Origin of the sequence: Lactococcus ileimucosae, from assembly GCF_943193185.1 — a bacterium.
GTDB classification, from domain to species: domain Bacteria; phylum Bacillota; class Bacilli; order Lactobacillales; family Streptococcaceae; genus Lactococcus; species Lactococcus ileimucosae.
The window spans coordinates 1-43,927 of record NZ_CALPDE010000019.1 but is presented as its reverse complement, the minus strand read 5'-3'; the positions used below and the strand labels follow the sequence as shown (position 1 = coordinate 43,927).

Below are 43,927 nucleotides of genomic sequence, written 5' to 3'. Positions count from 1 at the left end.
ACTCCAAATCAGAAGGAGGAAAACTATTTTAAGAAAACATAGCTCATTTTCTGTCTAATTATTTGACATTAGTCCAAAATTCTTTTGCAATAGCTGTTACCGTTTTAGGTTCCTTAGATGTTATCAAACAGCTCAGCAGTTCAAAACTTCCTTTATCTAAAAGCATATTCAATCCCCCTTGGTCTTGCGAATCCTTTTTTACTCTCATCTCATTATACATTTTCTTTTTCCTGATATCTCTCTATATGAAAAAATCTCAGTAAAATTTAAAAGACAAAAAAGAGGCATGTTATCGATAAACACACCTGCTCCTTTGCTCAAATCATACATGCTTTATAAAATTTATGAGCTTATGTTTGTAATAAAGATAGCCCTGAGGCATTTTCTACTTATTTTTAACGCTCCTTATATTTTAGGAAAAATGCTTTCTTATGCCATTAGATACCGCTAGTAAAAAACATCATAAGAAACCTGTGATGTGCACGTACTCTTTACACCAGAATTGTCTAGAAATTCAGCTTTCGTCATATTCTCTCCTTTCTCTCCTAATTATTTTTAACACTCCTTATATTTTGGGAAAAATGATTTCTTATGCTACTAGATATCACTTGTAAAAAACATAATAAGGAACCTGTAATGTACATGGACATTTTACATCAAAAATATCTAGAAGTTCAGCTTTTGTCATATTTTCTCCTTTCTATCCGTTGGTTTTTTAGCGGTATAAAACATAGTAAGTTCCATCCACTGTGCAAGGACAGTTTGCTACATGGATATTTAAAAGCTCAGCTTTTTTCATGTTTACTCCTTTCTAATAACTTATGTTATGTACTACAGAAACTTTATTTCTACTTCTTCAAGTATCACTTTTTACCCTATATTTTTCAAGTATAAAAAGGTTCTTTAATGTGAAATATAAACAGACAAATTGACCTTAATATTATAGATTCAAGATCATTTAGCACTTGTATGGAAATTTTTTATGCCCTTTAGCTTTATTATCTAAAGTCACTTATAAAAGGGATTCTGAAAGCTAAAATTCTTTAGGAAAAGTAAACCACCTTTGTTGAAAGCTCCTTGTTTTTGAGCATTATGTAGTTCTAACCAATATTAGCGGTGTACCATACATAACAAATTGATTATCTTTGACATATACCGCTTCTACTTTTCCTTTTTGTTCCATATAAACCTCGTTCAAAATGCGTAACTCTTCAATGTACAATAATATATTTCCTTGTGTAAATGTTGTACCTTCAGAAAGTTTTGCGCTAAAATGAACGACACCAACAAGCTTACTTAAATATATTCGACAATTCACAAGGTGCGTTTCTTTATATAATACTGATACTCTATTGGATGTAAATATAAGAGGCGTTAACTCGTGAAGTATGTTTTCCTGAATGAAGTCTGAATGCTTATCCTTCAATATATAATTCCCTCATTCTTCTTAATTAAAACTCATACATATCTATACGTACAGGTTCATTTTTAAGATTATTTATTTTAAAAGCTGATAGATTTGGATGTTTAGTTCCATATATACCAATCACTATTTCTGAAAGTCTTTGATAATACATCTCTTGTTTTGAACTGCAGTAAGAAATTTTAAACTTTGCTTCCTTTTCTAACCATTTTTTATAAAAGAATTTCTTTTTACAATCTTTATCTCCCTTTCCAAGATAAGTGTCATACACGAAGTCAGAGCGGTTTCTTAAAACTTCAGCATCAATTCCCACGGGAGTTTTAGAAATTGCCAGTACATGAAACAAATCTGAATTGGAAAAACTTACGTAAAAGGGCAGATTTTCTATTTCATGGGCACTTTTCGCAAATGCTTGTAATAATAACTGGTCAGAAAGATTGTAAAGCCTCAAAACCCGAAAAATAACTTGGCTTCCCACGATGAGTTTCCGCTTTGTTTCCTCTCGAATAGCTTGATTGTAACGTTCTAATCTTTGACCAAAAAGAGTATTTTCAAGTGCTTCACCTGTGTCTTTGTATATGAAAATTTCAATATTACTCAAGAAAGCTCTCCAATATTTCGCTGACTTTAGTTAAAGAATGTTGTGATTCTTCAAAGATTCCTCTACTAATTTCTGACATCTTCTCGGAATATGCTTCTATCTCTGACTGAAACATTGACATCTTTTCACTGATTTTTTCTTCTTTACTCAGTAGCATTGCTGCTCCATAATTACTAAATTTTTTAATATTCCAAAGTTGCTCATTAAAAAATGGGATACCTATAAAGGGTATGCCTTGTTGAGCCATGGCATAAACCGTTCCTTGTCCTCCATGAATAATCGCAAATGAAATTTTAGCTTTTAAGGAGTCAAAATCTATAAAATCTACAAGTTCAATGTCCTTTCTGCCGATATAAAATTCTTCGCCACATGTGGTTAAGATATAGGAAGGACCTTCGGGAAGATGTGACACAAAATCAATAACCCATTCTTTATTAAAAGAAGTCCCAAAACTCAATAATATCCTATTTTTCCCTTTCAACTGACGAAAACCTGATTTCTTTGAAGAAAAAAGTATTGGCCCTACAATTTTATAATTAGTTTCTGAATCAAAAGTATAAAATTTACTGTAATCCGCAATCAAATTTAAGTTTCCTATGAAGAGCTCTAATCCTGATTTCATCGGAGTCCCTCCTTCTGATAGTAAATATTTATTCCAAGATTCAATACTTTTGGAGTATGAAAGAACTAAACGTTTGATGCTCTTTTTAGCTTTTTCATTTTTTTTATCAAAGGATATATAATCTGGAATGATACCATCAATATTATGGATAATCTCATCAATTTGTACTGAACCAGAGATAATCCATACAAGGGGAATTTGCTCAATTTTACAACTCACCACAATACTTAAACGATAGCCGGTAAATACTGCGTCAAATTGTTGACTAACTAAGAGTTCTCGCTCATAATTACACATGTTTCTAATTTCTTCATCTGTCAAAAAGTTAAAATCCATATCAAAAGAGAAAAATTCTTGATAGCGTTCTCGACAATATACTTGAGTGTCAAAAGGGCATTGATGAAAAATGTAGGCATCATGCTGGAATAAAAACGGATAAAAAACGTCTCCCAATATGTGAATTTCATGTCCTGCCTGGTGTAGAGTAGAAGCAATTTGTGACAAGCGCTGACTTTCTCCGAGATTCATCATAAACGGTGTGAATAAAAATTTTTTCATTTAGTATATCCTATATCTTTTCCAATAAAACTGTTGAGATACCACCAAATCGTGAATAAGAAATTATCAAATAGCGCCCTAGCTTTAAATCTTCCTTATTCAAAATATAATCCAGCTCTTCTCCAGCCCCATCCGAAGAAAAATCTAACTCATGCAGTGAGTAAACGGGTATATCCAAAGCTGCTAGCCAATCTATAAAAACATCGTATTCTTTTTCTTCTGTCTTTTTATTCGCATTCCATACGACCCCTTTAAGCTCCTCAAAAGGAACACCTTTTATTGACAGTTCTGTTTCAATGAGAGAAATTAAATCATGCTTTATTTCTTCATGAGTTCTGACATTATTATCATATTTTATCTGTTCAGCACTCATGATCCGTGCTTCTCTCTTTTCAGAAGAGTTTCCAACAATTAACGTACTGCAGTAATCTGAGGGCTTGAATTTTTCTGGATCATATCCCAGTTTTTCCCAGGCAAAAAGAGAGAAATCTGTCCACTGAGAGGCTGAAACAATCAATACATGAGAGAGTTTCTCGTTTTTCATCATCTCCTCGGCATAGATAATACCATCAGCAAAACCAACATTGGAGGAAATGACTGATACTGGACCTTTAATTTTAAATAATATTGATATCATACCTGCTGCCGCATTCATAACAGTAAAGGGGAATTTTGAAGCAGACACTTGATTATATCCCTCTGATTTAATCTGTTTCTCAATATCCTCCACAACTTCTAAAGGGCCAGACGATGTCGTAAAAAGAATGCCCACTTTATTTAAATCTATTTTTCTAAAGTCTAAACCGCTACGTTCAATAGCTTTAGCAACTGTACCCGCAATCATTTTAGAAAAATTATCCATTCTACGGTACTGTGCTGGATTAATTTTAGAAGACGGTGAAAAATCAGTATAACGTAGTCCCGTTATTTTGCTGAAATTTTTAGATATACTTTCATATCTATCGTTTTTATCTTCCAAGCTTTCCAATGTTGAAGCATGTGATATGATGTCCATACGAATTTCTTCATTCGCTAGAAAAGTCTCTTCTGGTGTATCATTTGAAGCAAGAAGTACCCCACTGTTATTTCCACCAAATGCGAAAGAAAAGTTAAGTGCATATGAAATGTCTTTCGGAATATTTTGATTCCTCACAAAACAATCTTCAGGATAAGACACTAAGGTTTTTGTCGCAGGAACAGTCTTCTCCTCTATCGCCAGAAAACAGTTAATGGTTTCGATAATACCAGCAGCGCCTAATGTATGTCCTGTTTGTCCTTTAGTACTGCTCACTCTTACCGTAAGCGGAAAGTTTTTTTCAATCATGGCTTTTTCCATACCATCATTTGCGCGTGTACCTGTGCCATGACCATTAATATAATCAACTTTATTTAGAGGCACTCCTGACTGTTCTGACAAATTCAGAGCAATTTGACCGGCTCCTTCACCAGTGGCTTTGGGAGCTGTAATGTGATAAGCATCTGACGTAATTGAACCTCCCAGTACTTTTCCATATTTTCCAACTTTATTTTTCTCAAGGACAATAAATCCTGCGCCCTCTCCCAAACTAATACCGCTTCCAGTAGAGTAGGGTTGACACGAAAAGTCTTTATTAATGGCCCCTAGGGAGGTAAATCCTGCAAGGGAAATATCACTTAGTTCATCACAGCCGCCACAAATTGCAACATCACATTTCCCATCTTGGAGAAGCTGCGTTCCCAAAATCACTGCATTATTACTCGCAGAGCATGCAGTTGAAATGACGTAATAACTTGCTTTTATTCTATGAAAAGCGATGAGTTCATCCGCAATATAATGCAAAGAACGTTTTTTAAAAAGATTACGCGGCATTTCTAAACGATTATCTTCAAAAGAATAGAGAAGTTCTTGACCTAAGACTTTTCCTCCCAAGGATGTCCCTAAACATATCGCTATCTTTTTTTCTTCTTCTTCAAGTTGAAGATTCGCAGAAGCTATTGCTTCTTCAAAAGCTAAAAAGGCAAATTTAAAATTACGGGTTTCCTGTTGATATTTTTCAGGAACTTCCAGTTCACTTTCAACAACTCCCACATAAGAGTCCAGTTCATGTTTACCGTTAGAAAAACGTTTTTGTTTGATGCCTTCTGTTTGAGAGAACAAATTTTTCTTATGTTCCTCAAGATTTTTTCCTAGAGATGAAACGATACCAGCTCCAGTAATATTAACTTGATTTCTCATTATTTTGACCAACTTTCTGGAATAACATACGGATTAGATAGCGTTTCTAACACAGCTCCTCCTTCTGTCAGAAAATGAAGTCCTGAGTGAGCATAATATCTTTCAACCTGTAACATGCCTAAATATGCTCGGTCAGGGTTTTCATCAAGTACTTTTATCAGCCAGTATACTTTTCCGATTTCTTGATTATCAAAATAAACCCTTTCATCTTTTTGGACTTCTGCGGAAGCTGAAAAGACAATACTTTGTTTTGTAGAACTTTCAAATTCCTCTAACAAGGCACTTCGGCCTTTAAATTCTTCTTTTGTGAAGTCTAAATTCCATGCATATCCTAACTCAAACAAATTATGTTGTCCTCTGTATACATCATGTACGGGATGGTTGACTTCAAATTTGACATAATCATCAAGTGCTTTATCATATTGCGGTGTATCGGATAAATATTCCTCAATAAAATTAGGGACCAGATGATTAGACAAGAGAAATTGATAGCCAAATTCTCCTGAATATCCAAAGCGCGCCATAACAATATCAGAACTCTTATATGTTGTGTTGGTAATGAATTTGAAATTTAAAGTTGAAATGTCATAATCATAAAATTGCTGTGCAATTTCCCCTGATTCCCTTCCCTCAATTTGAATGAGGCTTAACTCATCTGAAACTTCCTTGATATTAAATTCACCTTTGGCATCGGAGAATAGCGAAAGTAAATCTTCATTAGAAAAAATAATATATTTATCTTCTAATTTATAAAAAACAATTTCAGAATAAACTGTTCCTTTATCAGTCAATATAAATGAAAAGCCACAAGTATCAATATCTGCAAATTCAATGTTTTTAGGGATTAATGGATTGAGTATATCTTCTACATCATCTCCTCGAAGCTCAAAAATTTTTCCATCAAATTTTCTATAGGCCTTGTTTTTACGTAGCTCTTTATAAATTTTGTTCATTATTTTTTTCCTCTCTTTTTAACTGTTTAAAATGTATAAACTGCTGGACATTTGAAGCATTAGGAATAACACATCGCATCATTATCTTATTGTTTTCTTTGAAGGAATAAATTCTTCCTTGTTCTGCAGTTATTGAAAAACAATGATTTTTACCCCTATCAACTATTAAAATGTTATCTCGCGCTTCCCAAATATGGCCTCTGTTTTTATAAGCATAAAAAGCATCATGGATCCATGCTTCTACATGACTTGAACAAGTCCAGGAAAACTCCAAGACCTTATAAGGAAACGTTATATTCTTATTGTCACCAATATAAACCTTTCCCTCATCCTTATCCATACGATAAAAAAGTGGGCTTCTTTTTTGGTCAAGATGATAATTAACTGCGCTGGCCTCCATTGCTGTGTAAGCTGTAACATTTTTTATAGATTTCCAATTTATATTTACTTCTCTAAATTCTCTAAAATCCATATTAAAATTTTGAGTTTCCTTTTTTTCAAATTTTATCGAATAATCTACCCTTATATTTTTATAATTGTCTAATTTTATAAAAGAAAGGGGGCGATATTGCATTTGATTTGCAGCTGGATTTTGCGTAGAATAAGTAAGTTTTAGTTTTTCAGAAATAATGAGATAGCATAAATCGCTTATTTTAAATTGCTTCATTGATACAAAATCATCTAATTCATTCGGAAGTTGTCCTGGAACATAAGGGAAAAGTGTCCCTTCTTCTTGGATCAAATAGTCTTGCTCTAAGATTTTCATCCCATATTTCAAAACTTTCCCCCTATTCTCATCTGGAAGCTCTTTAATGTAATAATGAGCTTCAAGTCTATTCGGATGAAGTTCAATAACTTTATGAATGTCTAAATGCTCTCCAATGCAGCGAATGATTATCTTATTTTCATATTCTTCAACTAAAAATCTCACATCTTCAGGCAGAGCAAACAATAAATAGGTATCTTCGATAAAGGGCCTGTCATTTTTAACAAAGAGCAAACTGCCGTTAGAGCGATTAACGATTAGACGGTATGAAAACATTGACTGATTCAAGTGAATATTCATCTTTTCGTTGGCGGGCTGTCTATAATGAAGTTGTACCTTAATTTCTCCTATCTCTGTGTACACTACTCCTTGAATTAAAAAATTTAATGTAACCTTTTTTATTGCAATCTGATTTTTCTTCCGTGAAAGTTTTACATATTTAAAATTACCTGCTCTAGCCTTAACAAAATATACTTGTTCCGAATAAAATTCACATTTCAAATAGTATCTATTATTTTCTTTAAAGATATACAATCGAAATAAATCAAGTTGGATATCAAAAGGATAGTGTGCCTTAGAAAAGCAACGGTATATCATCTTCTTTCCTGAAATTTCCGTTAAAAGTGTTGAAATATCAGCCGCATCTGTTTGCTCTATAATTTTGAAAGTATTAATGTCGTATTTACTTTCCAAATCCCCCGTAAATTTAAATGCTTTTAAAACTTTAGGCAGTGAACTTCTGAGGAGATAACAATGATTCATGTCCTCGTAACTTCCTTCAAATTTCGAAAAGCCATTTCTTTTGGAAAGAGTCAGTGAAGCTTTATTGTAACGACTAATTTCTGTAAAATGTGTATGGAAATCACAATTGACGATATCAAATAACACTTCTTTGTGAAGTAATGAAATTGCTGCACCAGTTCGATGCTCCACATCTATTAGAAGAAAGCCACTGTAACTTTCATTCAGAGGAAGCGCCCCAAAAGTAATAAATTTGAAAAATGCAGTAGTGCCAATAATTTTCCCATTCTTCTCCAGGACATAAAAGTGACTTGTCTCTTTAATCGCCATAGTGAGGCAAAAATCTTCCGATGTCAGTGCTGCTCCATCTTGGAATTGGTAAACTTTATTTTTATTGAACAAGTCTACAATTTGAGGAATGTCCTCTTCTACTAAAGTCCTCACACGATAGGTAGAATCATTTTCCATATCTCATACCTTTTTTAAGAAGCATATAGATAGTCAATAGTCCAATCATACACATTGAAACATATAAAAGCATCTCGTTATTGGAAAGTGTATGATTATTTATTGTTCTTAAGGCAAGCCCATAGGAAATTTTATACTCATTTTCCACGGACTGTGGTGCTTCTGCAAAAACCTTGTGTAGACTATGCGACATCAATACATTTTTTAACATGGCATTCATTTGAGTCATTGGAAACCATGTCATAACTTGAGCTAAAACACTGCCAACAGAACCAATAGCGATATAAACTCCAGATAAAAAACCAATTAATGTACCGATAATTGTACTCAATGTGCTGAAGGCAGACCCACTCTTAATAAGAGACAAGAAAGGAAGTACAATCGCTGCAGAAAGCAAGCAGCTCATCACAATTAACCCTAATATTTTCAGAAAATCTGGAAAGCTAAATATCTGAAGATAATTGAAGCCATTGAACAGTAATACCCCAAAGAAAAAACAAAGAATCGTAACAAGAGTACCTAGTATGACAGCAGCAATGATATAAGATAATTCAAGTTTCCATGATGGGCAACTGCTGATTTCAAAATCTTCATTCAATTTTTTTTCCCTATCAGAAACCATAACACTAAAAGCCCCTAAAGTACTTGTTAAAGAAACAATCGTCGTTAAACCAGCAACCAGCCATAGATTTACCATATGAATCACAGGAGAAGACACTGTTGCTGTTCCCATACTTTCTTTTATAGCATCCAGTTGAATTTGTCCCAAAAACACTTGATACAGTACCAACAAGATTACTACAGAAAGAAAAGACATGAAAAAGGCCATTTTATCTCGTATATATACAAGAATATTACGTTTGACTAAAGAAAGCATCTTAAACTCCTCCTTGTATTTCGTTTAATAGGTTTAAATAGGCAACTTCTAACGTTGCATTTTTAACTTCGAAAGTTTCAATGAGCAACTGGTTAGAAGAGAGAATGCTCAATATTTGAGCCATTGTTACATTCTGATAAATGTATTCTTTTTCATTCTTTCTTATGGGAGACAGGTTAAACATATCAGATAAAAGGGCGTTTGAATTTTTCAATGTAATTTCCAAGTTTGTCGAAGAATTTTTTTCTATAAAGCCTTCAATGGAACCTGAGTAGTGGAGTTTTCCCTGAATTAAGACATTTAAACGATCACAGAAAGCCATCTCTTCTAGATAATGTGTAATCAAAATTATTGTCATCCTTGCCTTTTTATTCAGTTCATAAATAGCTTTCCACAAGTCATTTCTGGACTTAGGGTCTAGCCCAGTTGTTGGTTCATCAAGAAGAAGAATAGAGGGATTGTGTAGCAGAGCTCTTGCAATGTCTACTTTTCTTTTTTGGCCTCCTGAAAGCATTCCATAACGCCGTGTTCTTAATTCTTTAATAGATAAATATTCTTCAATTTTTTTTAAACTCTGAAAGACTTGACTCTTATTTAAACCATATAAGGCGCCTCGTGTAATCAGATTTTCTTCGACTGTCAAACGTTCATCTAAACGACTGGATTGAAAAACAATTCCAACATGGTGATAAAAGCTGTCTGCTTTAACTTTTTCTCCGCCAATTTGCCATTCAATACGTCCTGAAGTTTTATGCGTTGATTGAATTAAGATGTTGAATAATGTTGTCTTTCCTGCCCCGTTTGGCCCTAATAAACCATAAAACTTTCCTTCCTCAAATTCCGTTGATATGCCTTTGAGGACTTCAAAATCTCCATATTTTTTTTGAATATCTGTTAAAGTAATTTTCATTTTTGCGAGACCAAAATCCTTCCTGAAGCTACTTCTTTACCTGAGTCATTTGTTATTCTCACCTCAATTTCTGAAAGCTTACCCAGTTTAATTAAGCTCCTACATCTAATATTTAAAGCATTCCCAGGGAATACTAAAGCTTTCAACTTGAAATTTTTGATGCTTGCCAAATATCCTACCTTATCCGATAAATTTTCTTCCAAACATAATTTTGCAAAATCTATGTCACTAATATTTCCTTGCTCAGATAAGCTATCCAAAATATACATTAATGCTGCAGCTTGGGCGCCGCATTCAATCAGTAAAACTCCCGGCATAATAGGTTGTTTGGGGAAATGTCCTTGGAAAAACGGCTCATTGATGGTTACATTCTTTTTACATGAAATTTCTCCTCCACTATAATTTTCAACTGAATCAATCAATAGAAAAGGATAAGCGTGTGGAAGAAATGCCATAATTTGCATAATATTCAGCTTTTTCATTATCACTCCTCTATAAGTTGGTTTTCTATAATATAATCTGTTAATTTGTTAATGGAAGAAAAGATGGACATGTCATCATCTGATAAGGCAATTCCAAACTCGGTAGAAATTCCAATAGACAGTTCTAAAGCGTCAATCGAATCTAATTCTAATCCTCTACCAAATAATGGTTGGTCATTTTGAATCAGTTTTTTATCTAGATCTAACATCAAAGAATCAACCAAAATTGTCTTTATTTTTTCTTCAATTACTATACGCTTTTCAATATTTTCTTTTTCAGTTTTCCAATCAATCATTAATCATTCCTCCATCTATTACAAAGTTCTTGCCTGTAATATAGTTTGCTTTATCACTGCTTAAAAATGCGACTAACCATGCAACCTCCTGAGGGTCTCCAAACCGTTGAGGTGGTATTAAGTTCTCAATAATCGCCGCTTTATTTTTTAAGTTACTTGTCATATCTGTATTAATGAATCCAGGACTTACACAATTCACGTTAATATTGTCAGCTGCAAATTCTTTAGCCAAGGATTTAGTTAAGGAAACAATTGCTCCCTTTGTTGCCGAGTAGTTAGCTTGTCCAATCTGCCCTGCGACTCCACTTGTCGAAGAAATATTGACAATTTTGCCACCATTTTTTTTAATCTTCATATACCTTAAAACAGATTTAGAAGTATTTACCGCTCCTAGTATGTTCACATTTAAAACAGTTTCCCATTTTTCAGTAGACATCATTAAGAAATACCCATCTCGGGTAATTCCTGCATTATTAATTAGGCAATCAATTCGGCCATATGTCTCATAGATTGTTTTAATAATTTTGGAAACATCTTTTTCTTTCGAGACATCACATGTTTGAACCTCTATATCAGGGTATTCATCTGTCAAGGATTGTGCAGCTGCTCTATTTCCTTGATATAAAGCAACAACTTTATACCCCTCTTTATGGAGCTCAATACTTACCGATCGCCCAATGCCTCTCGTGCCGCCTGTTACAATTGCTACTTTCATATTTCTCCTTCTCTTAATTTTTTTCTTTAATTGAGTAGTTTTACTTGTTTCAGAATAAATCTATTGGGAGATAAGTCCTCTATTAATAAATTTTTCTTTACAAGTTCTTTTAAAATTCTGTACCACTTAAATTCTTGGGTCAGCTGGTTTATAATTTCTTCTTCAAGCTGAGAAGACATATAGATATATTTAAAAGCATTGTTTTGCTGAATATCAAGATTTTTAACAAGTTGAATATATTCTTCTTTTATTGCTCGAAGAAACTTTGTATGATAAGGAACTTTTAGTCCCAACTTTTTAAGTTTTATCAGTAAATCAGCTGATTCTACTCTATCTACAAATTTGTCCCTGTTTTCTTCCGAAAAAGCAAGGACCCCTGTAGTGGAGCTGGTAGTGATAGCTAATTCCACAAAACTTATGCCCGCAATAACGTCCCTTAGTTTTTCCATAGAAGCTGTAGCAACAAGCCACATTTCTTCTTTACATTCCAGGGAGTTCACTAATTCGGCCCGTTTTTCAATGAACGACACAATATTTTCAAAACTGGCTGAATCACTTGCCATCAGTACATTGAATATTCCTGCACTATGCGAAGAAAAACAAGTAATATCCGATAGTTCATACTCCGAAGTTCGCCACAAATTATATATAAATGTTCCCAGCATTGAGGCATAATTATCGGATAGCACTACTTCATTTTTTAAAATGCTTTGGAAATATGTATGGGAATGCTTGTTAGTCAGCTCTAAGTTTTCAAGAATGTCTCGTCCTGCAGCTGATTGGGATAAGCGAATCAAATCTTGTAGTCTAACGTTTCCTTGACCACCATACACTAATATTTTTGACAAATTTCTCATCCTCCTTAAAAAATATTCTAGCTTTTTGAACAATAATACCGCTTACATTTATTTGTACGACAAAAAAATTCTTTTATCACTATAGCTGTAAAAAAAATTATTGCTTCATACAAAAAACAGTTCTACTTGATAAGTTTTCCATCGCTTTCACCGAATAATTCGCAACATTATTTTAAGTTATTATCCGTGTGATTCTCTCAGACTCCGTCTTGTTAATATATTTGTATAATAATTATACAGTCTTGACCATTTACATTTGAACTGTATTTGTAAAGCTTGATAAGTTGTCTCTTTTTTTAAGAAAGCTTATTTAAAAAAATGCAAAATAAAAAGAGCAGCTACAACATGTAACTTGCCCTTCACCTTTGCTTTCCACTTGTTCTTGATCTTCTTTTCAAAACCCGACTTTTAAATTAAATCTTATTTTTCTTTCGGAGCGACTCATTGAGGATAATCCCGTTTTCATCCTTCCAATATTCCCAACCATTTCTGCTGCCGCCAAGAAGTAGTGCTGCTGCTTTAGAAACAGAGGAAGTTGTATAATCTTGAACGAATTGTAAGCCCCCAATTGCTTCTTCAATAACGCCATTATTTAACAATTCTTGTCTGGTTTCACCTAGGTAATCTGAAGAAATATTTTTTATTTTAGAGTATATTTCTGAACCTGAGTATATCGTAACCGTCCCATTTTCATGCAAATATCCACTTGCCTTTATGCCTTGAGCTTCTAGAAAAATGTTTCGAGAAGCATCGTACTTGTAATTACCATTTGACCGTAAGTAGGGGTACATAGAAATTAGTCTATGGATTAATTCTACACTTCTATCTGTAATTGATTTTGATGTCCATTCGGTCATTTCATATAAACTTTTATTCATACGGATATGAAGAGTGTCTTCAAAAATTTTCTTCTTGGTCTCAAAATCTTTATTTCCCGCAGCAGAATTGTCAGGCTTGCTAACAAGAGTTAGATTACCAATGGTATTGACTAGACCAGTGTAATCCTCACCCGCTGCATCAGCTTTTTCTTCCCAATAATGCGTGCTGGTCTGTGGCATAATATGCTCAATGGACAGCTTACTCATATCAAGAGTCGCAGAATTGTCATTATTTTCTATTTTTTCCAGCAACCACCGTGTTAATCTCATGGTATACGCATTAGCATTTAAAAGATTGGCTTTCAAAGATTTATCTGTTGGTACAGCCATATTGTTAGATTGATTTCGAGTAACTAAAACATAGATAACAATATCAACAATATGTTCAAAGCCACTCTTTTCAGCGTATCTCTGTACGTTCTTTATGTAGGTGGGAAATGCCTTAGATATTCTACTTGTGTCATCACCATTGAAATATCGACGAATTTGATAATTGTTCAATACTTTGATAACTTCAAAATATTGTTCTTCAGTAATCAGCTGATCTTTATAGTACCATTCCGATAGCTCTAAAACGAACGGAGCGGGCATCATACTTTCCAAACTTTGAAAATCACTTTGTATTTCTGAATATTTACCTGTTGGTTTTTTGTAATAAAGAGAAGCGAAGTAGTTAGAGTATCTCACAAGTTTTTCCAGTAACTTCGCATCGCTAGATTTTTCACGTTCTTCATACCAATAGTCTTTAAATGCTTGATACAAAACATGTTTTGCAGAGTATTTACCTGTTATTGCTGCGAGATAATATCTGAAAAAATCTTCCATGGCTCTTGAATCATTGAATACTTCTTCTAATCTCCGCCAATACGTTGTATATAAAGTTGTTTGCTCTTCATTTGATTTATCCATCATAATGAAGTTTCGAATTAAATCTGAGGCGGTTAACCTCTCGCCAGTTGAATTAATACTCTCAAAAATCTGTTGTGCATTGTCGCGTTCGTCCAACTTAATATAGACTATAGAAAATCTTTTCAAAGCATATAAAACTCTATCAAAAGTATACTCCTGAACTAAGCTTCTTAATTCAGATTGGAAATACAAAAAGTTACGGACAATATTACTCTCGCTTTCCTTATCAATCTCATCATATCTACCCTCAGCTATGATGAGATAGTCATTTCCATCAGCTACGGATGGATAGAGTCGCTGCCTGTATCTGCTCCCCATTTTTTCAGAATAATTTTGAAGATAAGTTTCATCAATCTCGCGTGCACGGTATTCATTTTCGGCAATTGATTTCATTGCATGAGCAATCAAAAACATCGTCACTAACCGCTGTTGTCCATCTACTACAGATCGTTCAGTTTTATAATCAACAATATTCTCAAGATACACAATTGTCCCTAAAAAATGTTGTTTTTGGCTGCTTTCATCTTCAATAAGTTTAATCAAATCTTTTTTCAGTTGTACAAGTTGTTTTTTAACAGTCCATGTGTACTTACGTTGATACACAGGTATAACAAATTGTTTTCCCATTGCTTCGGGAATAAATTCGTCCAATAATTTTCTAGGATTTGATTCCATAGTATTGCTCCTCTGCTATTTTCTGCCTACTTTACTGAGTTATTTTTTTTACAGAAGTACTTTCTTGACGGAAAAACAGTACACTTACTTCCAAAAAAGTATGCCCCCTGTTTTTATACTCATATTCATGTATTTTTCTAAAAGTTCTACTTTCCTTCCTCGTAAATTATATCACAACCTTTAATTCCTTGCTTATCTCAATTGGATAATCTAGGAGTTTACTCTAACATTTTAATGTTCCAGTTAAATCTGCTTTCAATAACACTTTTTATTTTTGGAAAAATCATCAAAAAATCCCCCTCTTTAGTAAGAGGGAAGATTATAGATATAAACTATACTGCACTTATTTCTTCACAATTCTGGTTATACATTATCAATAAAATTCCTCAGGCAAAAGCGTGTCTGCCAATTTAATATTATCCGAATAATCAATAGGAACGTCAATCACGACTGGTCCAGTTGTGTTAGGAATAGATTCTAGAAGTTCTTTCAGTTCTTTTGCATTGTGTACACGATGGCCTGTAGCTCCCATAGCTTCCGCATATTTCACGTAGTCAACGCTGCCAAAGTTAACACCTGCAGCCCGGCCATATTTTTTCTCTTCTTGGAATTTAACCATATCATAGTGTCCATCATTCCAGATGATGTGAATTAATGGCAAATTAAGGCGAACCGCAACTTCAAGCTCTTGACCTGTAAAGAGGAAACCTCCATCACCAGAATGAGAATAAACCTTATGTCCTGGACGAAGCAAAGCAGCTGTAATTCCCCATGGTAAAGCAATACCTAGTGTTTGCATGCCGTTCGAGAAAAGCAAGTGACGTGGCTCGTAAGAACGGAAGTAACGTGCCATCCAGATGTAGAGTGAACCAACATCAACGGTTACAGTCTCATCATCTTTGACTACTTCTTGGAAAGTACTTACCAAGTCAAGAGGGTGCAAACGTCCTTCTTCAGCTGCTTCGACGTCAAACTCGTGCTGATTAATCACGTCACGTAAACCTTTAAGGTATTCAACAGAACCTTCTGGCAGATTGTAACCCCGTACTGCTGGTAAAAGATTTTCCAATGTTTGAGCGATATCACCAATCAACTCCCGTTCTGGTTGGTAGTATGTATCAATCTCAGCAATTGCATTGTCAATAACGACGATACGGCTATCAATTTCAGCATTCCAGTTGCGTGCTTCATACTCGATGGGGTCATAACCAACAGCGATGACTAAGTCTGAACGTTTGAGCAACATATCTCCAGGTTGGTTACGGAAAAGTCCGATACGACCGAAGAATGTGTGTTCAAGGTCACGCGAAATTACACCCGCACCTTGGAAAGTTTCAACGACAGGAATAGAGACGTGTGAAAGTAAGTTACGCAAAGCTTTAGCTACTTTTTCATCTGAACCACCCGCACCAACAAGGATAACAGGCAATATGGCATTTTTTATAGCTTGTGCCAAATAGTTAATGTCATCAATTGAGGCATTCCCCATCTTGGGATCTGACAATGGCTTGATTGCATTGACTGATACTTCTGAGTCAATTACATCTTGTGGGATGGACAAAAAACTTGAACCTGCACGACCAGCTTTTGCTATGCGATAAGCATTAGCTATTGTTTCTGAAATTGTTGATGGGTCCAAAATTTCGGAAGAATATTTTGAAGCAGGTGCCATCATCTGTGCATTATCCATAGATTGGTGAGCACGTTTCAATCGGTCACTGCGTTTTACTTGCCCTCCAATAGCAAGAATTGCATCACCTTCAGATGTTGCTGTCAAGAGTGGCGTTGCTAAATTTGATACACCTGGTCCAGAAGTTACAGCAACTACACCTGGTTCACCTGTAATCCGCCCCACAGCTTGTGCCATGAAAGCAGCTCCCTGTTCGTGACGTGTCACAATGAGTTTTGGTGCTTTAGAGTCATGCTCCAAGCGGTCAAATACACGGTCAATTTTAGCTCCTGGAATCCCAAAAACATATTTTACATTATGATTGATTAAACTATCTACGACTAAGTCTGATCCAAATTTTTTGTCAGTCATTTCTTCTCCATTTCATTTAAGATTCACAATCTTCACGACTAATTCTAGCAGAAAAAAATTTAATTTACAAAAATAGAAGCCTGTCAAACACATATATAGTCTGCTTTAACAAGCTGTCGGATTGTAAAGCGTTTACATTCCCTTCAATGAAAAATTGCAAAAGTTAACCATGTAGTTTTGTATAAAAAACTATTGTGCGATTACTCGAACAATAGTCCTCTCATTTCTTCATCTTCTGGGACAAGTTCCAGATATTGTTTAATATAAGTCTGTGCTTTATCATTTTGCCCCAGTTGTAGGAGAAAGTCAACATAGTCCTTCAAAAACTCAGGATTCTCTCGGAGCCCAGTTGAAAGAAGCTCTGTGTAAAGTACCTCTGCCTGTTTATCGTTTTCCAACTCCTTATTGGCTTGAGCAAAAAGCCACTGTGCCAGTAAATGTTCTTCTTCCAAAAGCTTTTCAAGATGAATCACTGCTTCAAAATCACCCGCATTGAAATAAAGGTTGGCTAGCAGAAAGACGGTTTCATCATGAAGTTCCGCAACATTCAAAGCATCCATCAAATAACGTTCTGCTGCTGCTTGATCTTTTTGACTGTAAGCCAGTTTAGATAGAAAATGCAAAAGTAAAGCTGAGTTTGGATTTTTACGTAAACCTTCCTGAGCCACTCGCGCTGCTTCCTCAAACTGATGATCAGCCTCCAAAGCTTGAGCGTAGGCCAGCTCATAGTTTAAAAGATCCGTGTTATAATCCTCCAGCTGTTTAAAGTAGCTGATCGCACGCGTTTGATTATCGAGCGCGCTGTAAAGCAAGGCAATCTTGTAGATAGTATCTGCTGTTTTAGAAAATTCCAGTGATTTTTCCAAAAAAGACAGAGCATTTTCAAAACTCCCAAGCTGCGCATAAGATTCTCCAATCCGTTGATAGGTTGAAATCTTAGTCTGCTTCAAGATTTCACGGACAGAAAGTTTGGCATAATTTTGAATTGCCTCTTGATAAGCACCTTGTTCATAATAGCTTTCCGCCAGAGCGAATGTAATTAATGGAGAATCTGATAATTCACGGGCTTCTTCAAGCTTGCTGATAGCTGTCTCAAAGTCACCTTCAAGCTGGTACAAGTCAGCAATTTTAATCAAAGCAGCAACATAATTTTCATCTTCTAAAGGAATCTGATAAAGATAGTTCAACGCTTCATCAATCTGCCCATCATCCTCAGCAATTTCAGCTAAATTAATCAAATAATCGGTACTGCTAGGATTGTCAGCTAAAATCTTGTCATACACTTGATGGCTCTCATCAATAAATCCCATCATTTGTAAATACTCTGCTAAATCAGCGAGCATTTCTTCATCATCATACTTGAGTGCATGACTTAAAGCATTGTGCATTCCAATCAAATCACCTTTGTGCAGGAAGTCAATTGTATCTTCTGAATAAGACATTAGTTTTCCTCTGTTTCTTGAATTTCAACCGTTTTTCCTAAACCACCGGGATGGTAAAGTTCTGAAATCTCACGATACCAATCATAAAAGTGGCTGATGATAACCTTAGCTGCCGCATAGAATGGAACTCCCAAAAGTACTCCCCATAGACCAAAGACTTTACCAGCAGTTAGAAGAACAAAAAGAACTGTAACGGGGTGAATACTTAACTGTTTTCCTAAAACCAATGGAGAAACAAAACGGCCTTCGATCGTTTGTTCAATGATATATACGATTAAAACCTTGAGCAACATCATTGGACCACCAGTAGCTAACCCAATAATCATGGCAGGGATAATTGCCAAGTAGAAGCCTAAGAAAGGAATCAGATTAAAAATCCCTGAGAGAATTGCAAGAGTAATTCCATAACGCAAACCAATGATTGGTAACCCAATCGCCAGCATCAAAGCTACCGCCAAAGCAACAATAACCTGCCCACGAACATAGTTAGCCAACTGACCGTTCATTTCAGTCAAAATCTTAGATGTATCTTTACGCCAATTAACAGGTAAAAGATGCGTGATATAACCATTCAAATTCTTTCCATCTCGTAAAAGATAAAAAAGAACAAAGGGAAAGATAACAAGTGAAATAAAGACACTTGCTGTACGCGTAATGACATCCGTAATCGAATTAAAGGCTATGGATGAATAATTTTTTGACCATTCAACAATATTGTTCCCCATAGAATCCATAAAGTCATCCATCTGTGGACGGAACTGCTCAAAATGCTGATTCGTCAGGAGTTTATTCACTTCTTCTTGAATTTGTTCCACGTAGCTTGGCACATGCCTAGAAAAAACAGAAACACTGTTTGATATGGAAGGAATAGCATAAGCCAGTCCCCATACAAGTAAACCTGCAATCAGCAAGAAAATAACTACAATACTAACAATACGCGGCACACGCTTCTTCTCTAGGTAGTCAACGATTGGGTTAAGCAAATAATAAAATACTGCCGCTAAAACAACGGGTAATGAAACGATTGCTAAGAAATCGCCAATCGGTGCAAAGATAAAATGTACCTTATTGAGCAATAAAATATTCAGCAACAAAAGCAAAACAACTAGTAGTACTGTTACTACCTTGTTATTCATAAACCATTTGAAAAAAACAGAGGCTCTGAGGTTTTGTTTTTCCATGGGACGTTCCCCTTCTTTTGTGAAAATTCTTCTTATAATTATAACATAATTTTTATTAATTTGGTCGAGAACTTTCTCTATTTTGCATAATTTAATTTATGTAAAATAGTCTATTTGTGACGTCCCGTTTTCAGTCCTCTAATCAACGGGATTTAACTTTCAATCCCCCTTATAATATATTTAGTGGTTATCCGCCACATAAGTTTATACTTAATTAAGACTGTGGATCAGTATTTCCTACAAGCGCTTGACGTTTTTTCTACAATTTTCTACAATAAGGTTACAAGACAAAAAGTGCGTGTATACCACAGAAATAAATTTATTGCTGGAGGTACACTTGATGTTGTACGTTAGAATTGATGTCGCAAAGCATAAACATGACTTTGCCCTATTAGATGAACAAGGTGAAATACTGATTAAAAATAAACATTTCCCCAACAGCCTTGATGGCTTTGCTTATCTACACAAGAAACTCCAACAACTCAACGAAAGCTCTCTCATTGCCCTTGAAGATACCGGACACTATCCCTTTAATCTCTTGGCTTTTTTACATGAGAATAACTATCAAACTTACACTTACAATCCCTTTCGTCTATTAGTATAGAAGAAAGCTATCACCACATGTGGAGTTGGTGGGGCTGCTGTCAAAAGTGAAAAAGTAATTTTTATACATCAATGAGCTCAGAATTAGGAGGATATGATGAGAATAGGAATTATACAGGGAACAACTCAAGTCAGTAAGAATGAGTTGCTCCATAATGCTGTCGTAAAAGCTGTAGGAAAAAAAGGGTATGATGTATTTAATTTCGGAGTTTATCCCAACGAGAAACAGTCATATTCATACACAGAAATCGCCTTTTTAACTGCACTACTCATAAATAGTAAAGCTATTGATTTTGTAATTACTGGCTGTTCTTCTGGGCAAGGGATGAATTTGGCCTGTAATACATTACCTGGATTGTTATCGGGTTTCATTCAAAACCCTCAAGACGCTTATTTATTTGGAAGAATTAATGATGGGAATGTGGCTAGTTTGTCACTAGGATTAGGATTCGGCTGGTTAGGCGAGCTTAATTTAGAGTATACGTTAGAAAAATTATTTGATGGAGAATTTGGGATTGGATACCCTGCAGATGTTGCAGAGAGAAAAGTCAGAGAAACTCATCGGGTGAAAGAATTTAATAAGATGAGTAAAATATCTATGATTGAATTAATGAAAAATATGGATAGAGATTTTATAGATAAAATTATGACTAAGAAAAATGTTATTCATTATATCATTGAAAATTCTAACGAAGTGGAATTGGTGGACTATCTTATAAAAGAGATTTCATAAAAAGTATTGAAGACAATAATCTGGCGGTGTTATTGCAAAAAGCTTGGAACTCACCAATGCTGAAAAGGTTTTGGAATTAACGAGAGTAAGGACAGCTGGTGGGCTCCCGATTGTTATTTTCCAATCTTACATCAATCCAAAAATGGTACAGATTACTGAAGAAGAGATTAACAATTGTGAATCTTTATACTCACTTTTAAGAGTGACTGGGTAGCCAACTACTTGAAAGTCCACTAGGAACACCACTTTTAAAAAGGGTAACCATCGTTCATACAGATGGAAAACCTCTACTCTATACTGAAGCTTCATACAATGGACATCTCTATCACTATTCAGTTTCCCATCAACGTATCGAATTAATGTAGTAATTTGTTAAATTTTATACTAATTTTTAATCTATCCCTAACCCATTAGCTGCAATGACTGCTTTATACCAATGGAATGATTTCTTAGGAATCCGCTTTAATGTTCCATGACCCAAATCATCCTGATCAACATAAATGAAACCATATCGTTTGGCCATTTCCGATGTTCCAGATGAAACAATATCAATTGCTGACCATGTAGTATACCCTATTAACTGAACTCCATCTTTAATGGCTTCTTCTATCTGCTTAATATGAGCAGACAAGTAATCAATGCGGTAATCATCGTCTATCTTTCCATCTTCTAGCACATCTTCCGCTCCAATTCCATTTTCTACAATAAATAATGGAATACTGTAACGATTATACAGATCGTTTAATGTATATCTCAATCCAATTGAATCAATTTGCCACCCCCACTCTGAAGCCTTCAAGTGCGGATTTTTCAGTGTATTCTTTAAATTACCATCGGTTTCTTCAAAATTTTCTTTATCAGCTGCAGAAATTGAAGACATGTAGTAGCTAAACGCCAAAAAGTCAGCAGGATAACGTTTCAAAACAGCTTCGTCCTCTTCAAAGACTTGTAATTCAATCCCATTTTCATGCCAAAACCTAGCTGCATAGGGTGGATACTCACCACGAATGATCGTATCAGTAAAATAATAATTGTCCATTTGCTCATTTTTTTGTGCTTCTAATGCATCTTCAGGCTTACAAGTTGCCGGATAAGTCGTAAACTTAGCAACCATGCACCCCAACATCGCTTCCTTTGAAACTTTACTTAATGCTTTTTTAGCTAAGGCAGAGGCCACAAACTGATGATGCGCAGCTTGATAACAATCTTGCAGATAAGTTGCTTCATCATCTTTTACAATACCTGTTGAGTAAAAGACATTAAAGCGAGCCCCGTTAATTTCGTTAAAAGCAATCCAATAGTTAACCTTTTTACCATATCGCTCAAACAATGTTTTCGCATAAGTTACATAAAAATCAATGAGTTGACGATTCTTCCAACCGCCGTACTGAGTGACTAAATTCATGGGCATATCAAAATGATTAATTGTAATCAACGGCTCCATGCCATGCTTAATAACCTCAGCAATAACTTGATCATAAAATGCTAAACCTTTCGTATTTGCTTTTGCATCATCACCATTCGGAAATATCCGCCCCCAAGCAATTGAAAAACGAAACACCTTAAATCCCATCTCAGCACACCATGCAATATCTTCTTTAAATCGATGATAAAAATCAATGCCATAACGCTTAGGAAATTTTCTATCATCCGTTTCCTGTAACACTTTCTCAAGCCGCTCAGCTGTTATTAACTTACGCACTGACCTCGGAACAGTTTTATCATGTTTGACTGCAATATCCGCAACGGTTAATCCTTTGCCATCTAAATCAAATGCCCCTTCTGATTGACAAGCGGCAATCGCACCACCCCACAAGAAATTTTCAGGGAATGTTTGTTCAAATTTTTTCATATAAACCGACCTCCATTAAGCAATTACCGTCAGCATTTTTTCTCCTAAGTTCACTTGACCCCTTGTTTTCTCAGGCAAAACTGACACAAAGTCATTTGTATTCGTCACCACAACAATCACACTTGACTCATAGCCAGCTAACTTAATTTTTTCACCATCAAATTTCACAAGCAAATCACCCGTCTTGATAGTTTGGCCTTCTGTACAGAAAACTTCAAAATACTTTCCCTCTAATTTCACTGTATCAATTCCAATATGTATCAAAACTTCAACACCATTCTCATCCGTAATCCCAATGGCATGCTTTGTCTTAAAAACTGTCGTAATAACCCCAGTCACTGGCGACACGACTTCTCCATTAGGTGCATCAATCGCAATCCCTTCACCTAACATTTTCTCAGCAAATATATGATCGCTCACTTGACTTAACTCAACCACCTTCCCTGCAGCTGGGCTATAAACAACACTTGACTTAATCTGACTAACAGGCTCCTTTTCTTCCTTATCATCTGTTATTTCAATTCCTTCTGCCTTAAAAATTGTCTTCCCAAGCAGATAAGTAATCAGAAAACTTGACACAACCGTCACACCCAGACCAACTAAAATGCTCGCAGGACCGCTCCCCATAAAAATTGGAATGGTTAAAATACTTGGCATCCCACCAGAATACGCTCTTGCCCCCATCATTGTTGCAATCATACCACCAAGTCCACCACCGATTAAGGTTCCGACCATCGTTGCTTTATACTTCGTTAACACGCCATAAAGAGCAGGCTCTGTAATCCCTAAGAAACCTGAAAAAGCTGATGATAATACAATTTGCTTCTGTTTTCTATCCTTGACTAAAAAATAAGTTGAAAAGGTTGCGGTTGCAGTTGCCATCGTACTTAAAAAGTTCGCAGGCGTAATAGTGGTATAACCAAAAGTGGCAATTTGCTGAAGCTGAATTGGGCGAATAGCATGATGCATCCCAACAATAACAAGAAAGGGTCGTGTTGAACCAATCACAAAACCGGCCAACCAAGGTGCCTGATCAATAAGCCATTGAATACCAATAGCTAAATAATCACCGATATAAAAACCAACTGGGGCTACACCAATCAGCATGACTGGTGCCATAATTAAAATAGTAAGTAAGGGGGTAAAAACCGTACTGATTAAATCAGGCATCCATTTTTCTATCCAATTCCACACATACTTTAAAATCCAAACACCTAGCAAAATCGGCAAAATAGAAGATGAATAATCAATAAGTGGCAATGGTAAAAATCCAAATGCAGTCAAAGGATCATTTTCTCCTACCATTCTCATTAGATCAGGGTGCATGATAATACCAGCAAGAGCAAGTGCCATGTACTCATTGGTTTTGAACTTACGAGCCGCTGAAACTGCAATTAAAAATGGTAAGAAGAAGAACATGGCATTACCAGTAATCGTTAAAACTAAATTTAACGTACTTTCTGGATCAAGCCATCCTTTCTCCCTTGCAAAGAAACTCAACCCTTGAATCATACCACCAGCAACAATAGGTGGCAATGCAGCAACTAAAATACTAGATAATGTGCCAATGGCAGTATTAAAACTAAATTTTTTCTCCCCATCATGGTCAATTCCTGAATCAACTAAATCTAATGATGGATACTGCTCCATTATCTCACGAAAAACCTTTGTAACCCCATTTCCAATAATCACTTGATACTGCCCACCTTGAATTTGAACACCTACCACATCTAACTGCTCTATTTCCTTTGTTTTCGCCATGCGGTCATCTTTTAACACAAAACGCAAGCGCGTTATACAATGGGTTAAAGATTTAATATTTTGAACCCCACCCACGAGTTTCACAATCTTTGTTGCTAATTCTTTTTTATTCATTAAAATCACTCCTCTTTCAAGTAAAAAAACCTTGCATCACTGGCATCTGAAAAAATAGTGAAACTCACCTATCAAGTTCCCATTTTATTGCCAAGTGATCAAGGTCTTGCCAGCCTAACTGTAACGAATCCTTTATGATCTGTTCTTTTTTTCAACTAAATTGCGAAGATGTAAAATCAAATACATTTTTTCAATATTCGATGTGTGCCAGCCTTGTTTTTCTTGTAAATAATAGTCAATCAAATTGACACAATTCTTTTCTTTATTGAAGCGAGAGAATACCATGTCAACCAACTCATTTTGGTCCCCATTTTCTTGTATGACACCATTTTTTTGACGCATTAGATAATAGCGGAGATGCGTAATAAAACGTTGAAAATACCAAGAATCTTCATCATAATCACAGTTTAACTGGTATCTAACAAGTTGCAAAATATCATTGGTCATCTCAACCATTTGAACGCCCTCATGATGTGCCGAAGACTCAATTTGTGCATTAACAAAATGGAGTGCAATGAAAGAGGCTTCCGCATCAGAAATATTCACTTTTAACTGTTCACGTATTAACGTAACCGCAAATTTTCCAATCCCATGTTCAATAGGATAAAACTTTTTAATTTCCCAGTCAAGCGGATTAGAAATATCCATTTGTTTTTCATAGCGTTGTAGTGAAAAACAAATATGATCAAGTAACGTAAAGAAGATATTCGGATTCAAACTTTCCTTAATTTGAACCTGCCCATAACGAATGATTCCATCTACTACTTCGATATCTGCTCCACTAGCATCCGTGATTAATGATGCCATTTGTTCTAGATTTAAGCTACCTTCAGAATAAAAAGTCTTTTCCACCTGATCCTCCACAATCTGATCACCTGAATGTTTCCCAAAACCAACACCTTTTCCCATTACAATCAATTGTTGTCCATTTTTTCTCGCTAATGCTACATTATTGTTGATCCTCTTTTCTACAATCAAGATCTCACCTCCAAACCTGAATCAAATCAGAACATTTTAAAACATATTGCTTAGCTTTCCCTTTTTGATGCATTTAATCAAGAAGCACACTCCTTTCATTTCTTTACAGTTTCTTTAAAAAATAAAAACCAGAATAAGGACAAGTAGTAAAAAACTATTTGCACTTATTCTGGTCTTGCCTGCCGAACAGTAACGAATCCAGTAAAAAAACCGTTTCAATTTAAGAGCAATGATAACATATTCCAATAAAATTGTCAATAGTGTGTGTGTCTTTTTTTTTGAGGTTATTATTCAGAAGACGAAAATTTGATTAAATTTGCAATCTATTTTTAATTAGTAGTGAAAATTTTTTGATGTTATTTTATGTTTTTTAAACAACATCAAATCGCTTAATATACTGGTATTATAACATGTCTCAATGTTTTTTCAGTAGTTTTCTTCTCTTTTTTAGCTTCTCTAAAGTTATTCCAAGACCTTTGGCTCAAACTTTGATATCAAGCCTTTTACAGCCACACCTTTACTTCTTCCTCGTCAGCACACCTACACATTCAACATGCTTCGTCTGCGGAAAGAGATCAACCGGCTGCACTTTTTCCAAAAGATAGTCTTCTTCTTCAAAGCGCACGACATCACGTGCAAATGTCGCTGGATTGCATGAAATATAGATGATAGTGCGTGCTTGTGTTGCTGTTGCCGCTTTGATAAAGCTTTCATCTAACCCCTTACGTGGTGGATCAACAAAGATAAGATCAGGTTGAATCCCCTCTTGCAACCATCGGGGCATCACTTCTTCTGCAGGTCCTACTTCATAATGCGCATTTGTGATACCATTAAGAGCTGCATTGACCTTAGCATTTTCAACAGCTTCCGGTATGATTTCCATACCGTAGACTTGTGCGACTTTGTCCGCCATTCCAAGTCCAATGGTGCCGATACCAGAATACGCATCAATGACGACATCATCTGCTTTCAAATCTGCGAAATCATAGGCCAACTGATAAAGCTTCTCTGCTTGTGCTGTATTGACCTGATAGAAAGCGCGTGCTGAGATTTGAAATTCCCTACCCATCATGCTGTCCGTGATGTAGTCTTTTCCTGAAAGAAGTTTGAACTCCGAACCAAAAATAGCATTTCCTGTCGACTTGTTAATGCTAAGCTGGAAGGAGTCAACCTTATCACTGTATTCGGTAATAAGTTCAGAAAGCCCAGCAAATTGAGCCTCGGTCACAACCAAGATGAGCATGATTTGACCGCTATGGAAACCTCGACGAATCACGATATTACGTACAATACCTCGCTTTGCTTTCTCATCATAGGGTTGAATGTTAAGCCGTATTAAACTTTCACGCACTTGATTGACCAAATCATCAATTTCAGGACTCTGGATGTAAAAATCATGAATTGGCACTAAATCGTGAGAGTTCTTACGGAAAAAGCCTGTTTCTGTCCGTCCATTCACGCTACGAACAGGTACTTGGGCTTTATTTCGATATTGAGTTTCTTGTTCGGCACCTAAGGTTTCGAGGACAGGGAAATCTGGCTTGTGTGCGTTTTTACGAAGCACATCGACAACTTGTTGACGTTTAAAATGAAGCTGCGCAGGATAAGCCATATGACCAAAGTCAGCGATTCCTGTGCGCAAATAGGTCACATTCACATCCTGCACACGATCTGGAGATTGGCTGAGCCATTCTTCTACCTTTCCAAAGCCAAAATTTTTCCCGACTTTTAGAACCTTCATTTTTATCTCTTCAGCAGGCAAAGCATTTTCAACAAAAAAAGGGAAGTTATCTACTTTGATAACTCCTTGCCCTTCGTGTGTCAAATCAACGACTTTTCCTTGGATAATTTCATTTTTCTGGAATTTTCTCATGATTTTATGATAGCATACCCGCTTGATAAAGTCCAATGATGTTTAAATGATAAGCACCTTAAACCTCTTCACGGGGATTGCTTACAGTAAGTTTTTTGTCAACTTTCTAAATATCAAAGAAAGGATTTGTATTCGCTTTACTTTCTATTATTTCAACACCTGTGGCAAAGCTGGCTAACTTTTCAGCAACTTTTGGAACAAAGAGGTGTTCCAAGTAATGTCCAGGATCAAGTCCGATAAGGCCTTGCGAAAGTTGGTCATGCCCAACATGGTAATAGATGTCACCTGTGATGTAAAGATCCGCGCCTTTAGCCTGAGCATCTGTCCAAAATTTACCACCGCTTCCACCACAAATAGCGACACGCTTAATCATCTGACTTAAAGAGCGGTCATAAGTCACTAAACGCAAGTGGTCCAAAGCAAAGGTTTTTTTCATTTTCTCTGAAAAGTCCGCCAAGCTCATCGGCTCAATATTACCTACGCGGCCTAAACCTTCTTCGCATAAAATTTCTGTATCCTTAATCTCTAAAAGTTCACAGAACCAATCATTTAGTCCACCGTCAACAACATCAATATTGGTATGGCTTGTGTAAACAGCAATACCGGCTTTTGCCAAGTCCAGGATGATTTTTTCCTGACTATCTGCATCTGTCAAATTCGCTAAGGGACGGAAAATGACAGGATGTTTCGCTAAAATCAAATCCACGTCTTTTTCAATAGCTTCCAAAACAGTTTGTTCTCGAATATCCAAAGTAACTAAAACTTTTTTTACCGGAGCATCAAGTGAACCAATCTGTAAACCTACAGGATCGCCTTCGACTGCTAGATTTTTCGGGCAAAACTCTTCGTACAAGGCCATGAAATCTTTGATTTTCATTGTAGGACTCCTTCTATCTTTTCTTTTTTAGCGTGAACTGCGGCACGTTTCTCATGCTTTTCAGGAAGTCGATCAAGTATTTTATTCAAAGTACTGAGTTCTTTATTCCATTTTTTACGGAAGACTTCTGATTTTTCTTGCGACAAGTAAGGGCCAAACTCAAGCTCTGTTTCATTCAACTCCGATGTGCCATGCTCTGCCACAATAATTTCGTAGATTTTTCCTGCTTCAAGAAGAATCTTTTCTGACGAAATTACAAAATCATGCGCGACAAGCCACGAACGGAGACTTTCTTCATGATTATTGGGTTGCAAGATAAGCTGCTCAACTTGACTCAATTTTTCTTTACCTGCTTCGAGGATTTCCGAAATTAAAAGTCCACCCATACCCGCAATCACAATGCTTGAGATATTATCTCCTTCTTCAAAAGCAGCCAAACCATTTGCTAATCTGACTTCTATCTTATCTTGCAAGTTCTGCTCAGCCACGTGATTTTTAGCAATCTGATAGGGACCTTTAACCACTTCACCCGCAATTGCAAAGTCAATCTTTTCTTGCTGAACCAAGTAGGTTGGGAGATAAGCATGATCACTGCCTACATCCAGAAGTCGGCTGTCCGATTTAACAAGATCAGCAACAGCTTGTAGACGTTTTGAGAGTTTTACTTCAGCCATTCAAGTTTCTCTTTCCAAATTTACAGTATTCAAGAACAGGACATTCCTCACACTTTGGTGCGCGCGCCGTACAGTGATAACGGCCAAAAAAGATGAGATGATGATGACTCTCCACCCAGCGTTCCTCAGGAATGAGCTTCATCAACTTTTCTTCAACTTCCAAGACAGAGGCTTTTTGTGGCACGATATCTAAACGTTTTGAAATCCGTTCTACATGAGTATCAACAGCAATTCCAGGTATACCGTAAGTTTCCCCCAGAACAACGTTTGCTGTTTTCCGCCCCACACCAGGCAAGGTTTGCAATAATTTTTTATCTCTTGGCAGTTCGCTATTAAAGTTTTCTACCAGCATTTGAGAAGTCTTTATAATATTTTTTGCTTTTGTTTTGTAAAGTCCAATTGTTCGGATACATTGTTCAACGTCTGCGACATCTGCCTGTGCCAAGCTTTCTGGATCAGGGTATTTGGCAAAAAGCCCTGGTGTCGCCTTGTTTACTCCCTTATCTGTGGCTTGTGCCGATAAGATGGTTGCAATCAAAAGTTGAAAAGGTGTTTCCCACTCCAGCTCTCCGTGTGCTTCCGGAAACATGTTTACAATGATATCTAAAGCTTCTAAAAATCTTTTCTTACTTAGCATATTACTTTCCGTTCCAGGGTCCATCCATAGGGATATAGAAATCAGTATTTTTGTGATTTTGCGTTGCTTCTGCACGTTCTTCCTTACGCTGTTCAACAGCTTGTGTGCTCATTAAGCCTTCATTACGCCAGTTTCGCAAAATCGCCTTGATATAGTTGAAGGAAACCTTTCGATTAATGACTGCTTCTCGAAGAGCAAGTTTAATCAACTCTGCATCATAGTTATCTTCAAAAAGCAAACTGCGTAGTTCTTCACTTTGCATTGGCGTAATCATCCCCATCTCTGCTTCAAAAATATTAACCAAATCTTGAAGTTGCCCCTTGCTTTGTGTATTAGCAGTATCTTCTGCCTGACTTTTAGGTGTTAACCCTTCCAATTGGTCCAGTTTTTTAAGTGCAGGAGTAACATCAAAAATCGTTTCCACATCCCCTGCAATTTCCAATAAAGTAACTTTCAAAGAACCAAAGTCTTGCAGTTTATCAATGCTGTGGTTCACATCTGAAAGTTTCTTTCCTATCTTTGTAGCAATTTCACTGGGGGCACTGTCACGATTTTCATACAGGTAAAGCCAAACCAAAAAGTCCCCCGCTGAAGGAAAAAGTTGAGCAAAATGCTCCAACATAGCATGGGGAAGTATGATGTGTCCAGCCATATAGTTTTCATAGTAGGTCATGCTATTATTTTATCACATTTCATTGTTTTCTTCCTTTTCTTCTATACGACAAACACGAATAAAAAGGGAAGTATAAAATAATTTACAGAATCCAGAAAGAATTGTTTGACAATTTATCCTAAAAAAAGTAAAATATTCACAAAGACTATGTAAAGGAGATAACATGGCTGGCTCCCAAGTTAATAAACAACTACCTAAGGCAACTGCAAAACGTTTGCCTCAATACTATCGTTTGTTCAAACTTTTAGTTGATGAACAAGTGACACGCACAAACTCACAGCTTATTTCTGAAAAAATTGGCGTGGATGCAGCAACGATTCGTCGAGATTTTTCACTCTTTGGTGAGCTGGGGCGACGCGGCTACGGCTATGAAACACGTGCTTTGCGTGACTTTTTTGGAGAACTGCTTGGACAAGATCGGGAAACGCATATTGCCCTTGTAGGAGTCGGTAATCTTGGACGAGCCTTGATTAACTATCAATTCCAAAATCGCAACAAGATGCGTGTTACCCAAGCCTATGATGTACCAGAAAATCCACTCGTGGGTACAACGAGTGCTACAGGCGTTCCCATCTATGATATTGCAGATTTCTCAAAGAATATCAAAAACTCAAAAATCAAAACAGCAATTATTTCCGTAAATAAAGAAAATGCTCAAGAAGTTGCAGATATTTTGGTAGAATCTGGAATCAAAGGCATTCTTAACTTCTCACCTTTACGCCTACATGTACCAGATGATGTCGTGGTACAATCCATTGACTTAACCAAAGAGCTTCAAACTCTCTTGTTCTTCATGTCACATAAGGATATCAAATAAAAGGCTCAGACACTCTCTATGTGCTCGTTTGTCCGAAGTAGCTGAAGCCTAAGGATACCGATGCACAAAAGATCACTAAAAAATACAGTAGCACTTCATTAGACTGCTGAAAAAGTCGGGAAATTCATTTTTCCCGACTTTTTTATACGACAAGATGCTGTATTTAAGAAAAACAATGTACAGTTTTTCAGTAATCTTGCACGCTGTCTCTGTCTTTTTTTAATTGTCCAATAGACCTTCTTCTCTGAAACTGAGGTAGGTGTTGTGCCCTGTAATAATGTGGTCTAAAAACTGAATACCTAGGTTTTCGCAACCTTCCTTAATTTTATGGGTAAAGACTTTATCCTGCTTACTTGGCCGAGTTATACCTGAGGGATGATTGTGTGCAATAATAATTCCGACAGCCAGATTTCTAATTGCATAATGCAAAATCTCACGTGGATGAGCAATTGAATGGTTGACCGCTCCAATAAAAATCGTTTTTCTCTGAATAATACGATTTTGACTATCTAAGTAAATAGCAACTAAATTTTCCTGATCAAAAGAAGACATCTCATCTACTAGGCTCATCCCAAGTTGTTGGGATCCCATCACTTGCCCATAACGCTTTCTTTGCGTTGTATGAATCCTCTTCCCAAGCTCAATCATGGCTCTTATTTCAACTGCTTTTACTTGGCCTATGCCTGATATTTCCTTTAGCTCTCCTACTGAAGCCCGACGAAATTCCTCTAAATTGTCAAAAACACTCAGCACACGAGCTGCGAGTTCCATGACGTTTTCTTTTTTACTGCCTGTTCTTAATAAAATGGCTAAAAGTTCCTGTTCATTCAGCTTTTCAGATCCAAAAGCTAATAAGCGTTCACGGGGTTTCATAGGATAATTATCTTCTCTTACTTGATACATTTCTTCTCCTTATGTACTTGTACGTAAAAGACACTTGAGATTCACCTTTTCGTGTATCGCAGAACTTAGATTTTCTCTATAAATGTCTGTGTTTATTCCTTTTCTCTTTAGTCCCTTACAGGTAACAAGACACAACCATAATTACAGAATAATCATTCATCACGTTCTGATTAAGCAAAAGGCTTCTTTTACGCCAAGGAAGAAAAGACTAAAAATAGAAAACGCTCAAGATGCTATAGAAAGCTGACATCTTGAGCGTTTTTCTTTTTGACTATTTAGACCTTAGCAGGTTACGAATAGCAATCTCTTATTCAACAGTTACGGCTTTGGCAAGGTTACGAGGTTTATCAACGTCCAACCCACGTTGTACTGTTGCATAGTAAGCAATCAATTGTGTCGGTACAACCATTGAAATAGCTGAAAGATAAGGGTGAACATTATTAATGACAATATCATCATCTTCACGCGCTACAGCTTCTTCTACAATCGTAATCGCTGATGCACCACGTGCCACTGTTTCCATAACATTCCCACGTGTGTGTGCTGCAACTTCTTCGTTATTTGAAATCAGAGCAATCACAGGTGTACCATTTTCAATCAAGGAAATTGTCCCATGTTTGAGCTCTCCAGCAGCAAAGCCTTCACATTGGATATATGAAATTTCTTTTAATTTCAGACTGGCTTCCATAGAAACAAAGTAATCTTGTTTACGGCCAATATAGAAAGAATTTCGTGCTTCTGGCAACAGTTTCGCTACAAGGTCCGAAATCATCTCTTTCTCTGAAAGCGTTGACTCGATAGATTGGGCAACAAGTGAAATTTCTTTAACCAAATCGAAATCAAGCGCCTTAGGGTTTTGATCCGCATCACCTACAGCCTTAGCTAAGAAAGCTAAAGTTGCAATCTGTCCTGTGTAAGCTTTCGTTGAAGCAACTGAAATTTCAGGCCCAGCACCAATCAACATTGTGTATGTTGCTTCACGTGATAATGTTGAGCCAGGTACATTTGTTACGGTCAGGCTTGGATGACCCAGCTCATTTACTTTCACAAGTACTTGACGACTATCCGCTGTTTCACCTGATTGTGAAAGGAAGATAAACAAAGGCTTCTCACTCAACAACGGCATGCCATAGCCCCATTCAGAAGCAAGACCAAGCTCAACCGGTGTATTTGTTAACTCTTCAAGGATTTGTTTAGAAGCATAGCCTGCATGAAGCGATGTTCCAGCTGCGATGATATAGATACGGTCTGCTGCTTGAACAGCTTTTACAATATCTGTAGCAACAGTAACTTTTCCCTCTTGGTCCGTATAAGTAGAAACGAGTTTACGCATCACGCTTGGTTGCTCATCGATTTCTTTGAGCATATAGTAAGGATATGTTCCTTTACCAATATCTGAAAGATCAAGTTCTGCTGTGTAGCTTTGGCGCTCTACTTTATTTCCTTCGTAATCCATTACCTCTGCTTTATCTTTAGTCAAGATAACGAGCTCTTTATCATGAATTTCCATAAATTCAGACGTTTCACGAATCATGGCCATCGCATCAGAGCACACCATGTTGTAGCCTTTTCCTAGACCGATAAGTAAAGGGGATTTGTTTTTCGCAACATAGATTGCGTCAGCATCTTCTGCATCCATAAGGGCAAAAGCATAAGAGCCTTCAATGATAGACAAGGCTTTTTTAAATGCTTCAAGTACAGAAAGACCATCTTCTTCCGCAAATTTAGCGATGAGGTGTACGGCAACTTCTGTATCTGTTTGCCCCTTAAATGTATCATTTGCAAGGTATTCTTCTCTAATCTCTGAGAAGTTCTCAATCACTCCATTATGGACTAAAACAAAACGTCCTGAAGTAGAAGTATGAGGATGTGCATTGTCTTCTGTCGGTTTACCATGTGTAGCCCAACGTGTATGACCGATTCCGGCTGTTCCAGTAACGTTGTCCCCTGTCTTTGCCTCTAGGTCTGCAATACGACCAACTGATTTTACAAGGTTAGTTTTTCCAGAAGCATCGGTCACGAAAATTCCTGCTGAATCATAACCACGATATTCGAGTTTTTCAAGACCTTGCAACAAAATGTCCGTTGCATTACGGTTTCCAACAACACCTACAATACCACACATATTAATATTCTCCATTAGCTAAATTGGTATAGCTACTTTTTCTTTATTTTTTCGTCAATAAAAATATGATAATACAATGCTTTATATTTGTCAAGAATAATAAATCTTTAATTGGTATAGTTGATTATCAGCAAAAAAATAAAGCTTTCGATTTACTTTAATTGCAACTTGACTAATTCTTTGTCCACCTGTGCGAGTACCTTGTCCAAGTCTTCTGCATTGTTGACAAAGTCAAATAAATCACCATCAATGCGCATTTTAGGTGAAACATCATAGTTTTTATACCATATTGGGTATTCTTCATGTACCTGTTGATAATACGCTTTCAGCTCTGGCTGTTTCTCTATTTGTTCAAAACTTCGCCCCCGTTGAGCGATTCTTGAAAGCATTGTTTCAAAACTCACGTCAATATAAACAAGTAAATCAGGACGTTTTTTAGGCATTCCTTCTATCTCTTCTAGCATATTACCAAGCAAATTTTGGTAAATTTCTAATTCTGTTTTTGTGACATTACCATTTTTATAATTGAGTGTTAAAAAAAGTTCATCTTCAAAAATCGAACGGTCAAGAACATTATTTTCCTGAGCATAGGCCATTTTGATGGCTTCAAAACGTTTATTCAAAAAATATATTTGTAGCAAAAAAGCATATTTTTGAGGATTTTGATAATACATGTCAAGTACAGGGTTATTGTCTACAGACTCATAATATACCTCTGTTCCCAAGTGCTCTCCTAAGGCTTTGGCCAAGCTTGACTTTCCAGCACCTATTGTTCCTGCTAAAACAATCAAAGTTTTATTCTCCTATAAAGTCCAAAGCAGGACTGTCTTCATTGTTGTTGTTTATTTTTTTGATCCAGTAAATATTCTCTGATTTGAGCCATAAAGTATAAGGATCCAGTCATTAGAAGAACATCATCTTCTTTTAAAATTTCTTTTAAGACCTGATATTTATCTTTCCAACTTTCAACCAGTTCCACATTGTCTCGTTCAAGATAAGTGAACTCTTCTAATTTTAAAGCTTTTGGATAATCAAAAGTGGTCAATATAAGCCGAGAATGTTCAATGCTCTGGAGCATTTTGATCATCTCTGCAATGTCTTTTGTGACGATAGCTGAAAAGAGGATGATAATGTTCCGACCTGAAAATTCTGTTTTTAAATTCTCTAAAAGACGATGCATAGCATGCACATTATGCGCACCGTCAAGTATAGTTAAAGGTTTATGACTTATTTTCTCCATTCGCGCAGGCCAAAAAGTGGTTTGTAGACCTCTTCTAATAGCACTTTCTGAAAGTGATAATTTCATTTTTTCAGCATAAATCAAAGAAAGTTTGATTGCCAGTGCTGCATTGTCCACCTGATGAACCCCTAATAAAGATTTTTCTAGGTGGGTCAATTCAAAATGGTCATCCCTATAGTTAAAGTACTCACCTTCAAGCACTTCAACTTGATAATCTACACCAAATTGATAATGCTTTGCCTGCTTTTTTTCAGCAGTTTGCTGAATAACCTTTAGTGCTTCAGCAGAGATTCTTCCACTCACTAAAGGCGTATGCGGTTTAATAATTCCCGCCTTTTGTGCAGCTATCTCCTCTAAGGTAGAACCCAGTATATCCATGTGATCCAAACCAATAGTTGTTATCGCACTTGCTACAGGCTCAATCACATTCGTACTGTCCAACAAACCGCCTAAGCCGACCTCAATCAGAGCTACATCGACTTTTTCATCTGCAAAATAGCGCAGCGCTACAGCTGTAATAATCTCAAACTCAGTAATACCTGCGAATCGTTCATCTGCATCGAGCTGTTCGACTAAAGGTTTTACCTGCTCCACATAGAAAATAAGCTTCTCATCGGGAATAGGTTTTTCATTAATAGCCATACGCTCACCAAAGGACTCAATAAATGGACTTGTAAAGGTGGCGACTGTGAGACCAAGCTGACGTAAAATACTCCTTGTAAAAGCAACTGTTGAACCTTTGCCATTTGTGCCAGCAATATGCAGCATAGATAAATCCCTTTCAGGATTTCCAAGTAATTTCAGCAAAGCCTCCACCCGAGTTAAACCAGGACGAATATTAAACTTAAGTCTACTGTGAATCCATTCTAATGCTTGATCAATATTCATGTCCTTCTCTTTTCTCTTCTATTAAAATATTTTTGGAATTCCTTAGGTGCTTCGGCTTTAGAAAGTAAAAAAACAGGCAACTCAGCTCGCCTTGTCGGACCTCTTGTGAGTTCAAATGTATAACGCAAATCAATATGTTGATGCGCTTTCTCATTTTTCACGGCGTTGAACGGAATTTCTATGATATTTACATCTACAAGCTGCCCGTTTTTTGCTACCAGTCCCGTTTCCTCATGAAATTCGCGTAAAGCAGCTTCTTTGGGACTCTCTCCTTCTTCCACATGTCCTGCTGGAAGTAAGAGTTCTTTTTGATAGGGATGTTCGATAAAGTATAACTTTTCTCCCTTAAAAACAAGAGCTGATGCAGAAAGCTGCAGCTCTGGATTTTTCTTCCCTTTTAAATTTTTACTGTTTCTCAAAAGCTCTTTTATCTTTTGGATTTTTTTTGAATTTCCCAAAAAGGAAAGTTCATGTATCAAATCATTGTACATCAGTATTTTTGGTAAATTTTAAAATTTTCTATTAAGCGACGTGTTGCTTTAACATCATGCACCCGTAAAACACGTCCGCCATCCATCATCATTTGACTTTCAAGAATCAATGTGGATATGAGGCGCTCATCAACGTCCATGTTTAAGAGGTTGCTCATAAAGGATTTGCGGGATATTGCTATCATCACGGGCAAACCTAGCTTTGTCAATAATTCAGTAGTTTTCAGCCTCTGTAAGGAATCTACACCCGTTGCTCCACCAGAAAAACCTACACCAGGATCAATACAAATCTGGGTACTGGCAATTCCCAACTCCTTGAATTCTTTTTGCTTATCTGCAAAGTAGGCAGGCAATTCTTGATAGACATTGTCCGCATAATGTAAACCTGCCCGACCATTATTCATCGCAACTAGAGCAGGTTGATATTCTTGCATAAGCAACAATTTTTCAGGTGTGTCAAAACCATCTATATCATTGATAATGTCTGCTCCTTCATCAAGTACACGTTGCATAACATAAGCTTCATCCGTATCAATGGCAATAACAGCTTCTGGAAATGCTTGACGGATGTTTCTCAAAGGTTGCGCCAAACGTTGCCATTCTTCTTCTGGAGAAATGTCGACATAGCCAGGACGAGAAGACTTTCCTCCCAGCTCCACGACATGGGCGCCATTTTGCAAATCTTGCTCAACACGGCGCAAGATATAATCCATCGTCAGATTCTCTTCTGCCCCATCATAAAAAGAATCTGGCGTCACATTGACAATACTATAAACAATCGGATCTAAGGTCAAGTCAAAGGAAAAATTCTTTCCTGACCAGATAATCTTATGCCGCTTAAAAATTGTTTCTAGAATCGCTTTCTCCTGCGGGAAAGGCCAGACTTGAATGAAGTCAGAAAGCTGATAAATCGTAAAAAAAGCCAACATATCTCGACCATCAAGCAAGGTTTTCGAGCCTAAGCGAAATAAAATATCGTTTAAGCTTGCCAGCTCTTGACTATTGCAGTCAGCAAACTTGACCGCAATATGTTTTAAGGAAAAGGAATCTGTATTTTGTTCAATAATCTTCATTTTAAGTTAGGCTTTCTAAGAACTCCAGTCTCATTTCTCTATTTTCTTCAAATTCTCCTAAGAAAAATGAAGTCCTCGTCTGAGAATTTCCCTTTTTAACGCCACGCATTTCGATGCACATATGACGTGCTTCGACAACTACTGCCACACCTTTAGGCTGCAAAATATCATTCAAAATTTCTGCGATATCTCTGGTGATGTTTTCTTGGACAGAAAGCTTACGTGAAACGTAGTTGACCAAACGCGGGATTTTACTTAGGCCAATAATATTACCGTCTTTCGGAATGTAGGCAACATTTGCCGTGCCAAAGAAAGGCAACATATGGTGCTCACACATAGAATAAAAAGGAATGTCTTTAATCAAGATGCTTTGCTCTTGCTCCGTTGCTTCAATCTTAAACAGCTTGTATTCTTCAAAGTCTAGTAATTTTTGGGAAGAAAGAATTTCTTCGTACATCTTAGCGACACGTTCTGGCGTTTCGAGAAGCCCTTCACGTTCTGGATCTTCACCCACGGCCATTAAAATATCGCGGACAGCATCTTCGATACGTTTGCGCGCTGTTTTTTCTTCAGGGATTTCTATTACTTTTTGTTCTGTCCCATCAAGCTTAGAAATAGCTTGTTTGACCTGTTTTTCATATTCAAAGCCTTCTTCTAAAATGTCCATGAGAGGGATCAAAACAAAAAGACGATTGAACAGTTCTTTATGAGGAATAGTCAAATGCTCCTCTCGAAGCTTTTCAGTGCCATAAAATAAAATATCAATATCGATGGTGCGTGGCCCCCAATGAACTGCACGTACACGGTTAAGCTTGACTTCAATATCATGAATAACTTCAAGTAAAGTTTCTGCCTCCAAAGTTGTCGAAAGCTTCAAAGCCATATTGACAAAATCATCTTGTGGAACACCACCGACAGGTGAAGTTTGGTAAACTTTTGACTTTTTTTCTATCAAGATAGCTGAGTTTTGTCCTAAGAGGTTCACCGCCTCTTGTAGATATGCTTGCTTATCTCCAATGTTACTTCCTAAACTCAAATAAACCGTTTGCATCACTTTCCTGCTTCCCCCCTTAGAAAGCCTGTAATTATTCTGTGTAAATACTCTAATCCCAAAAACGATAGTTTAACCAATCATTTCAATTTCTACATTGTCAAAAATCCCTGCGATAGGTACGGCCAACTTGCGGATATGTACTTCCACCGTTTCGACTTTTTTATTTTCTTTGATGGCTTGAATGATGTCAAAAGCTAATTTTTCAATCAAATCTGCACGCGATGATGCAATGATTTCCGAGATACTTTCATAAAAAGAAACATAACTCAAGGTTTCATCTAAGCTGTCCAAGCCAGAATACGAAAAATTAGTCGTTACAATCAAATCAATCTCTAAATTTTGTCCTAATATCTTTTCTTCAGGCAAGACACCGATATGAGAAAAGAATTTCATGTTATTAATCTTAATCTTATACATACTGTTCAATGGCTGTCCAAGCCTCGTCAATTCCTGTCTTGTCAAAGCTCGAGAAGATAACAAAATCATCTGTACTATCAAACTTCAAAGCTTTTTTGATTACTGAGACATGCTTGTTCCATTTTCCACGTGGAATCTTATCTGCCTTCGTTGCAACTAAAATAACTGGAATATTATAGAACTTTAAAAAAGTGTACATCAGTTTATCATCTTCTGATGGTTCATGGCGCAAATCCACAAGAGCAAGAACAGCTTTCAGATTAGGCGCTGTAGTGAGGTACTCCTCAATCATTTTGCCAAACTTTTCTCGTTCCTTTTTAGACACACGCGCATAGCCATAACCTGGCACATCAACCAGGTGTACTTTATTGTCAACATTGTAAAAATTAAGGAGCTGGGTTTTTCCCGGCGAACTTGAAGTCCGTGCAAAGTTCTTTCGGTTGAGCAAGGTATTTATAAAACTTGATTTGCCGACATTTGAACGCCCTGCAAGCGCGATTTCTGGTATATCCGTATCTGGATATTGCTTGACGGAGGCTGCTGAGATTGTCAGTTGTAAATTATTAGGATTTATTTTCATTTTTCTCTTTCCTTGTGTCTTTCAAGGCATATCTTAAGCATTTTTTGAAATCATAACAAGAAAACCATGAACACTCATGATTTTCTATTTTTCAATATAAATGACTTCTGCTTCTGCTTTATCACGTACAGCTGCTTCTGTAATAATCACTCTTTCAATGTTGTCATGACTTGGAACTTCAAACATGATGTCCATCATCACTTCTTCAATGATTGAGCGTAATCCCCGTGCACCTGTCTTGCGTTCAATAGCTTTTTCAGCAATTGCATGTAAGGCTGCATCTTCAAATTCCAAATCAACATTATCATAGCTTAACAACTGCTTATATTGCTTGATTAAAGCATTCTTGGGCTCTGTTAAAATGCGGATTAGGTCAGATTCTGTTAAGCGTTCCAAAGCTGCTACTACAGGTAAACGTCCGATAAACTCAGGAATCAAACCAAAGGTTTGGATATCTTCTGCGATTATCTCTTGCATATAAGATTCGTCCTCTGCTAATGCTTTATTATTTGTTCCGAAACCAATGATTTTTTCACCCAGACGTTGTTTAACAATTTCTTCGATACCATCGAAAGCACCTCCAACAATAAAGAGGATGTTTTTCGTATCAATCTGAATCATTTCTTGGTTGGGATGCTTACGTCCCCCTTGTGGAGGGACACTCGCTACAGTTCCTTCGATAATTTTTAAAAGCGCTTGTTGAACGCCTTCACCTGAAACATCACGAGTAATCGAAACATTTTCAGATTTTTTAGCAATTTTATCAATTTCGTCAATATAAATGATACCGCGTTCAGCACGCTCGATGTTAAAATCACTGGCTTGAAGAAGCTTCAATAAAATATTTTCAACATCTTCTCCAACGTACCCCGCCTCAGTCAAACTCGTTGCATCGGCAATTGCAAAAGGGACATTGAGTGATTTTGCCAAAGTTTGTGCTAGAAATGTTTTCCCTGAACCTGTTGGTCCAATCAAAAGAATGTTCGACTTTTGAAGTTCAACGTCATCATCATCCTTGCGCGCAAAACTAATGCGCTTGTAGTGATTATAAACGGCAACAGCCAAAGCACGCTTTGCATGCTCTTGACCAATCACATAACCATCAAGATGGTCCAGCATTTCTCTTGGGGTCATCACAGGAGTAGTTTCAAAGTCCTGAGACTTCTCCTCTCGCATTTCCTCTTCAATCAAATGACTGGATAACTCAACACATTCGTTACAAATATAGACACCAACGCCAGCAATAAGTTTCTTTACCTCTGGTTGGCTTTTGCCACAGAATGAGCAATAGATATTTTTATTTTCTTTTATATCGTTAGACATGTATATCTCTTCTTCTAAATTTTAAAATTTTTTAGGAAAATAAGGTTCCATAAAAAGCATGAATGGAATTCACTATGTTAGTAAAGGCATTAAGAAGGAATATTACCCCTAAGCCCCAGCGTTTTTTACGGAAGCATTGCAGTGCAAGTATCACACATATGGCACACAAGACCGCCGTAAATAAGCCAAAAATTGATTTTGTCAAGGTTTGCGCTTCTCCTTCCGCTCATATTTTTCAATCGTAAAATCATAAGCATTTTTTTCATCTTTTTTACGATATTCTTCTGATATTTTTTCATAGGGTGAGAAATCAAAGTCTTCTGGGAAATAAGTATCTGCTGTAAATTTCTCATGAACGACAGTTTTAAATAAGGCGGATATCTCTTTTTCAAAAAGGAGGAACATCTTTGCACCACCAATAATATACAAATCACGGTCTTGACTATTATACCATTCCAACACTTCAGAAACACTGTGCATGATAAGAACTCTATCGTTGTCTTCTCTTGGATAGGAAGTATCACGTGTAAGTACGATGCTGATACGTCCCGGAAGTACACGTTTGTTCATACCTTCAAATGTTTTTCGGCCCATCAAAATAGCTTGATGATAGGTTGTATTTTTAAAATGTTCCAGTTCAGCAGGTAAGCGCCATGGTAAATGACCATCAACACCAATTGCCTTTGCTTCATCTTCTGCCCAGATTGCGTAAATCACTTTACTTCACCCTCTGCTTTTCTCCAATCCTTGAAAAGCCACTCATCCTTATAAAACAAAGATGTTCCTTTCTTTTTAATGCGTTGTCGTCCTGCACCTAAAGGCACTCGGTAACATACAGCAAGTCCTATGAGACATGGCTTAAATGTTTCATTCATCAACAGTTATAAAATATTGCGCATGAGCGTTACTATCATCGTGTTTCAATAACAGCATTTTTTTCTGTTGTTGAGGATATAATTACCTTTATCATTATATCAAAAAACGCCTTTTTTTACTCTAATTTTTCTTTTGCAGAAAAAGCGTAAAAATTTTGCATTATTTTCTTTACTTTTCCTAAAAGATGTGGTAATATGTTTTTATCAATTAATTTGTTTCAATCAACCCTGTTATGATTAAAGCAAATTAGTCCCCCAACTAGGCTGCTCGCTGAGGCCATACTCCGAGCTACCTAGTTTTTATTTTTGTAAAAATCCCCCTTATATACAGTGAATGGAGAATATTATGAATCATATTGTGCTTTTTGAACCGCGTATTCACTTTAATACAGGAAATATTGCCCGAACCTGTGCTGCTACAAATACTACACTGCATTTGATTGAACCATTTGGTTTTGAAATTACAGATAAAAATCTCAAAAGGGCAGGTCTAGACTACTGGGACAAGGTAAATATCATTTATCACAAAAATCTTGAAGACTTTCTCAGTCACATTGATGGGAAACTTTACTTGGTTAGTAAGTTTGCTGATTATGTTTATTCAGATATTAATTACACAGAAACTTCTGAGGATTTGTATTTTCTTTTTGGTCGAGAAGACACAGGCTTACCTGAAGCTTTTATGCGGGAAAATGCAGAAAAGTGCATCCGTATCCCGATGAATGATGCACATGTACGCAGTCTTAATCTTTCGAATGCCGCTTGCATGATTATCTATGAAGCGCTTCGGCAACAGGGGTTTGCAGGACTAGAACTTAGCCATACTTATGAAAAGGATAAGTTGAAATAGGTTTATCAATGTTAAAAGAGGACAGAACATTTGTTCCGACCTCTTTTTTTTATAATCTTTTATGAGTTAATTTGCTTGGTTGATGATGAGGGCTGGGCGAGGGCCACCTCCATTATTAGCATGAGTAACATCAGCTGAAGTTAACGTACTACCAAACCAGCGACTATCCACAATCCAGCTCCCAACAGCACTTGTAGGGGTACGCAAATGCCACCAAGTATTACTAGCTCCTAGACGCTCTCCTGGACTAGGGAAGGCGAGACCTGTTCCTGAGAAGCGTGTCGCATCAGCCAAGGAAAGAGAAAAGGCACGGGGTGTTCCGCTAGTATCAACCTGAGTCACATCGGCCTCAACTTCTGGGAAATCATCCAGATTGTTGGGGATCCAGCGATCAAATGGGCCGTCAAAGGTGACATCCGCATGCGAAACTGTCCCTGTTGTAAAGTTATTCGCCACAGGTTGAACCATAGCTTGTACTGCGCTATCGAGCCCGTCATACCAAGAGACTAGTGCCGCATCATGATCATTCCAAGAGACATTACGTATTGCCTCATTCCGAATAATCATATGATTATCAGAACCCATGTTCTCCAGATAACGGTATTGTTCACCTGCCATAGTGAAGATACGACCAGGACTCATGGCACTGAAGTTAAACTCATCGGGTTGAGAATCCTCAAAAACTCCTGGGTTGCCATCATTATTTGTAATTTCTTGAAGCAAGAGATTAAGATGACTACTATGAGTATTGTCATTTGGAAGATTTACCAAGAACTCCTCACTTTGATCTGAACTGATCAACTGACTGTCCACATGAATACCGTAATAGTATTGACCCGGGATGTTACCAGCAGCCGCAGCCATCTCTGCCGCATCAATCAAGTAAGAAGTCGCTTGCCCTGACTG

The 43,927-nt window shown here is 36.7% G+C and carries 41 protein-coding genes and 1 pseudogene; 5 read left to right on the top strand and 37 right to left on the bottom strand.

Features of this window, described 5'->3' with window-relative positions; translation table 11 throughout:
* Window positions 1-58 precede the first annotated feature (58 nt).
* From NFR51_RS08625 to NFR51_RS08545, 17 genes are all read right to left on the bottom strand, one after another.
* Entirely contained in the window at window positions 59-220 is a 162-nt protein-coding gene (locus tag NFR51_RS08625) for a hypothetical protein (protein ID WP_251713296.1), read from the bottom strand.
* 870 nt (window positions 221-1,090) lie between these two features.
* Window positions 1,091-1,426 carry a biotin/lipoyl-containing protein gene (locus tag NFR51_RS08620; protein WP_251713295.1) on the bottom strand — a complete coding sequence of 112 codons (336 nt, stop codon included), beginning with the start codon at window positions 1,424-1,426 and terminating at the stop codon, window positions 1,091-1,093.
* Between the two features lie 25 nt (window positions 1,427-1,451).
* A complete protein-coding gene (locus NFR51_RS08615; RefSeq protein ID WP_251713294.1) occupies window positions 1,452-2,024 on the bottom strand; it encodes a hypothetical protein in 573 nt (190 codons plus the stop codon).
* On the bottom strand, window positions 2,017-3,204 hold the full coding sequence (locus NFR51_RS08610) for a glycosyltransferase (RefSeq protein ID WP_251713293.1): 1,188 nt from the start codon (window positions 3,202-3,204) through the stop codon (window positions 2,017-2,019). The genes NFR51_RS08615 and NFR51_RS08610 overlap by 8 nt, the downstream gene beginning before the upstream one ends.
* A gap of 10 nt (window positions 3,205-3,214) precedes the next feature.
* Window positions 3,215-5,419 carry a beta-ketoacyl-[acyl-carrier-protein] synthase family protein gene (locus NFR51_RS08605; protein WP_251713292.1) on the bottom strand — a complete coding sequence of 735 codons (2,205 nt, stop codon included), beginning with the start codon at window positions 5,417-5,419 and terminating at the stop codon, window positions 3,215-3,217.
* On the bottom strand, window positions 5,419-6,372 hold the full coding sequence (locus tag NFR51_RS08600) for an aminomethyltransferase family protein (protein WP_251713291.1): 954 nt from the start codon (window positions 6,370-6,372) through the stop codon (window positions 5,419-5,421). The genes NFR51_RS08605 and NFR51_RS08600 overlap by 1 nt, the downstream gene beginning before the upstream one ends.
* Window positions 6,356-8,347, bottom strand: a complete 1,992-nt coding sequence (locus tag NFR51_RS08595) for a GNAT family N-acetyltransferase (RefSeq protein WP_251713290.1) — start codon at window positions 8,345-8,347, stop codon at window positions 6,356-6,358. Before NFR51_RS08595 ends, NFR51_RS08600 begins: the two co-directional genes overlap by 17 nt.
* Window positions 8,337-9,224, bottom strand: a complete 888-nt coding sequence (locus tag NFR51_RS08590) for an ABC transporter permease (protein WP_251713289.1) — start codon at window positions 9,222-9,224, stop codon at window positions 8,337-8,339. Before NFR51_RS08590 ends, NFR51_RS08595 begins: the two co-directional genes overlap by 11 nt.
* 1 nt (window position 9,225) lies before the next feature.
* Window positions 9,226-10,134: an ABC transporter ATP-binding protein gene (locus NFR51_RS08585; protein ID WP_251713288.1), complete on the bottom strand. Its 909-nt coding sequence runs from the start codon at window positions 10,132-10,134 to the stop codon at window positions 9,226-9,228.
* Window positions 10,131-10,616, bottom strand: coding sequence for a 3-hydroxyacyl-ACP dehydratase FabZ (fabZ, locus tag NFR51_RS08580; protein ID WP_251713287.1), 486 nt, complete (start codon window positions 10,614-10,616; stop codon window positions 10,131-10,133). The genes NFR51_RS08585 and fabZ overlap by 4 nt, the downstream gene beginning before the upstream one ends.
* A gap of 2 nt (window positions 10,617-10,618) precedes the next feature.
* A complete protein-coding gene (locus NFR51_RS08575) occupies window positions 10,619-10,912 on the bottom strand; it encodes a phosphopantetheine-binding protein (RefSeq protein ID WP_251713286.1) in 294 nt (97 codons plus the stop codon).
* Window positions 10,905-11,627 (bottom strand): SDR family NAD(P)-dependent oxidoreductase, encoded by a 723-nt coding sequence (locus NFR51_RS08570; protein WP_251713285.1) that lies wholly within the window; start codon window positions 11,625-11,627, stop codon window positions 10,905-10,907. The genes NFR51_RS08575 and NFR51_RS08570 overlap by 8 nt, the downstream gene beginning before the upstream one ends.
* 26 nt (window positions 11,628-11,653) lie before the next feature.
* Complete coding sequence (locus tag NFR51_RS08565) at window positions 11,654-12,475, bottom strand: CylD (protein WP_251713284.1); 822 nt, start codon at window positions 12,473-12,475, stop codon at window positions 11,654-11,656.
* Between the two features lie 422 nt (window positions 12,476-12,897).
* The gene (locus tag NFR51_RS08560; protein WP_251713283.1) at window positions 12,898-14,946 is read right to left on the bottom strand and encodes a DUF4357 domain-containing protein; all 2,049 of its coding nucleotides are present in this window, start codon (window positions 14,944-14,946) and stop codon (window positions 12,898-12,900) included.
* Between the two features lie 373 nt (window positions 14,947-15,319).
* On the bottom strand, window positions 15,320-16,987 hold the full coding sequence (gene alsS, locus NFR51_RS08555) for an acetolactate synthase AlsS (protein ID WP_251713282.1): 1,668 nt from the start codon (window positions 16,985-16,987) through the stop codon (window positions 15,320-15,322).
* A gap of 200 nt (window positions 16,988-17,187) precedes the next feature.
* Complete coding sequence (locus NFR51_RS08550) at window positions 17,188-18,429, bottom strand: tetratricopeptide repeat protein (protein WP_251713281.1); 1,242 nt, start codon at window positions 18,427-18,429, stop codon at window positions 17,188-17,190.
* The gene (locus NFR51_RS08545; RefSeq protein ID WP_251713280.1) at window positions 18,429-19,610 is read right to left on the bottom strand and encodes an AI-2E family transporter; all 1,182 of its coding nucleotides are present in this window, start codon (window positions 19,608-19,610) and stop codon (window positions 18,429-18,431) included. Before NFR51_RS08545 ends, NFR51_RS08550 begins: the two co-directional genes overlap by 1 nt.
* 340 nt (window positions 19,611-19,950) lie before the next feature.
* Between NFR51_RS08545 and NFR51_RS08540 the strand changes: the two genes are divergently transcribed.
* The 3 genes from NFR51_RS08540 to NFR51_RS10860 all read left to right on the top strand — a co-directional run bounded on the left by NFR51_RS08540 (window position 19,951) and on the right by NFR51_RS10860 (window position 21,160).
* Window positions 19,951-20,214, top strand: a complete 264-nt coding sequence (locus NFR51_RS08540) for an IS110 family transposase (RefSeq protein WP_251713279.1) — start codon at window positions 19,951-19,953, stop codon at window positions 20,212-20,214.
* 96 nt (window positions 20,215-20,310) lie between these two features.
* Window positions 20,311-20,946, top strand: coding sequence for an RpiB/LacA/LacB family sugar-phosphate isomerase (locus NFR51_RS08535; RefSeq protein WP_251713298.1), 636 nt, complete (start codon window positions 20,311-20,313; stop codon window positions 20,944-20,946).
* Window positions 20,947-20,989: 43 nt separating this feature from the next.
* Window positions 20,990-21,160 carry a UTRA domain-containing protein gene (locus NFR51_RS10860; protein WP_369127879.1) on the top strand — a complete coding sequence of 57 codons (171 nt, stop codon included), beginning with the start codon at window positions 20,990-20,992 and terminating at the stop codon, window positions 21,158-21,160.
* Between the two features lie 177 nt (window positions 21,161-21,337).
* Here the strand turns inward: NFR51_RS10860 and NFR51_RS08530 are convergent, their stop codons facing one another.
* The 8 genes from NFR51_RS08530 to NFR51_RS08495 form a co-directional block, all read right to left on the bottom strand.
* A complete protein-coding gene (locus NFR51_RS08530) occupies window positions 21,338-22,798 on the bottom strand; it encodes a glycoside hydrolase family 1 protein (protein WP_251713278.1) in 1,461 nt (486 codons plus the stop codon).
* Between the two features lie 15 nt (window positions 22,799-22,813).
* Entirely contained in the window at window positions 22,814-24,673 is a 1,860-nt protein-coding gene (locus tag NFR51_RS08525; RefSeq protein ID WP_251713277.1) for a glucose PTS transporter subunit IIA, read from the bottom strand.
* A 132-nt stretch (window positions 24,674-24,805) separates the two neighbouring features.
* On the bottom strand, window positions 24,806-25,651 hold the full coding sequence (locus NFR51_RS08520; RefSeq protein ID WP_251713276.1) for a PRD domain-containing protein: 846 nt from the start codon (window positions 25,649-25,651) through the stop codon (window positions 24,806-24,808).
* Between the two features lie 517 nt (window positions 25,652-26,168).
* A complete protein-coding gene (gene rlmD / locus NFR51_RS08515) occupies window positions 26,169-27,560 on the bottom strand; it encodes a 23S rRNA (uracil(1939)-C(5))-methyltransferase RlmD (protein WP_251713275.1) in 1,392 nt (463 codons plus the stop codon).
* Window positions 27,561-27,630: 70 nt separating this feature from the next.
* Window positions 27,631-28,401 (bottom strand): Nif3-like dinuclear metal center hexameric protein, encoded by a 771-nt coding sequence (locus tag NFR51_RS08510; protein ID WP_251713274.1) that lies wholly within the window; start codon window positions 28,399-28,401, stop codon window positions 27,631-27,633.
* Complete coding sequence (locus NFR51_RS08505) at window positions 28,398-29,075, bottom strand: tRNA (adenine(22)-N(1))-methyltransferase (protein WP_251713273.1); 678 nt, start codon at window positions 29,073-29,075, stop codon at window positions 28,398-28,400. Before NFR51_RS08505 ends, NFR51_RS08510 begins: the two co-directional genes overlap by 4 nt.
* Window positions 29,068-29,712, bottom strand: a complete 645-nt coding sequence (gene nth / locus NFR51_RS08500) for an endonuclease III (protein ID WP_251713272.1) — start codon at window positions 29,710-29,712, stop codon at window positions 29,068-29,070. Before nth ends, NFR51_RS08505 begins: the two co-directional genes overlap by 8 nt.
* Before the next feature lies 1 nt (window position 29,713).
* Window positions 29,714-30,385 carry a DnaD domain-containing protein gene (locus tag NFR51_RS08495; RefSeq protein ID WP_251713271.1) on the bottom strand — a complete coding sequence of 224 codons (672 nt, stop codon included), beginning with the start codon at window positions 30,383-30,385 and terminating at the stop codon, window positions 29,714-29,716.
* A gap of 163 nt (window positions 30,386-30,548) precedes the next feature.
* Between NFR51_RS08495 and NFR51_RS08490 the strand changes: the two genes are divergently transcribed.
* The gene (locus NFR51_RS08490) at window positions 30,549-31,202 is read left to right on the top strand and encodes a redox-sensing transcriptional repressor Rex (RefSeq protein ID WP_251713270.1); all 654 of its coding nucleotides are present in this window, start codon (window positions 30,549-30,551) and stop codon (window positions 31,200-31,202) included.
* A 219-nt stretch (window positions 31,203-31,421) separates the two neighbouring features.
* Here NFR51_RS08490 and radC read toward each other — a convergent pair whose 3' ends face one another.
* The 11 genes from radC to NFR51_RS08435 all read right to left on the bottom strand — a co-directional run bounded on the left by radC (window position 31,422) and on the right by NFR51_RS08435 (window position 42,013).
* Window positions 31,422-32,105: a RadC family protein gene (gene radC, locus NFR51_RS08485; RefSeq protein WP_251713269.1), complete on the bottom strand. Its 684-nt coding sequence runs from the start codon at window positions 32,103-32,105 to the stop codon at window positions 31,422-31,424.
* Window positions 32,106-32,412: 307 nt separating this feature from the next.
* Complete coding sequence (gene glmS / locus NFR51_RS08480) at window positions 32,413-34,230, bottom strand: glutamine--fructose-6-phosphate transaminase (isomerizing) (RefSeq protein WP_251713297.1); 1,818 nt, start codon at window positions 34,228-34,230, stop codon at window positions 32,413-32,415.
* A 152-nt stretch (window positions 34,231-34,382) separates the two neighbouring features.
* Entirely contained in the window at window positions 34,383-35,021 is a 639-nt protein-coding gene (locus tag NFR51_RS08475; RefSeq protein ID WP_251713268.1) for a deoxynucleoside kinase, read from the bottom strand.
* A 38-nt stretch (window positions 35,022-35,059) separates the two neighbouring features.
* Window positions 35,060-36,358: a bifunctional folylpolyglutamate synthase/dihydrofolate synthase gene (locus NFR51_RS08470; RefSeq protein WP_251713267.1), complete on the bottom strand. Its 1,299-nt coding sequence runs from the start codon at window positions 36,356-36,358 to the stop codon at window positions 35,060-35,062.
* The gene (locus NFR51_RS08465; RefSeq protein WP_251713266.1) at window positions 36,355-36,849 is read right to left on the bottom strand and encodes an NUDIX domain-containing protein; all 495 of its coding nucleotides are present in this window, start codon (window positions 36,847-36,849) and stop codon (window positions 36,355-36,357) included. Before NFR51_RS08465 ends, NFR51_RS08470 begins: the two co-directional genes overlap by 4 nt.
* Window positions 36,849-37,922, bottom strand: a complete 1,074-nt coding sequence (gene folP, locus NFR51_RS08460) for a dihydropteroate synthase (protein ID WP_251713265.1) — start codon at window positions 37,920-37,922, stop codon at window positions 36,849-36,851. Before folP ends, NFR51_RS08465 begins: the two co-directional genes overlap by 1 nt.
* A 1-nt stretch (window position 37,923) precedes the next feature.
* On the bottom strand, window positions 37,924-38,973 hold the full coding sequence (gene folE, locus NFR51_RS08455) for a GTP cyclohydrolase I FolE (protein ID WP_251713264.1): 1,050 nt from the start codon (window positions 38,971-38,973) through the stop codon (window positions 37,924-37,926).
* 72 nt (window positions 38,974-39,045) lie between these two features.
* Window positions 39,046-39,393 carry a dihydroneopterin aldolase gene (gene folB / locus NFR51_RS08450; RefSeq protein ID WP_251420560.1) on the bottom strand — a complete coding sequence of 116 codons (348 nt, stop codon included), beginning with the start codon at window positions 39,391-39,393 and terminating at the stop codon, window positions 39,046-39,048.
* Window positions 39,386-39,973 carry a ribosome biogenesis GTP-binding protein YihA/YsxC gene (yihA, locus tag NFR51_RS08445; RefSeq protein WP_251713263.1) on the bottom strand — a complete coding sequence of 196 codons (588 nt, stop codon included), beginning with the start codon at window positions 39,971-39,973 and terminating at the stop codon, window positions 39,386-39,388. Before yihA ends, folB begins: the two co-directional genes overlap by 8 nt.
* Window positions 39,974-40,057: 84 nt before the next feature.
* Window positions 40,058-41,296: an ATP-dependent Clp protease ATP-binding subunit ClpX gene (clpX, locus tag NFR51_RS08440; RefSeq protein ID WP_251713262.1), complete on the bottom strand. Its 1,239-nt coding sequence runs from the start codon at window positions 41,294-41,296 to the stop codon at window positions 40,058-40,060.
* A gap of 201 nt (window positions 41,297-41,497) precedes the next feature.
* Complete coding sequence (locus NFR51_RS08435; RefSeq protein ID WP_251713261.1) at window positions 41,498-42,013, bottom strand: dihydrofolate reductase; 516 nt, start codon at window positions 42,011-42,013, stop codon at window positions 41,498-41,500.
* 504 nt (window positions 42,014-42,517) lie between these two features.
* Here NFR51_RS08435 and NFR51_RS08430 point away from each other — a divergent pair.
* Window positions 42,518-43,021 carry a tRNA (cytidine(34)-2'-O)-methyltransferase gene (locus NFR51_RS08430; protein ID WP_251713260.1) on the top strand — a complete coding sequence of 168 codons (504 nt, stop codon included), beginning with the start codon at window positions 42,518-42,520 and terminating at the stop codon, window positions 43,019-43,021.
* Window positions 43,022-43,087: 66 nt separating this feature from the next.
* Here NFR51_RS08430 and NFR51_RS08425 read toward each other — a convergent pair.
* Window positions 43,088-43,927, bottom strand: a pseudogene (locus NFR51_RS08425) (hypothetical protein); the annotation flags it as partial.

What these genes read in the sequence shown, in the direction of transcription:
- NFR51_RS08625 (WP_251713296.1), bottom strand. Translation starts at nt 220, where the DNA reads ATGTATAATGAGATGAGAGTAAAAAAGGATTCGCAAGACCAAGGGGGA.
- NFR51_RS08510 (WP_251713274.1), bottom strand. Translation starts at nt 28,401, where the DNA reads ATGAAAATCAAAGATTTCATGGCCTTGTACGAAGAGTTTTGCCCGAAA.
- NFR51_RS08560 (WP_251713283.1), bottom strand. Translation starts at nt 14,946, where the DNA reads ATGGAATCAAATCCTAGAAAATTATTGGACGAATTTATTCCCGAAGCA.
- fabZ (WP_251713287.1), bottom strand. Translation starts at nt 10,616, where the DNA reads ATGAAAAAGCTGAATATTATGCAAATTATGGCATTTCTTCCACACGCT.
- yihA (WP_251713263.1), bottom strand. Translation starts at nt 39,973, where the DNA reads ATGAAAATAAATCCTAATAATTTACAACTGACAATCTCAGCAGCCTCC.
- NFR51_RS08535 (WP_251713298.1), top strand. Translation starts at nt 20,311, where the DNA reads ATGAGAATAGGAATTATACAGGGAACAACTCAAGTCAGTAAGAATGAG.
- glmS (WP_251713297.1), bottom strand. Translation starts at nt 34,230, where the DNA reads ATGTGTGGTATTGTAGGTGTTGTTGGAAACCGTAATGCAACGGACATT.
- NFR51_RS08590 (WP_251713289.1), bottom strand. Translation starts at nt 9,224, where the DNA reads ATGCTTTCTTTAGTCAAACGTAATATTCTTGTATATATACGAGATAAA.
- alsS (WP_251713282.1), bottom strand. Translation starts at nt 16,987, where the DNA reads ATGACTGACAAAAAATTTGGATCAGACTTAGTCGTAGATAGTTTAATC.
- NFR51_RS08490 (WP_251713270.1), top strand. Translation starts at nt 30,549, where the DNA reads ATGGCTGGCTCCCAAGTTAATAAACAACTACCTAAGGCAACTGCAAAA.
- NFR51_RS08530 (WP_251713278.1), bottom strand. Translation starts at nt 22,798, where the DNA reads ATGAAAAAATTTGAACAAACATTCCCTGAAAATTTCTTGTGGGGTGGT.
- NFR51_RS08430 (WP_251713260.1), top strand. Translation starts at nt 42,518, where the DNA reads ATGAATCATATTGTGCTTTTTGAACCGCGTATTCACTTTAATACAGGA.
- NFR51_RS08605 (WP_251713292.1), bottom strand. Translation starts at nt 5,419, where the DNA reads ATGAGAAATCAAGTTAATATTACTGGAGCTGGTATCGTTTCATCTCTA.
- radC (WP_251713269.1), bottom strand. Translation starts at nt 32,105, where the DNA reads ATGTATCAAGTAAGAGAAGATAATTATCCTATGAAACCCCGTGAACGC.
- NFR51_RS08470 (WP_251713267.1), bottom strand. Translation starts at nt 36,358, where the DNA reads ATGAATATTGATCAAGCATTAGAATGGATTCACAGTAGACTTAAGTTT.
- NFR51_RS08465 (WP_251713266.1), bottom strand. Translation starts at nt 36,849, where the DNA reads ATGTACAATGATTTGATACATGAACTTTCCTTTTTGGGAAATTCAAAA.
- nth (WP_251713272.1), bottom strand. Translation starts at nt 29,712, where the DNA reads ATGCTAAGTAAGAAAAGATTTTTAGAAGCTTTAGATATCATTGTAAAC.
- NFR51_RS08610 (WP_251713293.1), bottom strand. Translation starts at nt 3,204, where the DNA reads ATGAAAAAATTTTTATTCACACCGTTTATGATGAATCTCGGAGAAAGT.
- NFR51_RS08595 (WP_251713290.1), bottom strand. Translation starts at nt 8,347, where the DNA reads ATGGAAAATGATTCTACCTATCGTGTGAGGACTTTAGTAGAAGAGGAC.
- NFR51_RS08600 (WP_251713291.1), bottom strand. Translation starts at nt 6,372, where the DNA reads ATGAACAAAATTTATAAAGAGCTACGTAAAAACAAGGCCTATAGAAAA.
- folE (WP_251713264.1), bottom strand. Translation starts at nt 38,973, where the DNA reads ATGCAAACGGTTTATTTGAGTTTAGGAAGTAACATTGGAGATAAGCAA.
- NFR51_RS08505 (WP_251713273.1), bottom strand. Translation starts at nt 29,075, where the DNA reads ATGGCTGAAGTAAAACTCTCAAAACGTCTACAAGCTGTTGCTGATCTT.
- folP (WP_251713265.1), bottom strand. Translation starts at nt 37,922, where the DNA reads ATGAAGATTATTGAACAAAATACAGATTCCTTTTCCTTAAAACATATT.
- NFR51_RS08545 (WP_251713280.1), bottom strand. Translation starts at nt 19,610, where the DNA reads ATGGAAAAACAAAACCTCAGAGCCTCTGTTTTTTTCAAATGGTTTATG.
- NFR51_RS08550 (WP_251713281.1), bottom strand. Translation starts at nt 18,429, where the DNA reads ATGTCTTATTCAGAAGATACAATTGACTTCCTGCACAAAGGTGATTTG.
- folB (WP_251420560.1), bottom strand. Translation starts at nt 39,393, where the DNA reads ATGTATAAGATTAAGATTAATAACATGAAATTCTTTTCTCATATCGGT.
- NFR51_RS08575 (WP_251713286.1), bottom strand. Translation starts at nt 10,912, where the DNA reads ATGATTGATTGGAAAACTGAAAAAGAAAATATTGAAAAGCGTATAGTA.
- NFR51_RS08525 (WP_251713277.1), bottom strand. Translation starts at nt 24,673, where the DNA reads ATGAATAAAAAAGAATTAGCAACAAAGATTGTGAAACTCGTGGGTGGG.
- NFR51_RS08540 (WP_251713279.1), top strand. Translation starts at nt 19,951, where the DNA reads ATGTTGTACGTTAGAATTGATGTCGCAAAGCATAAACATGACTTTGCC.
- clpX (WP_251713262.1), bottom strand. Translation starts at nt 41,296, where the DNA reads ATGTCTAACGATATAAAAGAAAATAAAAATATCTATTGCTCATTCTGT.
- NFR51_RS08570 (WP_251713285.1), bottom strand. Translation starts at nt 11,627, where the DNA reads ATGAAAGTAGCAATTGTAACAGGCGGCACGAGAGGCATTGGGCGATCG.
- NFR51_RS08585 (WP_251713288.1), bottom strand. Translation starts at nt 10,134, where the DNA reads ATGAAAATTACTTTAACAGATATTCAAAAAAAATATGGAGATTTTGAA.
- NFR51_RS08495 (WP_251713271.1), bottom strand. Translation starts at nt 30,385, where the DNA reads ATGACCTACTATGAAAACTATATGGCTGGACACATCATACTTCCCCAT.